Genomic DNA, 50,458 nt, shown 5'->3' with positions numbered 1-50,458 from the left:
AAACGAACGTTTATTAATTGTATCTTAATATTGTAAATCGTAAGATTGCAAAGGTTTTATACAGAACGGACAAAAATCGTCTTTGAACATTTAATTCGAGTATAACAAAATGGTTTATGTGTTACTATATAGACAAAATCGTAAATTATTCTAATGATAATCAGTATGTTAATTGATGATGTAAAAGGGCTGTTTTGTACAAGACATACAAAAGTAACAGAGAAGTAGACTCAAATACTTAATGGGTATTTGCAAGGTAGAGTTTTATATGAAAAGGAGCTATTGGTGAAGACAGCTCCTTTTTATTTTATTGATACAAATAACGTTTGATACTACGTTTGGGAGTTTTTTCAAACTCTTCATTGTAGATTTTCATTTTCGTTATTTGGCTGTAAGCCGGAAGTGTTTTATTGACCTCCAGACGATTTTCTTCCATGATTGTGGTAAGGTTCTCTTCTGATTCCTTATGATCTGCGGTTGCTGCTTCAAAATCCGGATAAATCAGGGCAATTAGTTTACCTTCTTTTTCAATTACGATGGATTCCGCAACATATGGAAGATTATTAATTTGATCTTCAATCTCCTCCGGGTATATGTTTTGACCGCTCGGGCCCAAGATCATATTTTTGCTGCGTCCCTTGATATAGAGATAACCGTCGGAGTCTATCAGGCCTAAATCTCCCGTGTGCAACCATCCGTCGGGTGTAAGAGCCGCTTTGGTTGCCGCTTCGTTTTTATAATAGCCGTACATCAGGTTATCCCCTTTGGCTAATATTTCACCTACGATATGGGCCGGATCGGGAGAGTCGATTTTTAACTGCATTCGCGGGGCTGCTTTTCCGCAAGAGCCTTTTTTGAATGTTTCCCATCCGTCGTAAGAAAGAATAGGACCGCATTCTGTCATTCCGTATCCGACGGTATAAGGGAAGTCGATGGAACGTAAAAATTCTTCGACTTCTTTATTTAGAGCTGCTCCTCCGATAATAAGTTCCTTAAAATTGCCCCCAAAAGCGTCAATAACTTTTTGTCGGATAGATTGTTTTACCTTTTTATCTATAAGAGGAAGATTCAATAATAACTTCATAATCGGCTTCTCCAATGTAGGAAAAACCTTTTTGCGAATGATCTTTTCAATTATAAGCGGTACTGAAATAATTAAATTCGGCTTTATCGTGGCGAAAGCTTCCGCGATGATTTTCGGTGAGGGAGTTCGAGTTAAAAAGAAAACATGCGCACCGCTGGCGAATTCGTAAATGAATTCGAAAGCCAAACCGTACATATGAGCCATAGGTAACATGGAGATGACCCGTTCTTCCGGAAGTTTGCCGAAAACACCGAAAGCAAATTTCAAGTTCGACCATAGGCTTCGATACGGAAGCATCACTCCCTTCGAAAAACTGGTTGTCCCAGAGGTATAATTGATGACAGCCAGATCTTGCAAGTTGTCGTATTGATAATTAACGTTCTCCGGTTTAAAGCGTTCCGGATATTTTTTTCCGAAAAATTCGTTCAGTCTATGGCGCGCCTCCGTAAGAGAACGACTGCGAGAAATAAGTAAAGAGTAATCTTCCATGCTGATAATCCCTTCTAAAAGCTCCATGGAATTTTCATTTAATCCTTCCCAAACGACACTTCCCACGAACAATAACTTAGCTTCGGAATGGTTCACGATATTGTGAATGTTATCCGTTTTGAACTCATTTAAAATGGGGACAGCTACCGCTCCATAAGACAGAGTGGCCAAAAAAGCGATTCCCCAATTGGTCGAATTACGACCGCATAAGGCAATTTTATCTCCTCTTTTGATGCCTGCATTTTCAAAAAGGATATGTAGTTTTTCGATTTTTCGAGCTACGTCTTTGTAACTGCAATTTACCCCTTTGTAGTCTGTTAAAGCCGGGCGATCCCAATTTTCTTTGATACTTTGTTCTATATAGAATAAAAAACTTTCTTCCATTGCATTATATGATGATATAAAATTCAAATTTAGGAAATTATTTTCAGATAACGCAAGAGATGAGTTTTTTTAAGAATTGAGAAAAGGGCCTTTAAGCCCTTTTCTTATTTCATATAAATAGCCTTTTTGTCTTCTGGAATAGAAGATACTTTCCCGCTATAAGAGATCGAAGCTCGCTTGTTACTATTGACTTTTACGCTACAATGCCCGTTGGAATAAATCTCCACGTAAAAGGAGAAGATATCGTTTCGGTTTCTAACCTGAAAAGAGTACATTATAAATTGTTTTTTTCGTTTTTGAATAACCTTTATTGATTCGTTTAGCAACTTTGCCTCTTCGAATTCGATGCCACCCCCCTCACCGTATGGGACAGAGTAAGCTCTGCCAAAGAACGGAAGCTTTCCGGTAGCGATCGTGTCCATTAAAAAGATCTCTCCTTGATTCATTGCTAAAGAAACATGACCTTCTCCGCCGATTGTTTTTTTCCCGTATTTGGAATCTATTACGATACTGCTGTTTCCGCTCGGGAACGCATCGTCAAGAGTGATGTAAAAAATTTTACTTTTCACGAGTTCCACGATGCGGTTAAAAGCGGCTGTATCCACTTTGGCTTTCTTCTCTCTTGCCGTTACTACAAAAGAGGAAAAAATAAGTATCCCAATAATTAAAATGCTTTTTCTTGTTTTCATAGTTTTTAATTTTAGTTGTTTTTCCCGTTTTTATGACAGACAAATTCTATACCGAAATGAAAAGAACCTGTCATTACGGCAAGATAATAAAAAATAGGTAATTCTCCCTATCTTTGAAATGTGTAAGTTTTGCAAACGGACTTTTTACTGATACAGGTAACGCTTGATACTTCTTTTCGGTGTTTTTTCGAATTCTTCGTTATGAATCATGATACGGGCTATCTGACTATAGGACGGGAGCTGTTGATTCACTTGTTTCCGGCTTTCTTCCAAAATCCGGGATAGGTTCTCCTCCGATATTTTATTTTGTTTCATAGCTTCGAAATCCGGGTATATTAATCCGATTAGTTTTCCTTCTCTTTCGATCACTAAAGATTCTGCGATATAAGGCATGACGTTCAGGTAATCTTCAATCTCTTCCGGATAAATATTTTGGCCGCTCGGTCCCAGGATCAGGTTTTTGCTACGTCCTTTGATATAGAGATAACCGTCTTTATCTATGATGCCGAGATCGCCCGTATGCAACCACTTGTCCGAGTCCAATACGACATTTGTGGCTTCAGGGTTCTCGTAGTAACCGTCCATTACGTTCATTCCGCGGGTAAGAATCTCTCCCACGACGTGTTCAGGATCGGAAGAGGCTATTTTCAATTCCATTCGATCTACGACCTTCCCGCAAGAGGTAGGGCGGAAGGTATCCCAATGGTCGAAAGCGATGGCCGGTCCGCATTCGGTCATGCCGTAGCCTACCGTGTAGGGGAATTTGACAGAATGCAAAAAGGCTTCCACTTCTTTGTTGAGGGCGGCTCCTCCGATAGCAAGTAGTTTGAATCGACCTCCGAAAGCATCTAATATTTTTTGTTTGATTTTGTGACGTATCTTTCCGTTTAAAACCGGAATTTTTAGCATGAGTTTAATATGAAATTTATCCAATTGCGATAGGACTCTTTTTTTGATTATCTTTTCAATGATAAGAGGAACGGCCACGATAAGGTGAGGACGTATTTCGGTAAACACTTCGTTGAGTATTTTAGGGGATGGCATTTTCTGCAAAAAATAGATGTGCGTGCCACTGGTAAACGGATAGATGAATTCGAACGCCAGTCCGTACATATGAGCCATGGTTAGGATAGATACCAATTTCTCACCCGGATTATATCCCATCTGATCCAAAGCATACCTTAAATTTGACCACATGCTTCGATACGGGAGCATGACTCCTTTCGGGGAGCTGGTTGTTCCTGACGTGTAATTGATCATGGCTAACTCTTCCGGAGCGTCTACACGATACAAGACGTCCTCGGCTGTAAAACGTTCCGGATATTTTTGTCCGAATAGTTCGTTTAAACGAGTATTGGTCTCTTCCAGTTTATTATTTCTGGAAAAAATTACCGAATAATCGGACATGGCTAATATACCGTCCAGGTCAGGCATATCTTCGTGATCTATTTCGTCCCATACCGATTTCCCGACAAAAAGTAGACGTGCTCCGGAATGGTTGATGATGTGATGGATGGTATCCGGTTTGAATTCGTTTAAAATGGGGACGGCAACAGCTCCATAAGTTAATGCGGCTAAGAAAGCAATACCCCAATTGGCTGTATTCCGACTGCATAGAGCAATTCTGTCTCCCGGATGGATATCGCTTTCTTTAAATAAGATATGTAATTTTTCCACTCTTCTGGCAACATCTTTATACGTGTGGTTTGCCCCCTGGTAATCGGAAAGAGAGGGTAAATTCCAATGCTCTTTTATACTGTGTTCGATAAGCTTTAAAAAACTTTCTTCCATAAAATGTTTTTTATTTCATTTAGACAATTTCTATGTTTATACTGAAAATCAGGTGGGAAGGTTCCGAAAATACAAGTGATCTGTTTTCGGAATTTAGGTTCCTTTTCTTCAGAGGTAAGGCAAGGTTTCTTTAAGCCATTTTTTATTAAAAAAGCATGAGGTAACAAAGCAAAGTGCAAGTGTAGTTAAATATTGTGAGGAGCCGAAACTTTCGATAGAATAACCCGTAACTATTAACGAGCGTCAAGAAATGCCACTCGTTAATTCATTATGTTACATTATATTAAAAACAATTAGTTATGAAAACAGAAAATCCAAACACGCCTATTTTTGGAACATCGGAAGAAGCTCGTGTTGCTCCGAAATACGAGATGCCTAAAACTTCTATGCCGGGAGAGGTCGCTTATCAAATCGTTCACGATGAAGCCATGTTAGACGGGAATTCCCGTTTGAATCTGGCTACCTTCGTTTCTACTTGGATGGATGATTATGCTCGTAGGGTTATGACCGAGAATATGGATAAAAATATGATCGATAAAACGGAATATCCTCAAACGGCAGAGATTGAGCGTCGCTGCGTGAATATTATTGCCAAATTGTGGAATTCACCGGAAAAACCATATTGTACGGGAACCAGTACCGTCGGGTCATCTGAAGCATGTATGCTGGGAGGTATAGCGGCTTTGAAGCGTTGGCAAAAACGTCGGAAGGCGAAAGGGCTTCCTATCGATAAACCGAATTTCATTATCTCAACTTGTATGCAGGTCGTATGGGAGAAATTTGCTATCTATTGGGATGTGGAAATGCGTATGGTACCGGTTACGATGGATAAGATCACACTTGACCCGCAGGAGGTAGTGAAAATGTGTGATGAAAATACCATCTGTGTAGTTCCAATCCAGGGAGTTACGATTACGGGTTTGAACGATAACGTGAAGGAAATCAACGATGCACTTGATAAATTGAATGCAGAAAAAGGTTGGGAGATTTGTATCCATGTGGATGCGGCAACCGGTGGGTTTATACATCCTTTTATCGACCCGGAAACGGTTTGGGATTTCAGATTGAAATGGGTACTTTCTATTAGTGTGTCAGGTCATAAATTTGGTCTGGTATATCCGGGTGTAGGTTGGGTTGTTTGGAAGGATAAGCAATATCTGCCTCAAGAGATGAATTTTGCAGTGAATTATTTGGGTGCTGATATCCCGAGTATTTCAATTAACTTCTCTCGTCCCGGAAATCAAGTATTGGCTCAATATTATCAATTCTTGCGTTTGGGATGGGAAGGTTATCGACAAATACAACAGAATTGTTTGAATGTATGCTTATATTTGAAAAAACGATTGCAAGATATGGGGATATTCGAATTTTTCAGCAATGAAATGCCGAATCCGCTGTTTATTTGGAAGTTGAAAGATGATCCCAAACGAAAATGGACCTTGTATGATTTGTCCGATGCCCTCCATGTGGAAGGTTGGCAGGTTCCGGCCTATACTATGCCTAAGGATATGGAGGATGTGGTTATCATGCGCGTTGTTGTTCGTCAGGGAACAGGTTTCGATTTGGCGGATTTGTTGATGGAAGATATGAAACGTTGCGTGGATCAGTTGAATAAATTGGAAGAACCCACGAACAGTGCTATTCTTTGGAATAAGAAGATGCCCCAAAAACCAAGAGGTTTTAACCACAGTAGGTAAGACCAAATAATTATTCTGTTCTGAAAATACCCCATCAAGAATCTTTCTCTTCGATGGGGTTTTACTTTTTATATTCCGGGAACGGTTCTTGGGAGTCAAAATAAACACCGAGAACCGCCCTATGGGTTATTTGTTAAAAATACAGGTTGCTCAAACAAAATGTTTGCTTGTCCGTTATATATATAAAAACTAAATACGAAGATTATGGCTAAAGAGAGTGTAAAAATCCTTCAAGGAAAGCTGGATGTAGAATGCTTGATTTCTCAATTGAATGCGGCATTGTCTGAAGAGTGGTTGGCATATTACCAGTATTGGGTAGGTGCGTTAGTAGTAGAAGGTACTATGCGTGCCAATGTACAAGGGGAGTTTGAAGAGCACGCAGAGGAAGAGCGCAAACACGCTCAAATGATAGCTAAACGCATCATGGAGTTGGAAGGAGAACCTGTTTTAAATCCTGAAAATTGGTTTAAACTGGCAAAATGTAAATATGTTACTCCAAAAGACTTCGATTCAGTCAGTCTGTTAAAAGACAATGTCGCTTCCGAGCGTTGCGCAATTTTGAGGTATCAGGAAATTGCCGAGTTTACGGACGGTAAAGATTTTACAACCTGCGATATCGTGAAAAAAATTCTGGCTGAAGAGGAAGAGCACGAACAGGATCTTCAAGATTACCTGACTGACATTGTCAGAATGAAAAAATCACTCCTTGCGAAGTGATTTGTTAATCGGTAGAGGAGACGGTTCTCGAGGTTTACAAATGTGCCTTGAGAACCGTTTCCGTTTAGTTAGTTAATTATTTTCCACTCCTTTTCGTTTAGCTTGAAACTTAGTAGTGACGTAAGCGGTAAAGATGGGGAAGAAAATCATGCCGGCAGCGGCTAAAATGACGGCGAGGGATTGTCCTATTTTCGTGACACCGAAGATATTGGAGCCTACGGTAGTGACATTCATAAGAGCCCAGTTGAAAGCGTCCCAATAGCTTTTAACCATAGGATTGACTCCGTGTTCCATGAAGAAAAAAAGGATGCTGCTGAAATAGATCGTCGTAAATAGAATCGTCAGGTAGGTTGCGAATAAATTGGTGACCTTACTGCGGCTCATCCATCCCACGATAAGCGATACTCCATATATCCCTCTGGCCAACGGTATCAGTCTTAGTGTCAACCACAAGCCGTGAGAGATCGTTGTCGTCAGGGAGTGGACGATGTTTAGATAAGGGATGGAAACCAATAAGAAAAACAGGTTGTTGAAAAAGAAACGTTGGCTCCATCCGTCTGTATACCAGCGAACAAAGAAGTCTGCTAAGAATATGGAACAGACCAATAGATGAAAATGAAGTATAAATCGTTCACTTAATACGTTTTGAGTAGATAGCAATTCGATCGAAATCACTACAATAATAGCGATACTTCCGATTAGGACAAGTGCATTTAGAAACTTCTCTAATGCTTTACTTTTAGGTATCATGTATAAGATAAGATTTATGGATCAGCTTTGCGACAAGAAAATGAATTCTTACCGCAAAGCTGGTAAATTAATTATTCCGTAATTTCTATACTGTTTCCATTGAATACATTTACTTTTAGTTTTTGAGCGATGTATTTAATGGCAGCCTGAGCTTTTACTGAATTTCCGGCTTCGTCCAATGGCGGAGCAAAAGCGGCAATACCGAATGCACCGGGAAGAATTCCCATAACCCCTCCGCCTACTCCGGTCTTGGCCGGAATTCCGCTGGTGTATAGCCAGTCTCCCGTATGTTCGTAGAAGCCGACTGTTGCGATTAGGGAGATAATTTGCGGGGCCAGATTCTCATCGAATACCTGTTTGCCCGTTACCGGATTTTTACCTTTATTGGCAATGGTGCATCCCGAAATAGCCAGTTGTTTGGCCGTTACGCCCATAGAGCACTGACGGGTATAAAGATCAAGAGCCATATCCGGATCGTCATATATTCTGTCGTAATTTTTGAGTAACCAGGCAATAGAACGGTTGTTGAAATTGGTGGCTGTTTCCGATTTGTATAGTTCATCCTGCAGAATGGGCTCACTGCCGCAAAGATCAGTCATGTTATCGATGATAGCAGACCATTTGGAATTACTGTCTCCTACGGGTTTAACCATACTGTCAGCAGCAATGGCCCCGGAGTTTACCAAGGGAGTACTCGGATGATCTTTTTCGAGTAAGATTGCCATGATTGAATTGAAAGGTAGTCCGGTTGCATCGGCTCCGATTTTTTCCAATAGGGCTTCAGCTCCGTATTGGCGTAATACCAGAATGGCCGTGTGTACTTTCGAAATGGATTCGATACCGAAAACATAATTGGTATCTCCGGCTTCAATGATTTCTCCGGAAGGGAGAGATATGGCTATTCCGAACAGATTAGGATCGATTTTTGCCAAGAACGGGATGTAGTCTGCGTTGGCTCCTCCCTTCATTCCCTTTAGTTTTTCATGAGCCTCGGCGACAACCGCCTTAAGGTCTGACAATTTGATAGTCTGTTTCATGTGCTTGTTTTTAGTTTGGTTTAATTTTTGTCTGTGCCCGGTGTCGTGCTATTTGTTTGTGTACTTTGGCTTGTAGTCGGTTGGGTTGAAGTTGCCGCTACGGCAGGAGCTTCTTCCCAATGGAAAGGTTCGATGTCTGCATTCGGATCTTTCCATGACGGTTTTCGTGCCGCGTAAATAATGAACGGGGTCGCAACCACAACAATACACCCGATGATTAGAACGGAGAACCAAACGGTGTTACTACCTGTATTGATCTGGGAAGGCGGAATAAAGCTTAATATAAATGCAAGTAAGGCTCCACAGAATCCGAGTCCGGCGATAATCCATATCAAACCGTTGCTTTTTCTACCGATAGCGAAGGGACGTTCTGCTTTTTTCATTTTGTAACGCAGTACAATGGCTCCCGAAAACATTAACAGGTACATGATTAGATATAGAAGTACCGTTAATTGGGAAAGGATCTGATAAAAGGATTGAACAGATGGCATAACGACGAATAGTAGGGCCAAAATGGTTACAATTCCTCCCTGTACGAATAGGATGTTTTTCTGTACGCCTATTTTGTTCGTTTTTTGAAAGAAAGGAGGTAAGTATCCGGCTTTACCCACGGTAAAAATACCTTTTGACGGACCGGCAACCCAAGTTAATACTCCTGCTAACACACCGAACATTAAGGCAATGGCGATAATGGGAGAAGCCCAGCTCAAATGAAGGTATCTCAAGTAATTGTCAAATCCCACCAATAAACTTTGTGTCAGGTTAATGTCTTTTGCTGGAATGATTAGACCTAAAGAGAAGGTTCCTAAAACGAAGATTAAAACGGTAATACCGGCACCGATGAAGATGGCTTTCGGATAATTCTTGGCAGCAGGAGGAGTTACGTCCATCACGTGAATACCCATCATCTCCATACCGGCGTAAAAAAGGAAGATACCCGAGGCTAATACCAAATTGTCGAAATTTGCCAAATCCGGAAAAAAGCCTTGACTCATGTCCATGTAATTATGCCCCCCGGTTGAGATGTAGATGATTCCGAAAATAATCAATAGGGCGGCAGGGATGATAGTTCCGACCATGGCGCCTATCTTGGAAACTTTACCGACCCATCCTAATCCTTTTAGCGAGATAAAGGTGGCGACCCAATAGATAATTAACACGGTAACCAGGGTGAAGACTTTATTAGAAGCTAATAGTGCGTCTCCTGCAGGATTCATTCCTATGTAAGCAATGGATACGGCTCCGAAAGTCAATACCGTCGGATACCATATGGTGCTCTCGATCCATTGGAGAAAAATTGCCAAAAAACCGAATCGTTTTCCATAAGCTTCGCCGACCCAACGGAAAACTCCACCTTGCTTTTGTGAAAACATTGCAGCTAATTCGGCGGCGACCAAGGCCGTTGGAACAAGAAATACGATAGCTGCAAACAAATAATAAAATGCGGAGCTTAATCCGTATTCTGCTTCTGCAGGTAGTCCCCGAAGGCTTACTACGGCTGCTACGTTCATGATTGCTAAAGTCATGACGCTGAGCTTTGCTACGGAACTCTTTTTGTTTGAATTTGTTGCCATAATTTAAATTGAAGTTTGGTTAATTAATTTAGAATATTGTTTTATAGTTTACTAAGCTTTATTTGTATTTCAAAGTAAGTACGGGAAACAGGGATGAAGGTTTAATTCCTCACAATATTTAACTTTGACAAAGTTTTACCATTCGTCTGGAGAAATTCCTACCGTTTTTGTTTTTCGGCGGAAGTAGACAAACAGGGTGAAAGCAGCACTGATAAACATATTCAACCAAAAAGGGAAATAGGATGAATCTGTCGAGAATAAGTTTTCCAATGCCCTAATTATGAATGGATAGGTGATAATGGCAATATAATTCATCGACATGACCAAAGCGAGGGCGTAGGTCGGATGGGGAGAACTGTTGGCTGTTTTATCGTAGATGACAGGTTGCATGCAACCGTATCCCAAACCGATTAAAGTCACGCCTAAGACGAGGGTAAATATATCACCTTTGAATGCAAATAAAATTAATCCTGATGTGATGGCAGCCATTGCTATAAAATTCGTGTAGCTTTTAAACCAGGATATGATTTTATTTATGAAAAAACCGGGAAGTGTCATGGATAAGAAGAATACTGAAATGAGGCTTCCGGACATATCGGATTTTCCGATGTGTAGGTTTTCCATGTAAAGAGCTAAGTTGAATGGAATCGTTAAGGCTAAGATCGTGATGAGGTAATAGAATAGCATTAGACCGACCGGCCAATGAAGAGTAAAAGATCGGTGTGGTGTCGACGAGTGTTTGGAAACGGGTGCCGGATCGTTTTTCAGCTTGAAGGCAAATAAAAGGGATATCCCCGATAAGCAATAGACCAAAAAGGAATAATGCCAATTAATATTGGCCAAAATACCGGATAACAAAGTAGCCAAGACTAACGTGATGTTTGTTATGGAAGAGGCTATACCTAATTGTTTAGTTCGATATTTACCTGTAAAATAATTTGCGATCAAACCGGTTGAAAAAGGAATAACCATTCCGGCGCCGATGCCTAATAATGCGCTGATTATCAGTAGTAAAATTAGGGTTTTTACAAATGGATAGATGATGCTGCATCCGAAAAATATGCTTAATCCGATGAGTAAGACCTTTTTTTGATTCGTATGCATGGATAGCCTGCCGGCTAAAAGGATAAAGGGGACGATGATAAAGGAGGGAAGTGATTCCAACATTTGTAATTGCAGATCGCTTGCCCCTTTAAAAATGGTTTCGAGGGATCCGAGTATAGGAGAAATGGCCAAGCCCGGTAAAGAAGTTACCATGGATATGGAATAGATGGCCAGTAGCGTAAATAAGGAAATGGTTCCTTGTCCCGTTTTTATTTTCATCTTTTTTCTAATTATCGTTCTTTTCGATGATACGAGTATCAGGATAAAAAGTTGAAGATGGCGATGGTTTTGGAATTTATTTACGGCATTGAATAAGAATGGGGGTATTCGGGTGTAAGGTGGTTGCGAATAAGTATACATGGCCACCTTCCGTGATTCTACTTTTTTGACGTAAATCTTTTACCGATAAATTGAAATTTCTTGTTGTTATGTTGGCTTGTGGAATAGTTCGGCAGAGCTGTTTTAATCCTTTTCCGGAAAAATCGAAGACCTTGTCAACGACGAATTTTCTCCCGGGAAACTCTTCAATCCACAGATCGGAAGTATAGAGATGACTGTGTGGATGCAGCTTCTCTACATTAAAACGTTTCGCGGGTAATTTAAAAGCTCCGGCCTTTAATATGGAACTGTCGGGTTCATATAAAAATTTCTTAATATGCGAAGTGAAGATTATTGTTGTTTCTTTTTCTGCAGAAAGTTGAAAGTCGAAAAGTTGTTTCTCTCCGGTAGAAGTGATATTTAATGTGGAGACGATGGGGTCAACATCTTTTTTTTCGTTTTCCAACACGTATAAAAGTTCTTTACATTCGTTTTTGACTGAAAGTACGTGGATTTCTGTCGTCTCTGGCAAAAGCCTTAGCGTTTCCATAATATCAGCCATAGGTGAGATCTTGATAATAACCCGTTTGGCATGATCTAACAAAAGGGGTTTTAATTGCAGTACGTCCGGTTCGCATTCGGATAAAGCGAATACCCGTTTGTTGCCTTCCGCTCTCCGAGCCGGATCGATGTAAAAGGTATCTACCTTGACGGATTCGGCAACATCTCCTGCCTCCTGATTTAAGACTTGTATGTTGTTCGCCTGTAATAGGCTGAAATTGTGTTTTGCCGCTTCACAGTAATGGGGAGACCGTTCCACGTAAATCACGTTCTTTACTTGTTTCGAAAAATAGAATGAGTCTACCCCTAAACCGCCGGTAAGATCGCATAATGTCTCTCCTCGAGTCAGTTTTTGTTTGTATTCTGCCGTGATTTCGGAAGAGCATTGTTCAGTAGCCAGACGGGAAGGATAAAATAATTCCCGGCAAGCGTGCCAAGAGGGTAATTTATCTTTTATTTGCCGTCTGGCTATGATTTGGTCCACGATTACAGGCATGTTGATTTCCGGGTATTTAGAGGCCGAGAGTAATAATTTATCCGTGTTATCGTTTTCGTGGAGTTTTATAAAATCAATGATAGACTGAGTCAGGATCATACATAAAATGAATTGAGATTTGATCTTCAAACATACGAAAAATTATTATCTTTATCTGATAAAAGAAGTAATATGATTCGTAAATATACGGTTCCGGACGAGGATGTCCTCGTGAAAATATGGTTGGAAGCCTCTTCTCTTGCTCACGATTTTATTCCGGAATCTTTTTGGTCGGAACAGGTCGAGAAAATGAAGCATCTCTATTTGCCTTCGAGTGAGACCTGGATACATGAGGGAGAAAACGGGGAGATCGATGGCTTCGTATCTTTGGTCGGAAATTATATGGCGGCTTTATTCGTGAGACCCGACCGGCAAAAAATGGGAATAGGAGGTGCTCTGATGCGATGGGTAAAGAGAAAATATGAACGACTGGAGTTGAATGTTTACACGAAGAATATTTCGGCGGTTGCATTTTATGAATGGCATGGTTTTAAGGTGTTAAGACGACAAATCGATGAAATGACGGGATGCGAGGAGTTCGTGATGGTGTATGAGGGATAAACTTCACGGTATAGTCATTGTTTCTACATCTGTTCGTAACAAAATGGTTGTTTTTTTGTTGGAGAAGATAAAAGAAATTATGACAAACAGATTAAAATTTGCAACGGTGATCCTGTCGGATGTACATTTAGGATCGGAACATTCGAAAGTGGAAGAACTGACCAATTTCCTTAAAAGTGTGAATTGTGGTAAATTGATATTGAACGGTGATATCATCGACGGTTGGAAATTACAACGGAATCCGTTCGGTCGTTGGAAGCAATCCTACACGAATCTAATCAAGGTCATCATGAAAATGATGGAGAATTACGGAACCGAAGTGATTTATGTACGTGGAAATCATGATGACTTTTTAGACAAATTGACCCCGTTGACCTTGTCCAATGTTTCGGTAGTAAAAGATTATATTCACGTTTCTTGCGGGAGGCGATACTATGTGACTCACGGTGATATTTTCGATCATATTACGACTCATATGATTTGGTTGGCGAAATTAGGAGATTACGGATACGCTTTTTTGTTGTGGATGAATCGTATCCTTAATCAGTACAGACGGAAACGGGGTAAACCTTATTATTCTTTTTCCCAATCGATTAAACACAGGGTAAAATCTGCTGTTTCTTATATTTCCGATTTTGAGAAAGAGCTGTCATCTATCGCGGAGAGTCGCCATTTTGACGGTATTATTTGCGGACACATTCACCAACCCGCGGACAGGTATTACGGGAATATTCATTATTTGAACTCCGGAGATTGGGTCGAATCGTTGAGTGCTTTGTTGGAGTATCCTGACGGTCGTTGGGAGATATACAGTTACGAAGCGAGTACCGGCATGCAAATGGAAAGAGAAACGTTCAGGATCACGGCTTAATAGGATTCGTATGCGTTTTGTTTTTATCATTCAGGGAGAAGGACGGGGACATTTCACTCAAGCTCTTGTTATGCGGGAGATGTTGACGAGGCGGGGAGATGAAGTTATTGAAGTTTTGATCGGGAAAAGCGAAGCACGGCAGGTTCCGGATTTTTTTCTCCAGAAGATCGATGTACCCGTGTTGACGTTTGAAAGTCCGAATTTTTTACCTTCCGTGCAAAATAAACGTCCTTCTTTATCCAAAAGCATTTATTTTAATATAGGCAGGTTACCGGTTTTCGTCAAAAGTATGCGGTTGATCCATCGCAGGTTGGAGAAGTTACAACCTGATATGGTACTGAATTTTTACGAGTTGTTGACGGGATTGGTTTATTTATTTACGCCGCCGGATATTCCTTTGGTTTGCATAGGGCATCAGTATATGTTTTTGCATGATGATTATGTCTTTCCGCGTATTTCCCGCTTGGAATTGGCTTCTTTACGTTTTTTTACCCGGTTGACATCGGTAAGAGCGGTTCGTAAATTAGCACTCTCTTTTTACTCCTTTCCCCCTGCACCGAGAGCTCGCGTAACCGTTGTTCCGCCTCTATTGAGGAAAGAGGTACTTCAATATAAGCCGGTGAAAGGAGAGTATATTCATGGTTATATGCTTAATAGTGGTTATGTTTTAGATATTATAGCTTGGCATCGAATACACCCGGAGATTGCACTTCATTTCTTTTGGGATGAAAAATCAGCTCCGGAGACTTGGGTGGTCATGCCGGGATTTACTCTTCACCGAATTAACGATATGCAATTTCTACACTGTATGAACGGTTGTAAAGCTTATGCCACGACAGCCGGCTTTGAGTCCCTATGCGAGGCCCTTTACCTGCATAAACCCGTTTTAATGGTTCCGGTGCATGTCGAGCAGAAATGTAATGCTTACGAAGCTGTACGGGTAGGAGCAGGGGTGGAAGCTTCCGAGTTCGATATGGATCGGTTATTGCAATTTCTCCCTTCTTACCGGGTTAATCCGATCTTCAGGGCATGGGCGGATTCTGCAGAAAAGAGGGTTGTCAAGGAGATAGACGAAGCTTGCGCCCGACGTAAATCTTCTTTGTATGAACGTTTGTATTGTAGAATTGCGGATGTATTATTATCGAGACAGAGTTGTATCTTATTTTAAGATTTCAATTATAATCGTTTCCTTTGCAGTATAAAATTTACTGTCGTGTTACAACGTTTAAAAATTTGGATGATGCCGTTGGCCATGTTGATAGGAGGGGTATTTTATCCCTTTTTCAGTAAATTAGCCGCGATGACTCCTTGCCTCATATTTTGCATGTTGCTGATTACCTATTGTCGATTGGCTTTCAGGGATATGACGTTTTCTCGTTTACATTTTCGGTTGTTGGGTGTTCAAGTGGTCGGGAGCTTTGTCGTCTACGTTTTAATCGTTCCTTTCGACCCTTTGTTGGCGGAAGGAATGATGATATGTGTTTTGGCGCCGACGGCTGTTGCCGCTACGGTGATAACCGGGATGTTAGGAGGAAGTGTGGCTTGTTTGGCGGCATATACATTGATAAGTAATCTTTGTGTTGCCTGTATTTCGCCTTTTGTTTTTTCCTTTATCGGCACTCATCAGGATGTCCCTTTTTGGGATTCTTTTTGTACCATTTGTAGACAGGTTGTTCCTTTGTTGATATTACCTTTGGCCGGGGCATGGGTTTTGGAAAGATTTATTCCGTTGGTTCATCGTAAACTGAAGAGATATCAAAGTGTATCCTTCTATCTGTGGAGCTTGGGGCTGACCATTGTGACGGGTAAAACGGTCTCTTTTATCGTGGAACAAAGCGATGTAAATTTATGGGAAGAGATAAGGATAGGATTAGCGGCATTTGTTCTTTGTTGCTTACAGTTTATTCTCGGGCGTTATTTCGGAAAACGCTACGGGGAGGTGATTGCCGGGGGGCAAGGGTTAGGACAGAAGAACACAATATTGGCGATTTGGATGGCGCAAGTTTATTTATCTCCTCTTTCGTCGATAGGGCCCGCTGCTTATGTGTTGTGGCAGAACGGTATTAATAGTTATCAGTTGTGGAAAAAGAGAAAGGATGAGATGAAATATCGAGTATAACCTGTTTATTTTTCGTGTTTTATATTTGTTCGTTATCTTTTCCTTTATCCCCGTTACGAATGTTACAGCCCGAATAGCGTGCGTAGAGAAGTAGAAAAAGCAATATTATGTTCCGGAAATCAATAGGAAGAATGTTTGAATTGGTTTAAAGGTCATTAGGCAGGTTGTGTCCGAATAATGCCGCTGTTGTGGCAAACTCCGTAAAAGTAAGGGTTCCTTCGTTCGTGGTTTATTTTGCGGGAATACACGGGGAATACCGTGAGTATCCCGCGTTTCGTTATTAGCTCTTATAGCTTTTTACCGAATACCTGTAAAACGAGCTCTCCGATGAACGGATAAAATTTTGGGGGAATAGATGGAAAAGTCGTTTAGAAGTATTAAATTAGGAAATCTAAATGAGGAAAATATGGATTGGAGTGTAGTTCTTACGTTTACTTATCCCCAGGAGGCTTATATGGCTAAAAATTATTTAGAATCCGAGGGAATAGAGACATTTATACAGGATGAATTAACGGCCCAAAGCGGTATGTACGCTAATGCCATAGGCGGTGTTAAGCTATTGATTCCTACTGATAAATGGGAACAAGGGATAGAGATACTGAAGGAAGGGGGATATATCGGTCCGGCAGATCTTTATCGGGAGGAAGAGATTAAGATCGTGAAATGGGAAAAAGGTATGGATAAAACCCGTTGTCCTTTTTGTGGTTCTACCGATGTCGGTAAAAAAAAGGACCCGGATAAAATCATGGTTTATATCTTGCTGATTTTATCGGTGTTGTTTCCTATTTTCAGATCTTCGTATAAATGCTTTGATTGTCAGAAAGTCTGGAAATATAGAAAATGAAATGCGTCTCTATGCACTTTGCTTGCTGGGGATTTTCGTCCTTGTTTTTTTGTTGATAAGGATGAACCCGATGACGATCAACACGAGTGCGATAGGGTAGTGCCAAGAGAATTCTTGTAGCCCTAAAGCGATAGAGATTATGGCTCCCGTGATGGGTAGGAGGTATATGTAAATACTCTCGACAAAAGGAGAGATGTATTGTAATGCCTTAACGTTTAGAAAATAAGCAATCATTGTAGCGAAAATCAACGTGAATCCCAGTTCTAACCAGATATGGACGGGAGCTTCTCCGGTAAATACAGGAGCATGGAGTAGTTGAAAAATACCGAAAGGCAGTGTAACGATAAAAGCGGCCAGGCTCATCCATTTCATGACGACGATCGGGTTGTATTTTTGTGTGTAGGGTTTGATCAGGATCAGGAATAACGCCGAACAGACGGAGGCGGAGAAAATCAGTATATCTCCTGTAAACGAATCTTTTGCTCCGTTAGCATGAGGTACGATTGAAATGTAGAGTGTACCGGCCAAACCAAGTAAGATGCCGATGGCTTTGTTTATGGTAAATTTCGCGTGCAGGATGAAAACGGCTAATGCAATTACCACGATGGGTTGTACCGTGCGGATAACAAAAGCATCAACGGGTCCCGTGAGAGCCAAACCGTTGATATAAAGTAGCAGGTTTGCTCCCATTCCTAAAGCTCCTCCCAACATGATGATGCCGATCTCTTTTCCCGAAGGGTGGTTTTGTCGTGTCGCGTGAAGGAAAAGCGAGATAAACCAGAATCCTACCGTGCTGGCGATACAACGGATTAATACCAGTCCATGGGCTCCTATCCATTCGGGCATCACGATTTTCATGAAGTTGGTATTAAAACTATATATCAATATGGTGGCTAACGCCATAAGGTGTCCTTTGTAGGCTTCTGGTTTTTGAGATATCTCCATAATTCTTTTTCGGAGATAAACGAAAAAATGAAGTTAAAGTTCCATTTTTTGATTTTTTCAATACTGAAAAAACGATCAGAGTATTAATTCCTCCTTAGGAATATCATTTTTCTTTATAGAAAAGAATACAGACGTACCTCTGTCTTTTTTCGATTGAACTCGGATATCACCTCCCAATGCTTTGATATAAGCTTGGCAAATGGAGAGTCCTAATCCGGGGCTATCAGAAAAATCGTTTCCCCTATAAAACCGTTCAAACAGATGTATCTGTTGTTCTTCCGACATTCCGCATCCGGTATCTTCCACGACAAAGTCTACGCTATGCTGTTTTTTATTGATTTGGCAAGCAATTCGAATAAACCCTTTGTTCGTAAATCTTTGAGCGTTGGAAATTATATTCAAGAGAATTTGATGGAGTTTCATCTGGTCGGAGTATACGATAATGTCTTCTACCGTTTTGTCCAGGTAAAGTATTACATTCGGGTGAGAATAACTTAAACGGATATTGATTAAATTCTGACAAAGTTCTTTTACGTTAAAAACAGAAGGAGAAATATCGATATCAACATTGTCGACTTGCGAGAATTGAATGATATTGTCGGAAAGATGTAGTAGATTATCCGTATTTTGATAAATCAGATTGATGTATTCCTGTTGTTGAGTGGACGTGAGTTTCTGGTCTGCAATGACGAGGCTTGTCCATCCCAAAATACCGTTTAATTGATTTCTGATCTTATGTCCCAAGTTTGATAGAAATAGGGACTTGGACCTTTCGACACGTTTGAATTTTTCTTTTATATCCTCTAATCTGAGTTCATTTTGTTTTTGGTCTGTAATGTCGCATATGGTCAACAGCATTCCCCCGGAAGGTTGCGTATACATATAGGAGCCGTAGATTAAGACGTGGCAACTGTGTACCTTTTTATCTGATATTTGTATTTGCAAAGTGGCCTCTAATTTTGAAAAATTGGATTTATGCCGTAAGGAATTAGTGATTGTTTGTCGGATTATACAGGTTTTGCATAATTCACCTTTTCCACATTCTCCGGCTTCGATCGCGTTTACACAGTTGAATAGTTCCCCCACTCTTTTGGGTGAGGATGCTTGAGTGGAGGTAAGGGCGTAAAAATTTGTTTTTAAGACAATGAAATCGGGATTTATCAGTAAAACGTATGCTTGAATATTTTCAAAAATACTTTCAGAAAAAGAAGTGATGTCTTTTATTTCTCGAATCTTATGTTGAAGTTGTTTTTTTAAATACAACATCTTGTATATTAATAAAACAACTACACCACATAATAAAATGATAAAAATATGATATGTCATTGAATTCAAAATCTAAAAGTCGATAATATACAAAGATTGCAAAAAAATTTCTTATGCCAATGAAAAAGAGTTGAATTTTTGCAGACATTTTAGCTGATGAAAAAAGGACCAATAATTAAATGTTTGTTGATTGACGGATAAGTGAGGGGGAAAGAAAAATGAAGATGACGGGTAAACACAATGAATTGCCGGACCGTCAAATGAACGGACGGTACCTCGTCTCGCGATGAGCGGAATCCGTCAATTGGGGTACCTTGTCTATCTCTCTTTGGTCGGAGATAGGTGACCGTATCAATAGAAGTTACACCTGATTCGTCGGCGGAACGAGTCGTTTCGATGACGTTTGGCTCTGTACGATCATAAATAAAAAACCGGGAGCTTTAGATCCCGGTTTTTTCAGACACCGTGTTTCTGTTACGAGAATATCAAATTCTGATATTCCGGATGCCGGGCAACATAACTTCTGGAAAAAGGACAAGTGGTAATCACTTTTAAATGATTTTCCCGGGCATACTCTAAGGTATGTTTTACTAAAGCGGAGGCATATCCTTTGTTTTCCATCTCTCCCGGGACATAGGTATGTATGATGTCGATTCCTTCTTTGAAGGGTCTGTATTCAACGACTGCCGTATGTCTACCGTCCCGAATCTCAAATTTGTGATCGTGTGTGTTGTGTATAATTTCCATGATTTACAGATTAAATATTTATAATATATTTTATACGTAAACAGCATGGATATCGTTTGTCGTTTCGGGTGAAAACTTTACAGGTGTTCTTCTACAGAAAGTAATTGTCGTTTTTCTCTGTTCAGGTCGTTGAATGCAATGTCTATTTTGTAATTTTTTTTGTTTATAATGCAATTTCGAATGAACCATACGATGGAGTCCAGATCCTCCCGCATGGCAAGCTTAGAGATTTCGTGCCCCATGCCCTCGTAGCGTTTTAAATAAAAAGGATAATTTTCTAAAGTGAACAGGTCTGCCAAGTGGCTGGAACCTAAAAGCAAGTAGGTACTTAGACGCATCCCTTTGTAGATGACCACATGATCTTCTGTACCGTGGAACATCATTGTTGGAGCGGGATCTATTTCGTATTTAGGCAGTCCTGTCGTGCTGAAAAGTGCTCCGGAAAAACTGATGACCCCGGCGTATTGGAACTCTTGCGGTAAGTTCGTTGGATATTTGTTCGGGTTCCTTTTGTGCCAATCTGCCGATAGAACAACCAATGCTCCGGCACTCGATCCCGAAAGGATAATTGTTTTAGTATCGATATGTAAGGTCGTGGCATTTTTTAGAATGTAGGACGTGGCATCAAACAGATCTTCCCGGGCTATGTCGATGGCCTTTTCCAAAGGAGTTATGTTTTGAGCCGATACATCCGGATGGTCTTTTAATCCCAGTCGGTAATCTATGGATGCTATTATAAATCCCTCTTCCGCCATTCGATTGAAGTAGAAATTATATACTGCCCGATTCCTTTCTCCATGGGTAAATCCTCCACCGAAAAGGAATAGGATCACCGGGGTATCATTAGACAGATCGGACCGAGAGATAATATCCATTTTTAGTCTTTGATTATCTTTTTCCGCGTATAGGTAAGTTCGTTTTGACAAAAGAGGGTTTAACGGAGTTCCTTCGTCGGGTATGTTGAATGATGTTGTATTCATATTATCAGATCATATAAAAGGGGTTTTTGCATGTATTACGAATTGTATTAGGTAAAGTTATATACTATTCAATTCATAAATATTAAGCTATTGTTTCTTATTGTCGCAAGATAGGTAAAATAATTTTTATTTGAATACTTTTAAGTTTAATGGAAGAATGGTAGGATTGGATCACAATAAAGTGCATGGTCTAAAATATTAATAAAATATATTTCCAGACCGGGGAGTTATCAATTATTTCATAATTTTATGACGTCTGTGTGATTTTGTTATTGAGAAGTATGAAGGTATTTAATAAATCTTGTTAGATAGAGATTTATGAAAACAATGTAATAAAAATTAAATGGCTGCAATTATGAAGCAAACCTTGACTTTTAATCTTTCCACTATAGCCTCGACGGAAAGTAAGTTGAATGTCGATTCGTTCGACGCGAGTGTAGAGGCTTTTGAAAGTAAAGAATATTTACGTTCTTTTTATGCTTTACTGGATTATATCAATGCAGAATTTCGCACGAAATACGGGAATGTGCAGGGGACAGAATTCAATATTCCTCATGGATCCATAGTGGTTAACTTGAGGTTGGAGGATGATGAATTGAAAATCACCGCTCCTTTTCTTTCCATTCCCGAAAAAGGACGTATTCCTCTGTTGCGTCAGATAGCCGGATTAAATTTCAATCATATGGATTTGGCACGGATTTCTCTTCAGGATGATCGATTATTTTTTGAGTATAGTTGTCCTATTGCTTTGGTTAATCCCTATAAGATTTATTATGTATTGGAAGAGATTTGTCGGGTCGGTGATAAATACGACGATGAATTCGAGGCGAAATTCGGGGCGAAACGGATTTATGAACCGAAAGTTACTCCTTATGATGCTCAGACCGTAGACGCCGTATACGATGTCGTGCAATTAAGCTGTAAGGAGTGTATGGATGCCGTTAATTATTTCGAGGGAGGACGCAAATACGGGTACGCGTGGAATGTCGTTGATACTACGTTACTGAAGATTCTGTATTACGCTCATCCTCAAGGACAATTGCTTAATGATTTGAATAAGGCGGTTATCGATATGGACCGAGAGGATATTCCTTTGCCGGAGGTTGTCACTCACGGTAAAGAGATCGTGCTGCATGTTCAATCCATGACAAAGGAGCAATTGGCGGAAAATCTGTATTTTGTGGAGACCTTTATTCCCGGCAAACGTCGTTCCAATTTGAAAAATATACAGGAGAATTTTGAAAATACTTACGATCGGGCTTCCAATGCCTTAGAGGCAGAGGATTATATGACTTGTTGCCTGATGATTATTTATAAATTCTACGAAATGTATTTTTATAATAACGTACAGGATGATGTGAATGCTGTTGTCGTTAGAGCTTTACAAGAGACCTCTGCCAAATCATGGGAAGAGGCGGCACCTATACTGCATGAAGCGATGGATGATATCATGGAAGGTAATTTGGAGCCGGAGGAAGAGATGGATATGTCCCAATACATGCAAAATGTTCAGCAAATGCAACAACAGGCCATGCAAGCTATGCAAGGTGTGAATATGGAAGAGATACAGAAGATGCAGCAACAAGCGATGCAGGCGATGCAAGGGATAAACATGGAAGAGTACATGAAGAATGTTCAGAATATGATGGCTTCTATGTTTGGAGGTAACAATAACGACAATAATGACAAATAAGGAGAGAAGATGGAACAGAATATATTTAACGCGGTTTATAAAGTAAATCATGCCGGAGGTGCCGGCAGTTGTTTTTATCTGAAAGAGTATGATTTGTTTGTGACGAATTATCATGTTGTCGATGGGTTTCATCAAGTGGCGATACAAGACAATGATAAAAATCGTTTTTTAGCTAAAGTGGTTTTGGTAAATCCGGCTTTGGATATTGCCTTACTGAGCGTGGAAGGTGACTTTTCGCATTTGCCGGAGATCGTTTTTGCGGAGACGGATACGATACCTATCGGACAAAAGATCAATGTTGCCGGTTATCCTTTCGGGATGCCTTTTACCGTAACGGAAGGAACCGTGTCTTCTCCCCGTCAGCTGATTAATGAGAAGTACTATATCCAGACGGATGCTGCCGTTAATCCCGGTAATAGCGGAGGACCTATGTTGAACGACCAAAACGAGGTCGTTGCTATTACGGCCAGTAAAATAACCGAGGCCGACAACATGGGTTTCGGTATTCCGATAAGTTCTCTGAGGCAGGTGTTGGAACAGGTTGCCGATATGGATAGAACCGCGTTTAACGTACAATGCGGGAGTTGCGACGAGTTGATTTCGGAAGAGGACGAGTATTGTCCTTCCTGTGGTGAGAAATTGCCGGAAAATATCTTTAAGGAACAGGGACTGACAGATTTGGCTGTTTTTTGTGAGAAGGCGATCGAAAGCATGGGGATAAATCCGGTTTTGGCCCGGGTCGGATACGAGTGTTGGACGTTTCATAAAGGAAGCTCGGAGATTCGTATGTTCGTTTATCAACGTTCCTATCTTTTCTGTACGTCGCCTATTAATATTCTTCCCAAGAAAAACCTGGAACCCGTGTTGACCTATCTGCTGAATGCGGATGTGAAGCCTTATCAATTGGGATTGGACGGTAATCAGATCTATCTCTCTTATCGTATTCATATTTCGGATATTTTTTCCGAGTATGCGGACGAGATCCAAAAAAATATTACGAATTTGGCTTTTAAAGCTGACGATTTGGATAATTTTTTAGTGGATACATACGGATGCGAGTTATCGGAATACGCTAAAAAGGATGCTTAAAATATATACCCGGAAATCCATTGATTTCCGGGTATATAAAATAATAGCTATCTTTGCAGGACAAAAGATAACTATTATGAATATAGGAAAGTTTACCCGACGTGATTATATCAAGGCTAATCGCAAGGCAAGCCGAGAGGCCGAGATTGAAACTCACACCCGCCCGATCCGTTTCAATCGGGTGCACAAATCAAAAAAAGTCTATGACCGTAAAAGGATAAAGGCAGGCGATAAAAAGGGCTTGCCTTTTTTTATGTTTCCCGATAGAGTAGCATCCCCGAGAAACTTACCGACTTACCGTTCGATATTCATTCGGCGTGGACCCTACGATGTTTTTGAACATACGACTCAAATGGTGAGGATATTTAAACCCCAACGAATAAGCGATTTCACTAACAGATTTGTTACTTTCTATCAACAACTCTTTGACTTTGCCGATAACGGTCAATTGGATATGTTCTTGTGCCGATTTGCCTGTCTCTTTTTTTATCAAATCCCCGAAATAGTTAGGTGATAGGTGTAATTGAGCGGCACAATACTGTACCGAGGGCAACCCGATGGTTTGCGGTTTATCCGATTCGAAGTAGGCAGAGAGTAAATCCTCGAAATTTTCCAGTAGACCACGGTTTACCGCCTTTCGTATAATAAACTGACGATCGTAGAAACGTACGCAATGGTTCAGCAGTACTTCGATGTTAGCGGCGATGATCTGTTTGCTGTGTTTATCGATAGAGTGTTCCAATTCTTCTTTGATTTCTCGAAAACAGTTAAGTATAATCTGGCGTTCCCGTTCTGACATGTGTAAAGCCTCGTTTGACTCGTAAGAGAAAAAAGTATACTCCTTTATTCGTCGAGCCAAAGAGGTTCCGTAAAGTAAATCGGGATGGAAAAATAGAGCCCAACCTTTGGGGTTACGGGTCTCTCCTCCGTCATCGACACCTGCAACTTGTCCCGGAGCCAGGAATACGAGTGTACCTTCCTGATAGTCGTATTTGTTACGACCGTACAAGAGAGTGCCGCAATCCAGTTCCTTAAGAAAGATGCAGTAAAAACCGAAATTTTTGCGACTGTGTTCGAGTACCTCGAGTGTTGAAAAATCGACCACGCTCACCAAAGGATGCAGGGTCTCCACGCCCAGCCTGTTGTTGTAATCATGAACGGTCTCTAATTTAATAATTTCACTCATATTTATTGCTTTTGGTTATAACAAAAATAAGGATTTTATGTGAAAAAATATAGTTGCTTTTTGTAACCTGTAATTTGGGTTAGTAATTCCGTAATGTATGTTCATGCATTGTATATAAGCGTTTTAGTATCGGCTTGGGAAATAAATATAAATTTGGTCTTGTTGCAAATAAAAATAAGATTACGATTTAATACTTCGATCTGTACTGGTTGGGGCCATAACCTGTTAACTTTTTGAATAATCGACTAAAACATAAAGGAGAAGAGAAACCTAACTCTTCGGAGATTTGTACGATTGTTTTATTGGTTTTTGACAATTGTTTTTTTGCCAACTCTATACGTTTGAGTTGAATATATTCGTGTATGGTTTTACCGGATTCATGCTTCAACAGATCGTCAAAATAGGCCGTGGATAGATGAAGTAAAACGGCACAATAGCTGGATGAGATCATACCTCTCGAACCTTTTTGACCGCTCGTAAGATAATGATTTAATATTTGCTTTGTTTTTTTTATGAGGTTTTCGTTCGCTTTATGTCGAGTAATAAATTGTCGATCGTAAAAACGTACACAATGATTTAATAGTAGTTCTATTTTATTAGTTATCAGTATATTGCTCTGGTTGTCTATCGGGTGATGAATTTCTTCGTTGATTCTTTCCAAGCAAGTGTGAATGATTCTTTTTTCACGAGATGAAAGGTGAAGGGCTTCGTCCTGCTGATAAAAAAAGAACGTGTAATCTTTCATATGTTCTTCGGGAAATGTCTCTTTTATCAGATCCGGATGAAAGGTCAACAAATATCCGTTTGAACAAGACATCCCGTGATTTTTTTCGGTATCGACGAGAACTCCGGGAGAGAGGAAAAGTAGTGTTCCGTCCGAATAGTCGCAAAACTTCCGTCCGTAGCCAAAGCTGTTGCATTTATATTCCTTCAACCAAACGGAATAAAAACTGAATTGTAATAAAACCTGTCGCTTTTCGTTCACTTTCGAAAAATCGATAACACTCGCTAAGGGATGTAGTGTTTTTTTCCCGAAAAAAGTATTGCATTGATGTATAGTATCTATCTTCACTATCTCTTTTTTCATCGTCGAGCATTTGTTCGTGACAAAATTAACTGCTTTCTCCTGTACTTGTTTCTCTATTTTTTTAAAACGGTAATTTTGGTACAAACATCCGTAATCTGTCTACGGTCGGGAGGTTACCATACTCCTGTTGCTGTCGTATTAGGATTTTGTAGGTTGGTTATTGTGCTTCGTTCGACTCCCTTGTAAATTAAAAAGAGAATCAGCATGATAGTGATTCTCTTTATCATTTTTTATATAGCGGAGAGACAGGGATGACTCGGAACGTTGTTCCTCGTGAACGCGTTACGAACCCCGTCTATCGCTTCGTTCGACTCCCTTATAAATTAAAAAGAGAATCAACATGATAGTGATTCTCTTTATTGTTTTTATAAGCGGAGAGACAGGGATTCGAACCCCGGGTGCCTCGCAGCACAACGGTTTTCAAGACCGCCGCAATCGACCACTCTGCCATCTCTCCGGATGCGGGTGCAAATATAGAGGTTTTCATTTATTTTAAAAATTATTTTTCTCTTTTTTTTCCAGAACATACCTTAAGATAAGGTAGCCGCAGAGTCCTGCGAATAAAGATCCTCCGATGATTCCGATTTTTGCCTGGTTAAGAAGAGTCGCCCCGATCTCCGGAATTCCCGCGTAAGACAGATTCGCTATAAATAAAGAGACCGTAAAACCGATACCGCCGATCATAGATATGCCGAATAAAGAACCTTCGTGCATACGGTCCGGCATGGAAAGCCAACCGGTTTTAACAGAGAGGTAGGTGAATGAAAAAATGCCGATCAACTTGCCTAAAACCAATGAAATGAAAATGGTGATGGAGATCCCCTGTAACGAGGCAAGAGAAAGGCCTTCAAAGGAAATACTGGCATTGGCAAAGGCAAATAATGGCATAACGACATAGTTGATAAGGGAATGCAGATCGTCATCCATCGCCTGTAAAGGGCTGATTACTCTGTCTGAAGCCGATTCTATACTTTTTAGAATAGACAATTCCGAGTTGCTGAGTATGAGGTTGCTGGAGTTTTCTCCTTCCGGTAATCTTTTTAAACTTTCCCGAATGTTATTCACGTATTTATAAATGCGTAATTTCGGTCGGGCGGGAACCGTGAAGGCCACGATTACCCCGGCTATCGTCGGATGGATACCCGATTGGACAAACAGGTACCATACCACAATGCCCAAAAATATATAGAACAGCTTATTATGGATTCCTGATTTACCTCCGATATATAACAGTAGTATAACGCCTGCTGCGGCGATAAGAAATTCCGTTATCAATTGCTGACTGTAGAAAACGGCGATGACGATAATCCCTCCGATATCGTCGACCACGGCAAAAGCCGTTAAAAAGATTTTGAGACTCAGGGGTACTTTTTTCCCCAGTAAAGAGAGTACGCCTAAAGAGAAGGCGATATCGGTAGCCATGGGGATCGCGGCTCCTCTGGCTGCCGGTCCGGGTTCTCCGATCAACATGAATAGAAGGACGGGAACGATCATTCCGCCGCAAGCGGCAATAACCGGTAATAAAGCTTTTCTGGGAGAGGATAACTCACCGACCAGGAGTTCCCGTTTGATCTCTAATCCTACCGAAAAGAAAAAAATGGCCATTAAAGCATCATTGATAAAGGCTAATAGGGTCATGGAACCTCCGCCGTGCTGCTGAAAAAGATTGAAACTTCCTATATTGAAACTGACCTCTTGAGAAAAGAAATGGTTGTAATATTCTTTTAATGGAGAGTTGGCTATTATCATGGCTAATAGTGCCACGAACAGAAGAATTGCCCCACCGTTGATTTTAGCCTGGATCAATCTACGTGTAGAAAACTTCAACGTATCCTTAAACATATCCTTCGTTTTATATTAGAAGTAAGGTAAAATTAATGATTCTTGTTATTCTTTCGAATGTTTGCTACTTTTTCTGATTTATAAAATGGGATTGGGAAAACCACTCGGCAAACCGTTGTATACCTGTTTCAAGAGAGATGGTAGGAGTGTAGTTATAGTCTTCTTGTAACCTGGTCGTGTCTGCCCACGTTTGATAAACGTCTCCGGGTTGCATCTCCATGAAAACCTTTTTGGCTTCTTTCCCCAAATTCTTCTCCAGTACATGGATAAAATCCATTAATTTCACCGGTTCTCCTCTTCCTATATTATATATGGTCGCTGGAGTACCGGGAAAATCTTCTCTTTTCATTCCGGGGGTTGTAATTATTTTTTCCATTCCGGTGATGATATCGTCGATATAGGTGAAATCTCTGGATAGATGACCGTTATTAAAGATTTTGATTTCCTTGTCGTTTGTAATGGCATTGGCAAATAGGATAGGAGCCATATCCGGCCGACCGTATGGACCGTATACCGTAAAAAAACGAAGTCCTATGGTTTGCAACTTGTATAAATACGAATAGGTATTGGCCATTAATTCATTACTTTTTTTGGAAGCGGCGTAAATGGATATCGGGTGATCCACCTGATCGTCTTCTCGAAAAGGAACGGAATGATTGTTTCCGTAAACGGAGGAAGAAGAGGCGTATACCAATTTTGTGCATTGAAATTTTCGACAGGCTTCCAATAAATTTAGAAAACCGACAATATTACTTTGGACATAGGATTCGGGATGAGTAAGGCTGTAACGTACGCCGGCTTGTGCAGCCAGGTTTACGACGCAATCAAATCGGTGCGTGGCGAATAGTTTTGTTAATTTTTCTGTGTCGCATAAATCCATTTGACAAAAGGTGTAACGCGAATCTATTTCGGATTTGATTTCTTTGCCGTATTCATAATTTTCAATTCCGCATGCCCGCAGTCTCTCCTCTTTTAAAGTGGTATCATAGTAGTTATTAACGGAGTCAATACCGTAAATGGTATGATTGTCGTTTAAAAGTCTTTTGACAAGGTAAAAACCGATGAATCCGGCTGTTCCCGAAATTAATATGTTCATGTTCTCTTGTTTCAGGTTCTAAATTATCCGGCAAAATTATAAAATAAAACAGAAATAACTTATCATGGATGGTTTAAATCCACCTGTTTTATTCGGGAAGAGGTATTTGGAGCGAAAAAACGGAATGCTTGTAGAGGTCAATAATGAATGAGTTGGATTTTTCCCGTGAGATTTCCGTTTTCGTTGGCTTCTCCTAATTTAACGGGAACGATTTGGTTTGTCAACGTACGATCGTAGGGGAGTTCGACTCGAATGTAATTATCTGTGAACCCGCCCATCGAGCCGTTAATTTCACTCTCTTCGAAAAGTACCGGGCGAATCTCTCCCTGAAAAGATTGATAAAAAGATTGGAGTTTTTGTTCTGAAATGTCTAATAATAGATTTACTCGTCGGTGCTTTTCTGGTGTGGTAACAATTAACGGAATATCCAGCGCCTTTGTTCCCGAACGTTCTGAATAAGGGAATACATGAAGTTGAGAGATGGGTAATTCGGAAATAAAATTTCGGGCGTCTTCAAAAAATATTTCGGTTTCACCCCGCATGCCGGCGATGACGTCCACCCCGATAAAAGCGTCGGGTAAAAGAGACTTGATCGTTCCTATTTTTTCAGCAAAAAGTTCGCGGTTGTAACGCCGTCTCATGAGTTTCAGAACCTCGTTATTTCCGGATTGTAACGGTATGTGAAAATGTGGCATAAAATGTTTGGATGCAGCAACGAACTCGATAATTTCATCCGTTAATAAATTGGGTTCTATGGAAGAAATCCTGAACCGGGGTATTTCGTCCAATTGATCTAATGCCCGGAGTAATTCAAAAAACGACATACCGGTATCCCGGCCAAAATCCCCTGTGTTGACGCCTGTTAGTATGATCTCTTTTATACCTTTATCTGCGGCGCTTTGTGCGGCTTTCAATACCTCTTTTATTTGTGCGCTCCTGCTTTTTCCCCGGGCGTAAGGGATGGTACAATAGCTGCAAAAGTAGTCGCAACCGTCTTGAATTTTCAGAAAGCAACGGGTACGATCTCCGTAAGAATATGCCAAATCGAACTGTTCGATCCGGAAAATATCACAAGAGTGAGGTGGGATGGTTTCCTGGGTTTCGAGGTGTTGCAAATAGTGTGCGACATTGAATTTGTCCCGGGCACCGAGTACCATGTTTACTCCCTTGATGTTCATGATTTCCTGAGCTCGAAGTTGGGCATAACATCCGACGACGACGATATAGGCTCCCGGGTTACGGTGGATGATTTTCCGGATCATCTGACGTCCTTTTTTTTCTGCAATGTCGGTAACGCTACACGTGTTTATCACGAAGATATCAGCTCCTTCTTTTTCTCCTACCGTTATTGTCCCTACCTGTTCCAGGCTATGTTTTATCGTTGACGTTTCCGAAAAATTCAATTTACAGCCCAAGGTGATATAGGCTACTCTCTTCCCTTCGATAAGCATTGTAATCTTTAATTATTATAATTGTAAATCTTCCGTCTGTTCTGCGACAAAAGTAATGATTTTATGGTTAAAAACAGAGGCATTTGAGCTTAGTCGTAGGAATTGAAATGAAATATTAGTTATTTTGTCTTTTCGTATTTGTATCCTTCTCGGTATGCTGAGGATTAATGAGGGGATATTATCGAAATATGGAATTAATAATTTGATTGTTATGAAGATAAAAACGGGTTTTGGAATAGATGTACATCGTTTGGCCGAGGGGGAAGAGTTTTGGTTGGGAGGAATTAAGTTGGAACATGAAAAGGGATGTGTGGCTCATTCGGACGGAGATGTTTTGATTCATGCTATTTGTGATGCCTTGTTGGGTGCAGCCGGATTGGATGATATCGGTTCTTACTTTCCGGATACGGATCCGGCTTATAAGGGAATTGACAGTAAGGTTTTATTAAAGCGGACGATCGATATGGTAAATGCGAAAGGATATACTGTCGGTAATATCGATTGTGTCATTTGCTTGCAGCGGCCCAAAATTAAATTGCGGGTATTGGAAATGCGGGAGTGTCTGTCAGAGATTTTGGGAATGGAAACGGAAGACCTGACCATTAAGGCAACGACCACGGAGCATTTGGGATACGAGGGGCGGGAAGAGGGGGTGACCGCTTATGCTTCGGTATTGATGATAAAGTTATAATATGAAATATTACATTATTGCGGGAGAAGCATCGGGAGACTTACATGCTTCCAATTTAATCAAAGGATTGAGACGGGAAGATCCGGAAGCCGTTATACGGGGATGGGGGGGAGATTTAATGAGAAATGCCGGTTGCGAGATCGTACGCCATTACAAAGATACGGCTATCATGGGATTTCTCACGGTATTGAAAAATCTGGGTAAGATTAAAGAAAATATCGAAGCCTGCCACCGGGATATATTGGCGTGGAAACCGGATGTGGTTATTTTGGTCGATTATGGGGGCTTTAATTTGCGGGTGGCCAAATTTATAAAAGCTGCCGGCATCCCTGTTTTTTATTATATTTCACCTAAAATATGGGCATGGAATACCGGGAGAGTAAAAAAAATTAAATGTCTGGTAGACCGGATGTATGTCATATTCCCGTTTGAGGTCGATTTTTACAGGCAATTTGATTACACGGTTCAATATGCCGGAAATCCTTTGGTAGATGCTATTCATGATAGGGATTTCAAAGATGAAAGTTACGCGGATTTTATCCGGGGTAATCAACTCCCCGATAAACCGATTATTGCTTTATTGGCGGGGAGTCGCTCTCAAGAATTAAAGCATGTCTTACCTGAGATGTTATCGATGGTAAAACATTTTCCAGGTTATCAGTTTGTGATCGCCGGAGCTCCTTCCATGAGTGATACGGATTATACTCCTTATATAAAGGGCTTGGATATCAGGATCGTGTATGGCCAGACGTACAGATTGTTAAAGCAGGCACGATGTGCCTTGGTAACATCCGGAACGGCGACGTTGGAGACGGCTATATTGAAGACTCCTCAGGTCGTTTGTTACAGCGGGGAAGGGGGGGCCCTCAGTTATTTTCTTTTTAAAACTTTCGTAAAGGTAAAGTATATCTCTTTGGTTAACCTGATTGCCGGAAAAGAGGTTGTTCGAGAGTTGTTGATGCAGAAATTGAACGAAAAGAACTTATTGAAAGCCTTGTCGGCGATATTGCCGGATGACGGCCCCAGAGTACAGATGTTGCGGGAGTACGAAGAAGTAAATCGTCGTCTGGGAGATCCGGGTGCCTCCGAACGTTTTGCCCGTATGATGATCCGGGATTTAAAGGAGTTGAAAGGTCGTGGGTAAAATTGTTTTCCCCTTCCTCGATCAGATCGTGAATATAATCCGCTGCACTCTTTGTTTGCCTGCCGCAAAGGTAAGGATTTTGGAGTAAAGATAAAGGATTCGTCAAAAGTTTGCGTGCTCCGGTAGCCCCTGAATAATTTTTCCCCGTGATATGAAAAATAGGCATCTATTATGGTCAGGCGAGTCTGAATCCGGAATGAATGGACCCAGATCCCACCTTGACCACGAGATGATCTTTTATTTTGATTTTAACGGTTGATAAGTTGTTTTAAATCATCGTCTACGTTCGATATGGTCGACAGTCCGAATTTTTCTACCAGCACTTTTAAAACATTGGGACTGAAGAATGCCGGTAAGCTTGGCCCTGCATGTATGTTTTTAATTCCAAGATAGAGTAATGCCAACAACACGATGACGGCTTTTTGTTCGTACCAAGCGATGTTGAAAACGATGGGCAAGTCATTGATGCTTTTTGCGCCGAATATTTCTTTTAATTTACTGGCCACTTTTATCCATGAATAACTATCGTTGCATTGTCCGGCATCTAAAACCCGGGGAATGCCATCGATCTCTCCTAAAGGAAGTTTGTTGTAACGGTATTTAGCGCATCCGGAAGTAAGTATGACGGTGTCTTGCGGTAACCTTTGGGCGAATTCCGTATAATACTCCCTGCTTTTCATACGACCGTCGCATCCGGACATTACAACAAATTTACGGATCTTACCGCTTTTTACCGCCTCTACGATCTTGTCCGCTAAAGCGATAACCTGATGATGGGCAAATCCGCCGGTGATGGAACCCGTTTCGATCGCTTCCGGCGGTAAACATTTTTTTGCATGAGCAATTATGTCACTGAAATCTTTGGGTCGATTCCCGTTCCGGGGAATGTATTTGAAGCCGGGGAATCCCACGGAACCAGTGGTATACACTCGATCTGCATAGCGAGCATCGGGATGCGGCGGAACCAGGCAGTTCGTGGTAAACAGGATGGGACCGTTAAAGTGTTGGAATTCGTATACTTGTCGCCACCAGGCATTCCCGTAATTACCTGCAAAGTGTTTGTATTTTTTGAATGCCGGATAGTAGTGTGCTGGGAGCATTTCACTATGGGTATAGATATCGACGCCCGAACCTTCCGTTTGTTTTAGCAACTCTTCCAAATCTCGAAGGTCATGGCCGCTAATCAATATTCCGGGGTTATTTCTTACTCCGATATCGACTTTTGTAATCTCCGGGTTTCCATAGGCGGTTGTGTTTGCTTGGTCCAACAAGGCCATCGCATCTACTCCGTTTTTACCGCATTCGAGCACCATTTGAATAAGTTGTTCCGTGGATAGATTCAAAGTGGTGGCCACCAATCCCCGGTCTATGAATTCGTATATATTCTGATTTTCTTGTCCGAGGTTGTAAGCATGCTCCGTGTAAGCGGCGATTCCTTTTATTCCGTAAATAAGAAGTTCCCGTAGAGCACGTACATCTTCGTTTAAGGTGGATAGGACTCCGATGGTTGTTGCTTTTTGTTCCATTTCTTCTGTGGAATCACACTGCCAGTAAGCCCCTTCGAATGTGATGTTTCGGATATCCCCTTTTTTGTCCAAAAAGGTTTGTTTTAATCGTTCCCGCAAAAGAAGTGCCCGTTTTATTTTATCTATAAACCGGTCCCTGTCGAAATTGGCGTTGGTGATAGTCATAAAAAGTCCGTCGAGGATAAATTGGTCGGCGGAATGGTCTACGGCTTTCAGCGCTCGTAGCTGTACCCTGTAATGGGCGATTCCTTTTAACAAAAAAAGTAAGAGGTCCTGGAGATTGGCGACATCAGGCGTTTTTCCGCATACGCCGCGGACGGTACAACCACTTCCTTTGGCTGTTTCCTGGCATTGAAAACAAAACATTTTTTCCATTGCAGATTTATTATAGTTTAAATTAAAGGTTTCGTTTATTTCGGTAACATTTATACGGTAAATCACATATAAAAGATTGTAAAATATTAGATTTGTTAATCTGTTTAAAACGGAAGGATCATGGAAGAAAAATTCGATACAATCCGAAGAAAAGACCGGGTATTGGACCGGGAGACTGCGATCCGGCTTTTGGAGAAGGGAGAATACGGCATTTTGTCTATGGTCGGAGAGAACGGTTACGGATACGGACTTCCTTTAAGTTATGTACTGGAGGATGAACATATCTATTTCCATTGTGCTCCGGAAGGAATGAAGTTAAACAATTTGAAGAAGGACAATCGGGTAAGTTTTTGTGTGGTAGGAAAGACACGCGTTATTCCGGAAAAGTTTACCACGGAATACGAAAGTACCTTAGTGTTCGGGATGATCTCGGAAGGGCTTCCGGAATGTGAACGTTTGCATGCGTTGCGTTTGATCGTAAAGAAGTATTCTCCGGATTATGTGGAAATGGCCGAGAAATACATTACTGCTTCTTTCCATCGTACCAATGTGTTACGTTTGGATATAGAGACGATTTCCGGTAAGCAGAAAAAAGCGGGTATTTGAAATAGATTACATGGCTTTTGGTGTTAACGGTACCGGCGGTGTCGAGGGGGCCGGAGATTCGGGAGGATTGGCAAGACGATGAAGTTCACGGTAAGAATAGGTGTATTTTTTACCTTCTGGATCTCTTGCCGTGAGTTTTTTTGTGTTTTTCAGAAAGGCTTCTCTCAAGGCATGATTTAAAACTTCTCTGCAGTACTCCTGCATGATTTCCGTGTACCGACTTTTGACATTGTAATTTTTCAGGAACAGAATACAGGTGAACAACATTTTTTCTCTGGGTATACCTTGTGACATAAGTATACTTTCGTCGGAATCTTTCGGTTGACAAAGATAGGTCAGATTGGCGATGGCCTGTTTGTTTGCAGGGTATAGTTTATAAGCCTGCCAATAGGCGAGTACGGCTTTTTTATTCTCTTTGGAGGTGCTGTAAGCATTACCGTTCATTACTGAAATTCGGGAAAGTAACGTGTTGTCCGGTTGTAGTTGTGTTTCCACCTCCCGAAAAATCTGGAGCGCTTTATAAGGATTCCCCGTTTGAATTAATGCTTCTCCGTATCTCAGGGCAACGTCGAGATCCGTGTGATTGCCCTCTTCATCCAGAAATAACGAATCTGCTTGGGCAAGCCATTTTTCTGCCTGGGAAAAGCGTTTTAATTGGAATAGAGTTAAGCCGTAATATTTGAGAGTTACGCGTGAAACTCTTTCTCCTTCGGTTAATTTGGTAAATATCGTGTCACACTCTTTGTAACGTTTATCGAAGTATTTTAATATTCCCCTACTTTGTGCCAGGAGCGGGTAATTCGGATTATACCGGATTGCCGTGTCTGCTAAAGCGATGATTGTATCCATCCATTCGGGCCAAACTTTTTTGTCTTTGCGTATCGCATTGATCGCTTTCAAAGCGATTTTCCCGTTTCTTTTATCCTGTTCGAAAGCGCGGATATAAAAAGATAGAGCATCTGCAGTAAGGTTCAGTCCGTTCGTACAATCTCCCAGGCTGGAAAGTAATGAAGTGTTGGTAGAATCTACGGTTAATAATCTCGTATAAACCTGTATGGCTTTAGGATAATCCGGAATCTGCTGATAGAGGCGTCCTAAAGAAAAATTGATGAGAAAATGTACCGGATCTTCTCGTGATAATTGTTCATAATATTTCAATGCGATCGTTTGGTGTCCGGCCAGATTGGCAGATCGAGCCATGGCCAGTTTGGCGTCTTGATTGGCGGTGTCACGGGAATACCATTTTTTGTAATATCGATAAGCTTTATTATAACGCATTAGTTCTTCGTTGGTCTTACCCGCGTAAAAAAGGAGGGAGGAAGATTCTGTTCCCGTTTCGAATAACGAATCAATATAAATGGCTGCCTCTGCGTATTTACCGGTTATGATCAGATTTTTAATCCAGTTGTCCGAATGTTGGGCTGTAAGCGTAAGAGCACAAATAACTCCTATTGAAGTGAGTAATATTTTCATAGCAGAGGTCTTAGCAGGTTCTATTTTTTATTAGTACTTTGAGCAAATATATGAAAAAAAATCGAATCAACTAATTTTTTAGTTATTAGATGCCGTTTTTATTGATTAACTGCGACGAATACATGGAGAGAAGTAGGTCGTTCAATTGTTATTGTTTGTTCTAATTTTCTTTGAAACAGTACGTTTAACAAGCAGAATGCTTAATTCATAGAGTAAAAACATGGGCATGGCAACCAGGGAGAGGGTGAATACATCCGATGTCGGAGTGATGATAGCGGCAATGATGAGAATGGTTATGATCGCATGCCGGCGGTAATGTCGCATAAACGGAGCGGAGATAAATCCGGACAGGGCGAGCAGCCAGCATAAAATGGGAATTTCAAAAACAATTCCCATCATCAGGTTCATCATTAATAGAGGTATCCATGTACGATTGTAACGAAATCATATTTTTGACCTCGGTGCTCACTTGATAGGTGCCGAGGAAACGGAAGGTCAGCGGAAAAATTATCAAGTAGTTTAGTGCCGCACCTGTTATGAACATAGCGTACCCACCGCCGACCATTCGTAAAGCGTATTTTTTTTCTTTGGTGTATAAAGCGGGAGAGACGAAACGGAACAGCAAATACAGGATATAAGGAGAAGCACAGAGTAGGCCTACATATAGGGCTGTTTTTACATGAATGATAAATTGCTCTGCCAATCCCGTATTTATCAATTTGACGGAAAAGATTCCTGAATTTACCTCTGGAAGAGACAGCCGGTTCCAAATGAGATGAAAGATCCTGTAGGTGATGAAATCGTCTTGTTTGGGTGCCAGAATGACGGTGAACAGTTCCTCTTTAAACAGGAAGGCTATGATTCCGCATCCGATGGTTACAACCGCTATCTTCAACAGGTAAACTCTTAGTTCATCCAGATGTTCCCAGAAAGTCTGTTTTTTTTGCCGTCGATTTCGTTCATGGCTTTAATGACTCTTCTTTTTCCGGTTTCGTTTTTTCATTTGTGGTATCCATACCGTTCATTCCTTCTTTGAAACTGCGTACTCCTTTACCGATCCCTTTCATGAATAAGATGGTTACCCAATAGGTTTTTGTTTCGTTGTACGGTAACGAGTAAAGTTTTACGCTTGTAGTTTTCATATTCGTTCATATTAAAAATTGATATTCACTCCCCCCATAAACGTGGCTTCGGGCATCGGATAGCCGATATTGATCTCGTAACTTTGTGCAAGCAAGTTTTCTCCACGTACGAAAAGGTCTGCAAAGCGGAAGACCCGGTAACTTCCCCGCATGTTCCACAATATGAAATCTTCTTTTATCTTGGAAGGTTTGACTTCTGTATAAAGTCCTCGGACATACATTATTCCCGTTGATATATTCCATCTTCCCCGGGTAAAGTCGGCTCCGGCATACAGTTTATGTTCGGGGGCTGCAATAACAGGATGCACCATTCGTAACCAACTGTAATTGGCTGATATATTCCAGGAACGATTCGGTCGGTAAGACATGTCAGTTTCAACTCCCCAGTTCTCAATCTTTCCGGTGTTGATATTTTTACGATGTTTATCGTCCATAACTACGGTTTGAATGGTATTGTCGCCGTTGATATGGAAAAGGTTTATTCCATACGACAAGGTATTTTTCATTAGACGTTGGGACCAGGAAAGTTCGTAACTCATGATCCGTTCTGGTTTGAGATCCGGATTTTTCGAACCGAACATGTATAGTTCTCGAAGTGTCGGGTTTCGAAATCCTTTGCTCATCAAGGCTTTCAATTCGGCGTTCGGTTGAAATTGCGTACTTATCCCGACTTGAGGAATCCATTCTGTTCCGCTTTGGGAATGGTGATCTATCCGAACTCCCGCGTTGAAGGTAAAGATTCTTCCGATAGACTGCCGAAAATCCATGTATCCGGCTATTTCATTTTCCGATTTGTTGACTATATCCGTGTGATTGCCATTCAGAAATTTATTCCAAGCTTCACCTCCGATGTGTTGATAATCCGCACCGACGGTTATTCGGTTACCGGTAAATAGCGTTACACTTTGGTACCAGGTGAGGCCTAACATTTTATCGGTGGAATGAAACCGGTAATTCAGCGGTTCTTCTTCGCGGGAATAGCCATCGTTGATTTTATGGCGTCCCCAATTATAGTAGAGTTTTAAGGCTCCCGATGTATGGTTGTAGTTATTTTCGAGAGAGAAAGAGGTTACGCCACGGGTAATCCGTGAATCGTTATCGAAAACGGGAGAGGTCATCGTGCCGGGATTGGACGTGTTATAATGGGTTAGGTTTATATCTGCAAATAAATTCCAAACCCGATTTAATTCATATCCCAGTTTGGCGTAACCTCCGTATTGCTCAAATTCCATATCTGAACGGTGGCCGTCGGTCCGGTTGTAAGAACCGGTCACGATGCTGTTGAAGCGTCCCTGCCGGATTTGATTGGAGAGTTCGGTTGTCAGGGTGTTGTAAGAGCCGTAACTTACTCTCGCGTGATTCTTTATACCATCATCCTGTTGTTTACGAGTGACAATGTTAATGACGCCACCCATAGCGTTTGAACCGTACAAAACGGATGCTGGACCTCGTACGACTTCCACTTTCTCCGCTAACATGGATTGATAGGCATCAGACAACGGATGCCCCATTAGTCCCATGTATTGCGGGTGACCGTCTATTAATATCAGCAAGCCGGTTGTGGGGTTGCCTCCGATGCCGCGTAAACTCATACTCCCGGCGGCTCCCGTGGATATGCCGTATCCCATAATACTCCGGCTTGTAGTGAAAAATCCCGGTATTTGTTCTGTCAGTATGGGTAACAAAGATTGTTCATACCTGTGTTCGATCTGGTTTCGTTTGATTATCGATATACTCATGGGGAGATGACGGATCTCCGTTTCATTGCGCGTCCCCGTAACGACAACTTCATCTATCGTGTAGTTTTTAGTCGAACGGGTACTGTCTTCTTGGGAGTATACATCTAATTCTAAAAATAGTAAAAAGTTGACTATTAGAATATAAGTTATTTTCTTGTTCATTTCCTATTGTTAAGTATGAAGTTTTGTATCGTGGAGAAGATATCTTGCGTCGATTTTACCTCAAAGCAGGCGGATTCCAACGGACACCATCCGGTTTTTAATAAAAGGAACAAGTTGTCCGAAGTCAATCCGGATGTTAGTGTCTTGTAATAGATCCAAGGCCGGTTGACTGACAACGTCCGCGTATATCCGTCGTGCATTTCCCAATATCATCAATGTGGCGGCCGCTTTGCCTACGATCTTGTCTGCAATGACGGCTCCCTGTAGGAAGGGAGCGTCCTGGCGAAGTAAGCCGTATAAATCGGCTATTCCGGGTTGTTTGAAAGTACGGATCGATTCGTTGTTGGCGATCACGCAGGAGTATTGGTCTGAATGCAGTAAGTGAATTAAGTTTTCGATCATCGCGTTGCTTGTATCAATCGTTAGAGAAATGAGGTTATTTTTATTAATAGGTTATGCGATTCGGTGCGACTGGTGTCCTTCCACGTAAATGGCACTAAAAGGGCGGGCCGGACATAAATTTTCACAAGCTCCGCAGCCGATACAATGCTCTGTATTTACTACCGGAATCCGGGGTGAAGTCGATACGTTCGGATCGGAGGTGACCATATGTATCGCCTCTGTGGGACAATGGCGAGCGCAGTTGCCACAGCTAACTCCGTCGGTCAGAGGAATGCAATTTTCTTTTACCCATACGGCATGACCGATTTGTATCGCCGATTTATCCGCTGGGGTAATCGGATGAATGGCACCGCGTCATTGTACTTTTCATCCATGCCTCAACGGAATAAAACGTATAGCTGTTTATCCTTTCGGCTCCATAAGCCAATAGGTTATTTCCCCATTGCCGAAGGGATGCAAACAGATTCGAAACGATACGGCCGTAAGTGCTATAAGGATCGAGTAAGGCGACTAACGAGCCGATGCCCGCGAATAAAGCCATGATAAACACGGATAATATGCCGTATCGTAGCCAGGATAAAGCGGGCGAATAGTGAAAGCGATTCTTTTTTTGTTTTCCGGCCAGCCAAGAGATGGTATCTTGAAATATACCGAGGGGACAAATGACAGAACAATAGATGCGTCCGAATACCGACGTTAGTATGATAAGAAATACCACCACGCCAACATTCCATGCCAGTAAAGCGGGTAGAAGTTGTATTTTGGCCAACCATCCGAACCACGTGTGTATTGTTCCCGTGAAGTCGAGGAATAGCATGGATATGAGGGTAAAACTCACGATGGCGATTGTTCGTCTGATAGTACGTAACATGATATTTATTTTTTAAAAGTAAATATTCGTATACCGGAAAATAGATTTACCCGATTTTCCCGTAGATTATTGTTTTATGTTCTTTTTTCTCGATTCCCATGTCTCCGGGGATTGGATCGTTTTTACTGTTTTAATCATTAAGTACTTGGTCGTGTTGATGTTGATACAAAATTAAAGAGTTGAAGGGGGATGTTTTGTATACAGATTACAGAGAGTTATACCAATTTTACGGATTCGTTTTTTTGTGAAACAGATACATGGATAAGAATAGGCGGTAAGATGAATCTTGAAATTCTCTTGCCGCCTGCACGAGGTATGTACCGCCCCCCTTTGGGTTTGTTCCTTCACCTTTATTTTACAACTCCGATTTCACGCAACCATTTCTCTACCTCTTTGCGTGAGCTCTCTGCTTTCTCGCCGTTCGTTAAAAAACCTTTTTTGTGTTCCTGTTTGTCTGTATGCTTTACGAAATCTGTAAAGCAATTCTGTTCGCCTCCGCCTCCGTGAGTGCAGAAAGGGATAAGAAGCTTACCGGAAAAATCGTAGCTTTCGATAAATGTCAGTATGGGCATAGGCATTGTTCCCCACCAATTCGGATAACCGATAAATATAGTGTCGTACAGTGCAATATTTTCGACTTTGGTTTTGAGGGCCGGGCGGGCATGGGCCTCTTTTTCTTTTTTAGCGACGTCCGTACATGCGCGGTATTCCGCCGGATAGGGTTTTGCCACTTGAATCTCAAACAGGTCTCCACCCGTAAACTCTTTGATATGGTTCGCTATTGCCCGGGTATTTCCGCTACGGGAGAAATAAACAACCAATACTTTTTTTTCGGTAGATGTTTTTTGCGCTTCTGAATCTGTGCTGAATATTGCCATAATCGTCATAATTAATATTAAGCTTTTTGTAATCATCTTTTCTTGTTTTTAGGTTTATATTCTTCGGTGAAAAAGGGTTTATTTGATCTATTTTATATGACAAAATTATGTCGGATGAGTTAAAATGTTCATATACGGATTACGGATTGTCATACCAATATTACCGATCGCATAAATTGTTAGGGAATAATGTATTAAGAAGAGACTGATAGGTAAACGGAAGCAGAAATCGAAAGAAAATAATGGATTTGAATTTCCTGTTTATCGAAGCTTGGAAATTCTATTTTTAAGCCTTGATTTCAATTTCCTTTTCTTATTATTTGGATTTTTTATTTTTGATCTGTAATAATGGTAAGGATATCTGTAATCGGTATACCAATTGTTTTTTTTCTGCACTTATATTTGTATCGGATAAAAAGAGAATTACGAATGAAAATAGTACGTATGACATTGATAATTATTGTGGCGATTGTTGTGGTTCTTGGTATTGTTACGGTGATAATAATTGATCATCCCAGTTTCGGTAAAGCTTCGCATGGTGAACGTTTGGAACGTCTGAAGCTCTCGCCTGATTATCGTGACGGACAATTCCGAAATCTTATTCTTACCCAACGGTTGACCTCGGACAAAGGAAAATTTGCCGCGACACAGGTATTTACCGAATGGTGGAAAGAGGGAGAATAATATCTTAAACATAATAAAAAAGATCGGTATGAAAAAAAGTGTATTTACATTAATGGTTGCGGTTATACTGCCTTTTTCCGTTTTTAGTTCTTCCCGGGAAAAGGGAGACAGGCAGACGTTGCGGGAAGAAAATTCTGACGGACGGGGGGCTGTAACGAAAAAGACGGCGAAAGTATATATGACGAAAGAGATTACCCCGCGGAGTCTTAAACGTATTTACGAAGCGTTGAATCGTCCCGCGACCGGAAAAGTGGCCGTTAAATTGAGTACGGGAGAACCGGGCGGCAATAATTATCTGAAACCAGCATTGGTCGGTGATTTGATAAAAGCCGTGAACGGTACGATTGTCGAGTGTAATACGGCCTACGGGGGAGGACGGGCAACGACGGAAGCTCATTTGAAGGCAGCGGAGGATCACGGTTTTACGGCGATCGCACCGGTTGATATTATGGATGCCGAAGGTGAAATTCGTCTGCCGGTCAAAGGAGGTAAGCACATTACCGAGGACATTGTCGGTTCGCATTTTAAGAATTACGATTTCACTTTGGTACTTTCACATTTCAAAGGTCATGCCATGGCCGGTTTTGGCGGAGCCGTTAAAAATATATCTATCGGTATTGCTTCTTCTGCTGGTAAACTTCTTATTCATTCGGCAGGAAAGAGCACTACTAATTGGGAACATCCGCTTCAGGATGATTTTTTAGAGACGATGGCTGAGGCGGCCAAAGCTGTTGCCGATCATTGCGGGGACAAAATTATTTATATCAACGTGATGAATAATCTTTCGGTGGATTGTGATTGCGATTCCAGTCCTGCCGATCCTCAAATGGGCGATATCGGTATTTTGGCTTCACTCGATCCGGTGGCACTGGATAAGGCCTGCATCGACCTTATTTATGCCTCTTCTGATCACGGACGCGTTCATCTGATAGAACGTATGGAATCGCGACATGGAATACATACCTTGGAGTACGCGGAGAAAATAGGACTCGGTAGTCAAGGGTACGAATTGATTCTTTTGAACGGGAAATAATAATTCAGGTAGGTGTTGATGATGATCGTGTTTCAAAACGTGCCAACGTTATGTAAAAAAAGCACTTACTTTTGTAAGTGCTTTTTCGTAGAGCGGAAAACGGGACTCAAACCCGCGACCCCCAGCTTGGAAGGCTAGTGCTCTATCGACTGAGCTATTTCCGCAGATATAAGTTCCTCTCCCGTATGGATGGCCTCACTTTGCTCGGCGGTCCTGAAGGGGGAGACCTTACTAATTTTTACTAACGAAAGACGAAGTCTTTCTTGTTGATTGAAAAATATTTAACCTTCCAAAAACGGACTTTTGACGGTAAACTTTTTTCAATCACGGATGCTTTCTGCATCCGCTATTAAAAATTCGTGGGCAGTGATGGATTCGAACCACCGAAGGCTAAGCCAGCTGAGTTACAGTCAGCCCCATTTGGCCACTCTGGTAACTGCCCTTGTTCAAAGAACGTTTGCTTGTCGTTAGCGGGTGCAAATATAGGGTTTTTTGTATATATTGCAATAGTTGTGATCGATTTTTTGAGTGAAAATCGAGAGGTATTTAAATAAATGAAGCTATTTATTTCTTTATTTGAAAATTACGATTCCGTGTCCCGGGAAATAAAATGAAAGAGGAACAATCCGGATTGTTCCTCTTTCATGTATTTAGTTGACCACATTGGTCGGGGTTCCCTTGAAAAAGTTCAATATGTTGTCGACCGCTTCCCGTCCGGTAGCGATGCGGGTATCGATGGTTCCGGTACCGTTGTGCGGAGCCAGTATCACGTTATCCAGGCTATAAAGGATTTCGTTGATATGCGGTTCGTTTTCGAAAACATCCAAGGCTGCTCCGGCAATTTTTTTGTTCAGGAGGCATTCTGCCAAAGCTTGTTCGTCAATTACAGCTCCTCGGGCCGTGTTAATCAGAAAAGCACTCGGTTTCATTAAACTTAATTCCCGTTTCCCGATCATGTGCCGGGTGTCATCGGTAAGAGGCGTATGGATGGAAATGAAGTCGGATCTTTGTAAAAGCGTGTCCAGATCCACTTTTTCATACCCTTCGACGGTAGTACGACGATTGTGATAGATCACTTTCATCCGAAAAACGGACGCCATCTGGGCTACTGTTTTCCCGATGTTACCCATGCCGATGATACCGAGTGTCCTTCCTTCGAGTGTGTAGCCCAAATTCTTCATGGTTCCCCACATGCTCTCTTTTTCTACTCTTAAACGACGGTCGCATTCTGCAATTCTGCGGGCCACGCTTAACATAAGTCCCATGGCCATTTCTGCGGTCGGGAAACAGACGGCTTTGGGCGTATTACAGACGGCAATACCTTTCGAGCGGGCGAATTTGATATCGATGTTATTGAATCCGACGCCGAAATTGCTGATTAATTTCAGGTTCTTGCCGGCTTCAATGACCTCATTATCGATCGGACGAGTGAATATGCCTAATAAAGCATCGTATTCAGAAACCATTTTTATTAACTCTTCTTTAGAGAAGAATTCTCCCTCCGGCAAAGTTACCGTGTGTTCTTTACCCAAGGCTGTAAAAGATTCATGAGGGATATTATACGTAACTAATATTTTCATGTGATTGTAATTTAATAAATGAATTTTTATATTGTTGTCAAATTTTTAAACTCATTCTGGCATCGGCAGGAGCTTCTAAACCGATGAACTGGGATTTTAGGTACTTGTAATATCCCGTGACCGCTACCATTCCTGCATTGTCGAGCGAGAAACCGAGGCGGGGGATATATACCTCCCATCCGAGTCTGTCCGCTTCTGCGTGTACGGCTTTTTGTAATCCAGTGTTTGCAGAAACACCGCCTCCTATGGCAATTTGCTTGATCCCGGTCTGTTTGGCTGCTTTTTTTAGTTTAGCCATAAGTATATCGATGATTGCTTTTTGCAATGAAGCGCAAAGGTCGTTCAAATTGTGCTGTATAAAATCAGGATCATTTTTTATTTCATCCCGGATGGAATACAAGAAGGATGTTTTTAATCCGCTGAAGCTGTAATCCAAACCCGGTATTTGTGGTTTGTTGAAAGAGAAGCGTTGCGGATTCCCTTCTTTGGCTAAGCGATCGATGATCGGTCCGCCGGGGTAGCCGAGTCCCATGACCTTGGCACACTTGTCGTAGGCTTCCCCGGCCGCATCGTCGATGGTTTGTCCGATTACTTCCATATCGAGGTAATCCCGAACGACAATGAGTTGGGAGTTGCCTCCGGATACTAATAACGTGAGAAAAGGAAACTGAGGATGATGGGCTTCAATACCCGGTTCTTTGATGAAATTAGCCAAGATATGTGCCTGTAAATGATTAACCTCGATCATAGGTATTTGTTTGGCGATGGCAAAGCCTTTGGCAAAAGAGGTCCCCACGAGCAGTGAACCCAGTAATCCCGGACCCCGGGTGAAAGCTATGGCGGTAACCTCGTCGGCACAGGTTCCGGCAAGTTTTAAGGCTTGAGCAACCACGGGTATGATATTTTGTTGATGGGCTCGGGATGCTAATTCCGGAACTACCCCGCCATAAGCCTCGTGTACTTTCTGACTGGCAATGACGTTGGATAATACCACACCGTCTTTCAGTATTGCGGCAGAGGTGTCGTCGCAGGAAGATTCGATCCCTAATATAATAATACTCATTGTTTTTTAATTTAGAATTAACATGACCGGAGCAGGCAAATGCGATAAAATTGTTTTGCGTTTGTAATGAACAGTAGAACATGAATTTATAATTGCATTACCGCTAAATCTATTCATTTTCAATTTTTCAAATTATTTTCCTTTTCTGGTCATAAAATGTTCTGCAATATTAATAAATTTGCGTTCAACTAAAACGGCTGTGTTATAAAAAAAATAATAAGTATACTATCTACGTGCTTGGTGGGGTTGGGACTACTGGTCGCAATCCTTTATTTGGCATTTATGACTCCTTGGGTACAGACGAGGGTTGTGGAGTTTTTTACCCGTCAGATCGAGAGGCAAACGGGGACGGAAATTTCCATAGGGAGGGTAAACTTCCGCCCGATCGAATCGTTGGTACTCGAGGATGTGCTGATAAAAGATGCCCGGAAAGATACGCTTTTGTTTTGTAAACGTTTGGTAACGAAGGTGGATTCCGTTAGTTTCGTGAAACGGCGTTTTACTGTGACGGAAATGGGATTTGAGAAAGCCCTTTTTAATCTGTGGGTCACGCGAGGTAAAGAGGGAGGTGTCACGAATATAGAGTTGTGGTTGGATGTTCTTTCCAATGCAAGGGATACCTTGTCCTCTTCCGTTACTTCGGCATCTCCGTTGGAATGGAATGTAAATTTGTCCAAGGTATATTTGAAGGATTGTCGTTTCAAATACGCGGAGGATGAATATGAGCCTGAGGAGTATGGGATCAATTGGACAGACGTGGACTGTCGGAAGTTGGATGTAGTGATTTCCGATATCGATTTTTCAGGAGGTAGGTACGGGGCATATGTTTCGGGATTGACATTGGAAGAAAAATCCGGGTTTCGTTTATTGAATTTATCCGCAAGAATCCTGGCAGAAGACGATCAATTGTTGATTACCAAAGGCTTGATACAGACAGAAAGAAGCGAACTTTACCTGGATACGTTGCAATACAATTGGGTCCCGAACGAAAGGTATTGGCATTTTTTCACCCAAAAGATGAAACAGCGGTATGTTTTTTCTCCTTCCACTTTACACTTTGACGATTTGGCTTATTTTAACGGGGAGTTGTTGGGTATGAATAATATCATTGTCGCGAGTGGGGAGGTTTCGAGTACGGTAAATCGATTGGAGGGGCGTCGGTTGGAAATTTACCTTGGGGAGAAAAGTGTTATTAAAGGGGAATTTAAATCCATAGGATTACCCCGTTTTTGGGAGACGGATTTTGATATCACGTTCCGGGATAGTAGAATTGCTTCTGAGGAATTGGAAGGTATTTACATGCCTTGGTTGGAAAGTCATTATGTAAAATTGCCGGACTTGTTGCATAAATACAGGACTTTTGATTTGGAAGGGAATTTTAAGGGTAGAATAGAAGATTTCATATTAACGGCAAAAAGTGAGACTCCCGGGCTTTTGGGGAGTATAGGATTAACCTATAAACCGGATACGATAGCCGGGCATCGGTACCATGGAAGCTTCCGTTTTTATCATGTGGATTATGGGTTTCTTACCGGACAATCTTATTTGGGGAATGGTTCTTATTTCGGGAAATACACGGGGTACTTGAGAGATTCATCGTCTGCTTTTACCTTGAATAGCCGAATTGGCCATGTAAACCTGTTTCACGGTTCGGTGCGAAATATCGCTTTGGATGTTCATAGCGATAACGACTACATGCAACTTTCTTCATTCGTGGAAAATGACAGTATACAGGCCAGAGTCGCGTTAGACTATACGTACGGGGGGGATGCGATTCGACTGGCGGATGTGTCGGGAGAGTTGCATGTCCGGCATTGGGACTCGTGGAATACGCCTGTTTTTGGAGAACGAGAATCCTTCGGTTTCCGTTTTTTCGGTAATTACGAACAAAGAAACGAAGATGCGGAAGTGAAATTATCCGTTTCAGATCTCTCGTATGAAAATATCCGGGGAAAGTTTACCGTCGATTCGATACGTTTGGATCATAAAAAGATAGAGGACTATGGATTGACAGATTTACGCTCTTCCATGGCGGATGTACGCGTGGAAGGTTTTTACGCGGGGCTTACTTTCGAAGATTTTGTGGATAATCTGATCTGTCGTTATATCCCGGCTTATCGCTATGCTGTAGATAAAGCATTGAGACCGGGGACGAATTTTATTTGTGAAGCGGCACTCAAAGAAATAAGTCCCGTGTTGAAAGTTATCTATCCCGAGTTAACGGTTTCAGACGGGACGAGCTTTTCCTGTGATTTCAATGATTATCAAGGGAGTTTGCGAGTGAGAGTGGAAGCGGACACGTTGCGTTGGGGAGATATGCATTTGTATCATTCGAAAATCCGGGCGATCGGCGATTCTTCGACTTTACAATGTATATATACCGCGGATGAATTGAAATACAAACGTATAGGACGATTGTATAATGTTCGCAACGTGACGAATATAAAGACCAATGACGTGGACAATGCCCTTTCATGGGGAAATTGGGAAAAGGAAACATATTCCGGTTCCTTGTCGGCTAACTTACGATTGATGAAGTATCACGACCGGTATATTACACAAGTTTTTGTAAATCCCGGTACGATCGTTATGGCGGATAGCGTGTGGCAGGTCGAGAGGGCTCTTCTGTTAAAAGAGGATAAAAATATCTTCGTGAATAATTTTGTTATCTATCGTGGCGATCAACGTTTTAGCTTGCAGGGAAAAATCGGTAGCAGTCCGAGGGATACGCTTACTGTTTCTTTTGATAATTTTGATCTGGCGGAGTTTAATAGGATTATTTTCGATAATAAGGTGAAACTTTTTGGAAAAGTAGTCGGGCGGGTGAACGTGTCCGATTTTTATAAAGATCGTTTGGTTTATGCTAACGTAGACGTAAATCGGTGGGGTATAAATCAGGATACGTTGGGAACAATGAAGATCCGTTCTTTTTGGGATGCTCCGGGGAGTGCATTACAAATGCAGGTCTCGGACCAGATCGGTGATCAGGTGCCGTTGTTTATATCGGGATATTATAAACCCTCTTCGGACAGTATAAACATAAATATGTCCCTCTCCGGTATTGATATGAAATATGTATCTGATTACTTTCCGGATCTTATCAAAAAGGGTTCGGGTTCGGTTTTCGGTGATTTATCTTTGGCCGGAACGATGGAGGACGCTAAGGTCAACGGATTTTTAGGCATGGATACTGTTTCCTTCGCTTTGACCGGGTTGAATACGGATTTTTCTATTGACGACCGGATACAGATAAGAGACAACAGAATTTTACTGGATCGTTTTGCTATTCGGGATGCCGCTTCCAACGAGGCGACTTGTTCCGGATATTACGATATAGGAAGCAGTTTGTATGATGTGAATGTACAATTAAAGAATTTCATGGTGTTGAATACGCGTATGGAACAAGGCGAATCTTTCTATGGTCAATTGTATATTAGCGGGCTGACTCGTATGCACAATTTGAACGGGCCGACTAATTTTGCTGTTAATATAAAGACGGAACCTCATTCTAAAATATACGTTCCCCTGACATCGGCCACTTCGGAAAATAGCGGACAATTTTTGCATTTCATGGGTAACGAGCGGTCGGATACCCTGAGGCGTCCTTTGGAGTTTCAGCATTCCTTGGCAGATTGGGTCGATCTGAATGCTAACCTGGAGATTAATAATAATCTGGAGGTACAGATTATATTTGATCCTACGATCGGGGATATATTGAAGACGGTGGGAAGTGGGGATATCAGAGTTTCTTTGGATAAAGACCGTCAATTAAATGTTTTTGGTGAATATAAAATCGAAAAAGGGGATTATCTTTTCACGTTGAGTAATTTGGTCAACAAAAAATTTATTTTGACTCCCGGGGGAAGTATAAAATGGAATGGCTCTTTGGATGACGCTATCATTGATATGAGTGCTGTTTATCATTTAAAAACGTCGTTGAATGATTTATTGTCCGGCATGGAGAAGGGGACAACCAAGGTACCCGTGGAGTGCGTGTTGAACTTGAAAGAAAATTTGATGAATCCTTCCGTGAACTTCAGTATTAATTTCCCTTCTTTGGATGCCCAGATGAAAAGTTTGATACAAAGTCTTTTCGCCAGTCAGGATGATATCAATAAGCAGATGTTTTCTCTTTTGATATTGAATAAATTTTACACTCCGGATTACGTAGATAAATTGGAGGGTAAGGAGGAGAGAAGTGCCGGCTATCAGGTGGGAGTGACTACCGCGAGTGAGTTGCTTTCTAACCAGTTGTCTCGTTGGTTCTCGCAAATCAGCAATAATTTCGATATAGGGTTCTCTTACCGTCCCGGGGATGAGGTGACTACCAATGAATTCGAACTGGCTCTTTCCACTCAAATTTGGAACAACCGGGTGACTATTTCTGCTAACGGTAATGTGGTCGAAAAGGCTAAAACGACTTCTAATAGTCCGATTACGGGAGATTTTGACGTGGATGTAAAAATCAATAAGCAAGGTACTTTAAAATTGAAGGCTTATTCTCATACGGATGAGAAGATCACGTACAATGCCACGGAGACGGTTCAAGGGGTCGGTATCTCTTATCAAGAGACTTTCGATA

40 protein-coding genes, 3 tRNA genes and 3 pseudogenes (1 of these 46 running past the window's edge) are annotated in these 50,458 nt (G+C 41.3%); 16 read left to right on the top strand and 30 right to left on the bottom strand.

Features of this window, described 5'->3' with window-relative positions:
- Window positions 1-307: 307 nt before the first annotated feature.
- The 3 genes from DMB45_RS13715 to DMB45_RS13705 form a co-directional block, all read right to left on the bottom strand.
- Complete coding sequence (locus DMB45_RS13715; protein ID WP_041504368.1) at window positions 308-1,957, bottom strand: AMP-binding protein; 1,650 nt, start codon at window positions 1,955-1,957, stop codon at window positions 308-310.
- Between the two features lie 104 nt (window positions 1,958-2,061).
- Window positions 2,062-2,646: a DUF4251 domain-containing protein gene (locus DMB45_RS13710; RefSeq protein ID WP_052634819.1), complete on the bottom strand. Its 585-nt coding sequence runs from the start codon at window positions 2,644-2,646 to the stop codon at window positions 2,062-2,064.
- A gap of 144 nt (window positions 2,647-2,790) precedes the next feature.
- On the bottom strand, window positions 2,791-4,437 hold the full coding sequence (locus DMB45_RS13705) for an AMP-binding protein (RefSeq protein WP_041504369.1): 1,647 nt from the start codon (window positions 4,435-4,437) through the stop codon (window positions 2,791-2,793).
- Window positions 4,438-4,736: 299 nt separating this feature from the next.
- Between DMB45_RS13705 and DMB45_RS13700 the strand changes: the two genes are divergently transcribed.
- Window positions 4,737-6,134, top strand: a complete 1,398-nt coding sequence (locus DMB45_RS13700; RefSeq protein WP_041504370.1) for a glutamate decarboxylase — start codon at window positions 4,737-4,739, stop codon at window positions 6,132-6,134.
- Between the two features lie 204 nt (window positions 6,135-6,338).
- Window positions 6,339-6,851, top strand: a complete 513-nt coding sequence (locus DMB45_RS13695) for a ferritin-like domain-containing protein (RefSeq protein WP_041504371.1) — start codon at window positions 6,339-6,341, stop codon at window positions 6,849-6,851.
- Between the two features lie 72 nt (window positions 6,852-6,923).
- Here DMB45_RS13695 and DMB45_RS13690 read toward each other — a convergent pair whose 3' ends face one another.
- The 5 genes from DMB45_RS13690 to DMB45_RS13670 all read right to left on the bottom strand — a co-directional run bounded on the left by DMB45_RS13690 (window position 6,924) and on the right by DMB45_RS13670 (window position 12,790).
- Complete coding sequence (locus DMB45_RS13690; protein WP_041504372.1) at window positions 6,924-7,601, bottom strand: ion channel; 678 nt, start codon at window positions 7,599-7,601, stop codon at window positions 6,924-6,926.
- 71 nt (window positions 7,602-7,672) lie between these two features.
- Window positions 7,673-8,638 carry a glutaminase A gene (gene glsA, locus DMB45_RS13685; RefSeq protein WP_041504373.1) on the bottom strand — a complete coding sequence of 322 codons (966 nt, stop codon included), beginning with the start codon at window positions 8,636-8,638 and terminating at the stop codon, window positions 7,673-7,675.
- Window positions 8,639-8,658: 20 nt separating this feature from the next.
- Complete coding sequence (gene gadC, locus DMB45_RS13680) at window positions 8,659-10,212, bottom strand: putative glutamine/gamma-aminobutyrate antiporter GadC (RefSeq protein ID WP_052634823.1); 1,554 nt, start codon at window positions 10,210-10,212, stop codon at window positions 8,659-8,661.
- Between the two features lie 135 nt (window positions 10,213-10,347).
- Window positions 10,348-11,535 carry an MFS transporter gene (locus DMB45_RS13675; protein ID WP_041504374.1) on the bottom strand — a complete coding sequence of 396 codons (1,188 nt, stop codon included), beginning with the start codon at window positions 11,533-11,535 and terminating at the stop codon, window positions 10,348-10,350.
- Between the two features lie 76 nt (window positions 11,536-11,611).
- A complete protein-coding gene (locus DMB45_RS13670) occupies window positions 11,612-12,790 on the bottom strand; it encodes a THUMP-like domain-containing protein (protein WP_041504375.1) in 1,179 nt (392 codons plus the stop codon).
- A gap of 72 nt (window positions 12,791-12,862) precedes the next feature.
- Between DMB45_RS13670 and DMB45_RS13665 the strand changes: the two genes are divergently transcribed.
- From DMB45_RS13665 to DMB45_RS13645, 5 genes are all read left to right on the top strand, one after another.
- A complete protein-coding gene (locus DMB45_RS13665) occupies window positions 12,863-13,291 on the top strand; it encodes an N-acetyltransferase (RefSeq protein ID WP_041504376.1) in 429 nt (142 codons plus the stop codon).
- A 79-nt stretch (window positions 13,292-13,370) separates the two neighbouring features.
- Window positions 13,371-14,162 carry a UDP-2,3-diacylglucosamine diphosphatase gene (locus DMB45_RS13660; protein WP_041504470.1) on the top strand — a complete coding sequence of 264 codons (792 nt, stop codon included), beginning with the start codon at window positions 13,371-13,373 and terminating at the stop codon, window positions 14,160-14,162.
- Between the two features lie 10 nt (window positions 14,163-14,172).
- Complete coding sequence (locus tag DMB45_RS13655) at window positions 14,173-15,330, top strand: glycosyltransferase family protein (protein WP_052634825.1); 1,158 nt, start codon at window positions 14,173-14,175, stop codon at window positions 15,328-15,330.
- Between the two features lie 45 nt (window positions 15,331-15,375).
- The gene (locus DMB45_RS13650; protein WP_041504377.1) at window positions 15,376-16,281 is read left to right on the top strand and encodes a bile acid:sodium symporter family protein; all 906 of its coding nucleotides are present in this window, start codon (window positions 15,376-15,378) and stop codon (window positions 16,279-16,281) included.
- A 406-nt stretch (window positions 16,282-16,687) separates the two neighbouring features.
- The gene (locus DMB45_RS13645; protein WP_160289157.1) at window positions 16,688-17,125 is read left to right on the top strand and encodes a putative signal transducing protein; all 438 of its coding nucleotides are present in this window, start codon (window positions 16,688-16,690) and stop codon (window positions 17,123-17,125) included.
- A 9-nt stretch (window positions 17,126-17,134) separates the two neighbouring features.
- Here the strand turns inward: DMB45_RS13645 and DMB45_RS13640 are convergent, their stop codons facing one another.
- The 4 genes from DMB45_RS13640 to DMB45_RS13625 form a co-directional block, all read right to left on the bottom strand.
- Window positions 17,135-18,070, bottom strand: coding sequence for a DMT family transporter (locus tag DMB45_RS13640; RefSeq protein ID WP_052634830.1), 936 nt, complete (start codon window positions 18,068-18,070; stop codon window positions 17,135-17,137).
- A 75-nt stretch (window positions 18,071-18,145) separates the two neighbouring features.
- Window positions 18,146-19,336 (bottom strand): sensor histidine kinase, encoded by a 1,191-nt coding sequence (locus DMB45_RS13635; protein WP_041504378.1) that lies wholly within the window; start codon window positions 19,334-19,336, stop codon window positions 18,146-18,148.
- Between the two features lie 474 nt (window positions 19,337-19,810).
- Window positions 19,811-20,083, bottom strand: coding sequence for a GNAT family N-acetyltransferase (locus tag DMB45_RS13630; protein ID WP_041504379.1), 273 nt, complete (start codon window positions 20,081-20,083; stop codon window positions 19,811-19,813).
- A 77-nt stretch (window positions 20,084-20,160) separates the two neighbouring features.
- Entirely contained in the window at window positions 20,161-21,063 is a 903-nt protein-coding gene (locus DMB45_RS13625; protein WP_052634832.1) for an alpha/beta hydrolase, read from the bottom strand.
- 355 nt (window positions 21,064-21,418) lie between these two features.
- On the opposite strand from DMB45_RS13625, the gene DMB45_RS13620 reads away from it, so the two are divergent.
- The 3 genes and pseudogenes from DMB45_RS13620 to DMB45_RS14955 all read left to right on the top strand — a co-directional run.
- On the top strand, window positions 21,419-22,756 hold the full coding sequence (locus DMB45_RS13620; RefSeq protein ID WP_041504475.1) for a T3SS (YopN, CesT) and YbjN peptide-binding chaperone 1: 1,338 nt from the start codon (window positions 21,419-21,421) through the stop codon (window positions 22,754-22,756).
- Window positions 22,757-22,765: 9 nt separating this feature from the next.
- Window positions 22,766-23,845 (top strand): trypsin-like peptidase domain-containing protein, encoded by a 1,080-nt coding sequence (locus DMB45_RS13615; RefSeq protein ID WP_041504380.1) that lies wholly within the window; start codon window positions 22,766-22,768, stop codon window positions 23,843-23,845.
- Window positions 23,846-23,921: 76 nt separating this feature from the next.
- Window positions 23,922-24,122, top strand: a pseudogene (locus DMB45_RS14955) (hypothetical protein); the annotation flags it as partial.
- Between the two features lie 9 nt (window positions 24,123-24,131).
- Here the strand turns inward: DMB45_RS14955 and DMB45_RS13605 are convergent.
- From DMB45_RS13605 to mtaB, 6 genes are all read right to left on the bottom strand, one after another.
- Window positions 24,132-25,031 carry a helix-turn-helix domain-containing protein gene (locus tag DMB45_RS13605; RefSeq protein ID WP_041504381.1) on the bottom strand — a complete coding sequence of 300 codons (900 nt, stop codon included), beginning with the start codon at window positions 25,029-25,031 and terminating at the stop codon, window positions 24,132-24,134.
- Between the two features lie 187 nt (window positions 25,032-25,218).
- Entirely contained in the window at window positions 25,219-26,118 is a 900-nt protein-coding gene (locus DMB45_RS13600; protein ID WP_041504476.1) for a helix-turn-helix domain-containing protein, read from the bottom strand.
- A gap of 372 nt (window positions 26,119-26,490) precedes the next feature.
- Window positions 26,491-26,575, bottom strand: a tRNA-Ser gene (locus DMB45_RS13595).
- Window positions 26,576-26,610: 35 nt separating this feature from the next.
- The gene (nhaA, locus tag DMB45_RS13590; protein ID WP_041504382.1) at window positions 26,611-27,960 is read right to left on the bottom strand and encodes a Na+/H+ antiporter NhaA; all 1,350 of its coding nucleotides are present in this window, start codon (window positions 27,958-27,960) and stop codon (window positions 26,611-26,613) included.
- A 64-nt stretch (window positions 27,961-28,024) separates the two neighbouring features.
- Window positions 28,025-29,056, bottom strand: a complete 1,032-nt coding sequence (locus DMB45_RS13585; protein WP_041504383.1) for a GDP-mannose 4,6-dehydratase — start codon at window positions 29,054-29,056, stop codon at window positions 28,025-28,027.
- Window positions 29,057-29,193: 137 nt separating this feature from the next.
- Window positions 29,194-30,507, bottom strand: coding sequence for a tRNA (N(6)-L-threonylcarbamoyladenosine(37)-C(2))-methylthiotransferase MtaB (mtaB, locus tag DMB45_RS13580; protein WP_041504384.1), 1,314 nt, complete (start codon window positions 30,505-30,507; stop codon window positions 29,194-29,196).
- Between the two features lie 211 nt (window positions 30,508-30,718).
- Here mtaB and ispF point away from each other — a divergent pair, with 211 nt between their 5' ends.
- Both ispF and lpxB read left to right on the top strand, forming a co-directional pair.
- Window positions 30,719-31,198, top strand: coding sequence for a 2-C-methyl-D-erythritol 2,4-cyclodiphosphate synthase (gene ispF / locus DMB45_RS13575; protein WP_041504477.1), 480 nt, complete (start codon window positions 30,719-30,721; stop codon window positions 31,196-31,198).
- 1 nt (window position 31,199) lies between these two features.
- Window positions 31,200-32,342, top strand: a complete 1,143-nt coding sequence (lpxB, locus tag DMB45_RS13570) for a lipid-A-disaccharide synthase (protein WP_041504385.1) — start codon at window positions 31,200-31,202, stop codon at window positions 32,340-32,342.
- 248 nt (window positions 32,343-32,590) lie between these two features.
- Here the strand turns inward: lpxB and hcp are convergent, their stop codons facing one another.
- The gene (gene hcp / locus DMB45_RS13565; RefSeq protein ID WP_041504478.1) at window positions 32,591-34,234 is read right to left on the bottom strand and encodes a hydroxylamine reductase; all 1,644 of its coding nucleotides are present in this window, start codon (window positions 34,232-34,234) and stop codon (window positions 32,591-32,593) included.
- A gap of 129 nt (window positions 34,235-34,363) precedes the next feature.
- Between hcp and DMB45_RS13560 the strand changes: the two genes are divergently transcribed.
- A complete protein-coding gene (locus DMB45_RS13560; RefSeq protein ID WP_041504386.1) occupies window positions 34,364-34,849 on the top strand; it encodes a pyridoxamine 5'-phosphate oxidase family protein in 486 nt (161 codons plus the stop codon).
- 6 nt (window positions 34,850-34,855) lie between these two features.
- Here the strand turns inward: DMB45_RS13560 and DMB45_RS13555 are convergent, their stop codons facing one another.
- The 7 genes and pseudogenes from DMB45_RS13555 to DMB45_RS13525 all read right to left on the bottom strand — a co-directional run bounded on the left by DMB45_RS13555 (window position 34,856) and on the right by DMB45_RS13525 (window position 41,516).
- Entirely contained in the window at window positions 34,856-36,322 is a 1,467-nt protein-coding gene (locus DMB45_RS13555; protein ID WP_041504387.1) for a tetratricopeptide repeat protein, read from the bottom strand.
- A 141-nt stretch (window positions 36,323-36,463) separates the two neighbouring features.
- Window positions 36,464-37,241, bottom strand: a pseudogene (gene tatC, locus DMB45_RS13550) (twin-arginine translocase subunit TatC).
- Between the two features lie 40 nt (window positions 37,242-37,281).
- Window positions 37,282-37,464: a hypothetical protein gene (locus DMB45_RS13545; RefSeq protein WP_041504388.1), complete on the bottom strand. Its 183-nt coding sequence runs from the start codon at window positions 37,462-37,464 to the stop codon at window positions 37,282-37,284.
- Between the two features lie 11 nt (window positions 37,465-37,475).
- Complete coding sequence (locus DMB45_RS13540) at window positions 37,476-39,365, bottom strand: TonB-dependent receptor plug domain-containing protein (RefSeq protein ID WP_041504389.1); 1,890 nt, start codon at window positions 39,363-39,365, stop codon at window positions 37,476-37,478.
- A gap of 60 nt (window positions 39,366-39,425) precedes the next feature.
- Window positions 39,426-39,767, bottom strand: a complete 342-nt coding sequence (locus tag DMB45_RS13535) for a DUF1893 domain-containing protein (RefSeq protein ID WP_394341866.1) — start codon at window positions 39,765-39,767, stop codon at window positions 39,426-39,428.
- A 51-nt stretch (window positions 39,768-39,818) separates the two neighbouring features.
- Window positions 39,819-40,638, bottom strand: a pseudogene (locus tag DMB45_RS13530) (4Fe-4S binding protein).
- 350 nt (window positions 40,639-40,988) lie between these two features.
- A complete protein-coding gene (locus tag DMB45_RS13525; RefSeq protein WP_235375106.1) occupies window positions 40,989-41,516 on the bottom strand; it encodes a flavodoxin in 528 nt (175 codons plus the stop codon).
- Between the two features lie 444 nt (window positions 41,517-41,960).
- Here DMB45_RS13525 and DMB45_RS13520 point away from each other — a divergent pair, with 444 nt between their 5' ends.
- A complete protein-coding gene (locus DMB45_RS13520) occupies window positions 41,961-42,200 on the top strand; it encodes a hypothetical protein (protein ID WP_146216453.1) in 240 nt (79 codons plus the stop codon).
- Window positions 42,201-42,228: 28 nt separating this feature from the next.
- Entirely contained in the window at window positions 42,229-43,233 is a 1,005-nt protein-coding gene (locus DMB45_RS13515; RefSeq protein ID WP_082027519.1) for a DUF362 domain-containing protein, read from the top strand.
- 91 nt (window positions 43,234-43,324) lie between these two features.
- On the opposite strand, the gene DMB45_RS13510 is transcribed toward DMB45_RS13515, so the two are convergent.
- The 4 genes from DMB45_RS13510 to tsaD form a co-directional block, all read right to left on the bottom strand.
- Window positions 43,325-43,397: transfer RNA gene (locus DMB45_RS13510), tRNA-Gly, on the bottom strand.
- Window positions 43,398-43,593: 196 nt separating this feature from the next.
- Window positions 43,594-43,675, bottom strand: a tRNA-Tyr gene (locus DMB45_RS13505).
- A gap of 208 nt (window positions 43,676-43,883) precedes the next feature.
- On the bottom strand, window positions 43,884-44,813 hold the full coding sequence (locus DMB45_RS13500; protein ID WP_041504393.1) for an NAD(P)-dependent oxidoreductase: 930 nt from the start codon (window positions 44,811-44,813) through the stop codon (window positions 43,884-43,886).
- A 37-nt stretch (window positions 44,814-44,850) separates the two neighbouring features.
- Entirely contained in the window at window positions 44,851-45,876 is a 1,026-nt protein-coding gene (gene tsaD / locus DMB45_RS13495) for a tRNA (adenosine(37)-N6)-threonylcarbamoyltransferase complex transferase subunit TsaD (RefSeq protein ID WP_041504394.1), read from the bottom strand.
- A 282-nt stretch (window positions 45,877-46,158) separates the two neighbouring features.
- Here tsaD and DMB45_RS13490 point away from each other — a divergent pair, with 282 nt between their 5' ends.
- Window positions 46,159-50,458, top strand: partial view of a translocation/assembly module TamB domain-containing protein gene (locus DMB45_RS13490; protein ID WP_110688850.1) — the 5' portion only. 98 nt of this gene lie beyond the right edge of the window; only the first 4,300 of its 4,398 coding nucleotides appear in the window; it begins with the start codon at window positions 46,159-46,161; its stop codon lies beyond the right edge, outside the window.

Source organism: Sanguibacteroides justesenii (assembly GCF_003204205.1).
Classification (GTDB): Bacteria; Bacteroidota; Bacteroidia; order Bacteroidales; family Marinifilaceae; genus Gabonibacter; species Gabonibacter massiliensis.
This window is presented reverse-complemented; position numbering and strand designations above follow the sequence as displayed.

What these genes read in the sequence shown, in the direction of transcription:
- DMB45_RS13630 (WP_041504379.1), bottom strand. Translation starts at nt 20,083, where the DNA reads ATGGAAATTATACACAACACACACGATCACAAATTTGAGATTCGGGAC.
- gadC (WP_052634823.1), bottom strand. Translation starts at nt 10,212, where the DNA reads ATGGCAACAAATTCAAACAAAAAGAGTTCCGTAGCAAAGCTCAGCGTC.
- DMB45_RS13690 (WP_041504372.1), bottom strand. Translation starts at nt 7,601, where the DNA reads ATGATACCTAAAAGTAAAGCATTAGAGAAGTTTCTAAATGCACTTGTC.
- tsaD (WP_041504394.1), bottom strand. Translation starts at nt 45,876, where the DNA reads ATGAGTATTATTATATTAGGGATCGAATCTTCCTGCGACGACACCTCT.
- lpxB (WP_041504385.1), top strand. Translation starts at nt 31,200, where the DNA reads ATGAAATATTACATTATTGCGGGAGAAGCATCGGGAGACTTACATGCT.
- nhaA (WP_041504382.1), bottom strand. Translation starts at nt 27,960, where the DNA reads ATGTTTAAGGATACGTTGAAGTTTTCTACACGTAGATTGATCCAGGCT.
- DMB45_RS13500 (WP_041504393.1), bottom strand. Translation starts at nt 44,813, where the DNA reads ATGAAAATATTAGTTACGTATAATATCCCTCATGAATCTTTTACAGCC.
- DMB45_RS13545 (WP_041504388.1), bottom strand. Translation starts at nt 37,464, where the DNA reads ATGAAAACTACAAGCGTAAAACTTTACTCGTTACCGTACAACGAAACA.
- DMB45_RS13640 (WP_052634830.1), bottom strand. Translation starts at nt 18,070, where the DNA reads ATGGAGATATCTCAAAAACCAGAAGCCTACAAAGGACACCTTATGGCG.
- DMB45_RS13665 (WP_041504376.1), top strand. Translation starts at nt 12,863, where the DNA reads ATGATTCGTAAATATACGGTTCCGGACGAGGATGTCCTCGTGAAAATA.
- DMB45_RS13695 (WP_041504371.1), top strand. Translation starts at nt 6,339, where the DNA reads ATGGCTAAAGAGAGTGTAAAAATCCTTCAAGGAAAGCTGGATGTAGAA.
- DMB45_RS13710 (WP_052634819.1), bottom strand. Translation starts at nt 2,646, where the DNA reads ATGAAAACAAGAAAAAGCATTTTAATTATTGGGATACTTATTTTTTCC.
- DMB45_RS13520 (WP_146216453.1), top strand. Translation starts at nt 41,961, where the DNA reads ATGACATTGATAATTATTGTGGCGATTGTTGTGGTTCTTGGTATTGTT.
- DMB45_RS13555 (WP_041504387.1), bottom strand. Translation starts at nt 36,322, where the DNA reads ATGAAAATATTACTCACTTCAATAGGAGTTATTTGTGCTCTTACGCTT.
- DMB45_RS13535 (WP_394341866.1), bottom strand. Translation starts at nt 39,767, where the DNA reads ATGATCGAAAACTTAATTCACTTACTGCATTCAGACCAATACTCCTGC.
- DMB45_RS13675 (WP_041504374.1), bottom strand. Translation starts at nt 11,535, where the DNA reads ATGAAAATAAAAACGGGACAAGGAACCATTTCCTTATTTACGCTACTG.
- DMB45_RS13715 (WP_041504368.1), bottom strand. Translation starts at nt 1,957, where the DNA reads ATGGAAGAAAGTTTTTTATTCTATATAGAACAAAGTATCAAAGAAAAT.
- hcp (WP_041504478.1), bottom strand. Translation starts at nt 34,234, where the DNA reads ATGTTTTGTTTTCAATGCCAGGAAACAGCCAAAGGAAGTGGTTGTACC.
- DMB45_RS13620 (WP_041504475.1), top strand. Translation starts at nt 21,419, where the DNA reads ATGAAGCAAACCTTGACTTTTAATCTTTCCACTATAGCCTCGACGGAA.
- DMB45_RS13600 (WP_041504476.1), bottom strand. Translation starts at nt 26,118, where the DNA reads ATGAAAAAAGAGATAGTGAAGATAGATACTATACATCAATGCAATACT.
- DMB45_RS13525 (WP_235375106.1), bottom strand. Translation starts at nt 41,516, where the DNA reads ATGGCAATATTCAGCACAGATTCAGAAGCGCAAAAAACATCTACCGAA.
- DMB45_RS13605 (WP_041504381.1), bottom strand. Translation starts at nt 25,031, where the DNA reads ATGAGTGAAATTATTAAATTAGAGACCGTTCATGATTACAACAACAGG.
- DMB45_RS13670 (WP_041504375.1), bottom strand. Translation starts at nt 12,790, where the DNA reads ATGATCCTGACTCAGTCTATCATTGATTTTATAAAACTCCACGAAAAC.
- DMB45_RS13625 (WP_052634832.1), bottom strand. Translation starts at nt 21,063, where the DNA reads ATGAATACAACATCATTCAACATACCCGACGAAGGAACTCCGTTAAAC.
- ispF (WP_041504477.1), top strand. Translation starts at nt 30,719, where the DNA reads ATGAAGATAAAAACGGGTTTTGGAATAGATGTACATCGTTTGGCCGAG.
- DMB45_RS13655 (WP_052634825.1), top strand. Translation starts at nt 14,173, where the DNA reads ATGCGTTTTGTTTTTATCATTCAGGGAGAAGGACGGGGACATTTCACT.
- DMB45_RS13560 (WP_041504386.1), top strand. Translation starts at nt 34,364, where the DNA reads ATGGAAGAAAAATTCGATACAATCCGAAGAAAAGACCGGGTATTGGAC.
- glsA (WP_041504373.1), bottom strand. Translation starts at nt 8,638, where the DNA reads ATGAAACAGACTATCAAATTGTCAGACCTTAAGGCGGTTGTCGCCGAG.
- DMB45_RS13585 (WP_041504383.1), bottom strand. Translation starts at nt 29,056, where the DNA reads ATGAACATATTAATTTCGGGAACAGCCGGATTCATCGGTTTTTACCTT.
- DMB45_RS13700 (WP_041504370.1), top strand. Translation starts at nt 4,737, where the DNA reads ATGAAAACAGAAAATCCAAACACGCCTATTTTTGGAACATCGGAAGAA.
- DMB45_RS13660 (WP_041504470.1), top strand. Translation starts at nt 13,371, where the DNA reads ATGACAAACAGATTAAAATTTGCAACGGTGATCCTGTCGGATGTACAT.
- DMB45_RS13645 (WP_160289157.1), top strand. Translation starts at nt 16,688, where the DNA reads ATGGATTGGAGTGTAGTTCTTACGTTTACTTATCCCCAGGAGGCTTAT.
- DMB45_RS13705 (WP_041504369.1), bottom strand. Translation starts at nt 4,437, where the DNA reads ATGGAAGAAAGTTTTTTAAAGCTTATCGAACACAGTATAAAAGAGCAT.
- DMB45_RS13635 (WP_041504378.1), bottom strand. Translation starts at nt 19,336, where the DNA reads ATGTTGTATTTAAAAAAACAACTTCAACATAAGATTCGAGAAATAAAA.
- mtaB (WP_041504384.1), bottom strand. Translation starts at nt 30,507, where the DNA reads ATGCTTATCGAAGGGAAGAGAGTAGCCTATATCACCTTGGGCTGTAAA.
- DMB45_RS13540 (WP_041504389.1), bottom strand. Translation starts at nt 39,365, where the DNA reads ATGAACAAGAAAATAACTTATATTCTAATAGTCAACTTTTTACTATTT.
- DMB45_RS13515 (WP_082027519.1), top strand. Translation starts at nt 42,229, where the DNA reads ATGAAAAAAAGTGTATTTACATTAATGGTTGCGGTTATACTGCCTTTT.
- DMB45_RS13615 (WP_041504380.1), top strand. Translation starts at nt 22,766, where the DNA reads ATGGAACAGAATATATTTAACGCGGTTTATAAAGTAAATCATGCCGGA.